Genomic DNA, 56,712 nt, shown 5'->3' on the forward strand with positions numbered 1-56,712 from the left:
CACACGCCTGGCTCGCCCAGACCCTCGAGCGCATTGCCCAGGGCTGGCCGATCTCCCGGATCGACGATCTCATGCCCTGGAACTTCAAAGCCTGAACGGCCGCGGCTACCCGCTTACGATGCGTCTGGACCATTCACAGCTGATGGCGCTTCTGGCCGGGTTGGACTGGAAGAAGATCCGCCTGGCCAAGGACGGCACCGATCGCCGCGCCGAACGATCGCACAGCGGACAACTCGAACTGCTGCGGGCTCTTGGCCCCGATAGCATCCTGGGCAAAATCGCCACCCTCGAGCGAGGGATGTGCGCGCCACCGGATCGGCCGTTGCTTTCTCATCTGGTGATGCCTGCGCCCGCGAAGTTCATGAGAGCGACGTTATCATGCCGGCTGCACGGGAACTTGGCGGCTGCTGCGGCCAAATGCAGCCCTCCAACTTCCCCCAGCTTCTGCTCACGCCCGGCGTCGGTCCCCGTTCGGGCACTCGCCCTCATCGCCGAGGTCGGTTATGGTGTGCCATGTAGTTTCGCAGATCCGGGGCGTTTTTCGCTGGCACATGGCGGCGAGGACAGACATCCGTTTCCAGTTCCCTTGAACGTCTATGACGAGACGACCCCAGCGGCAGCTTCCGATTCGCTGCCTGTGCTCTTACTGGCAAGATTGGTGCCCGTCTCACGTCGTTTGAGTTGAGAATGCGCCGGCAAACTGTCTTGATCCGGGGATATAACCCCGTTTTGGAACCGCCTTGCGCGTTGCGAGTTCATGGACCGTTGGGGGCACTATTTGACCTAGGCTGAAGCTAACGAGGGAAGGAGAACATGGGATGACAAAATTATTCTTAGCCGGTATCTTCGCCCTCTCCGTTTCAACTTCACTCGCACAGACACATACGGCGCCGACAGCTCCAGCAGCGCCAGCCAACGCTGGCGCCGGGTCGGCCACCGCCGGAGAGCCGGCAAATCTCTGCCAGGAACTTCTTGCTTTCATGAAGGCGCCACCGGAACCGGAAGCCCCTATCAGTCCGGCAAAACCCGCCGCCACCCAATCTGCACCGCAAACTTCTGCGCCTTCTGACCAGCAAGCCGGAACTGCAAAACAGGACTCGAAGGCGGCTTCAGGAGAAGCCGTACCGCCGAAAGCTGCCGGAGGGACACAATCGGCACAGCAGCAGTCCGGGCAAAGCGGTCCCGCCCACACATCACCGGAACCGAATCCCGCTACTGCCAAGCAAGGCACGGCGCAAGGCGCGCCACAGTCTTCCGGTCTGAGCGCCCCCGTTCCCACCGAGCCGACCCCGATCGCGAAGGAATCTCAATTGAGCATCGCCGAGGCCGAGAAACTAGCCGAAGCCAATGACATTGCTGCATGCCGGGACGCATCGCGCAAACTAAGGCTTGCCGGCGTTGCCGTGCCACCACCGCTGCTTGCACTGACGGCGCTGGATCTGCAATATCAACAGAATGCGAAGCCGCCAAGTCAGAAGCCTGAAACTGGGGCACCAACAACGGCTCAGTGAGACGGCGCAGACGACTTGTAGGCTTTACTGCGGCGGCAGTACATCAACGCGGTGACCGCATGGCCGCATTGCGTGATATCCGAAGAAGGGAGTAGCGGGATGGCTGTGATCATAATGAGTATTGTGGTTACCCTAATTATTGCATTTGGCGCAAGCTACTTCCTGAGCGCAGAGCACACGCCGGCATGGGAAGTGTATAGTACTTCCAGCACCCGTGTGGGCGATCCGGGAGAAAACTTGGTTGGCCCAGCCTGGACAGGAAGCTCCAGCGTCGCTTCTGCAACGGAACCCGAAGCACCGCCATCCTGAGGTCTGACTTCGCAGCCCGACGCTGGATGATTTCATTCGGCCACAGGGGTTCAGATTTCTTGCGAGGCTGGCAGACCAGACCAGTCTCTCTCGGTGGTGAGCGACGCTATTCGGCCGGCGTTGCCGCTGTCCTGGACGGTGTTGCCTTGGCTTCTTGCCTTTCCACCCAGACGCTGTGGTGCTGCTTGGCCCAATTGAGGTCGACGGTGCCCGAGCCCATCGCCTCATAGGCGCCTTCCATGCCAAGGGTGCCGATATAGATGTGCCCCAAGATCACGGCGATCATCAGCACGCCAACGACGGCATGGATGGTTTGGGCGAGCTGCATACCATTCACATCTGTGTAGGCGAAGGGGAACAGCATGAAGATACCGGATACGGAAAGGGTGGCCCCGCCCAGGATCACCGACCAGAAGATAAGCTTCTGCCCTGCATTGAATCGCGCCGCCGGCGGATGAGTCCGGTTTGACTTGTCGAACAGACCGCCGCCCACTTTCAGCCAGTGCGCGTCATAGCGATCGGGAAGGTTTCCCCACACCCACATGACCAGGATGGCGAGAACCCCGAGCATGAACGCCCAGGACAAGAAGTCATGTGCATATTTGGCCCATTGCGACCATGAGGAGAAGGCGTCGGCTCCTATCAGCGGCATGAGAATGCGTTTGCCGAACACGAAATTCAGCCCGGTGATTGCAAGTACGATGAAAGCCGTGGCCGTCGTCCAGTGGGCCAGACGCTCAATGACATTGAAGCGCAAAAGCTTGACGCCCGATTCCGGTATCAGCATGCGGACACGGCCCCGGATAAAATAAAACAGCGCAAGCACGACCAGCATGCCAAGGACAGCGATTGCGCCGATCCACGGCAGGACGCCTTCATGAAAGCCGCGGAAGTCCCTGCCCTGTGGCTGCTGCAGGGTTGCCGCCTTCTTGTCCGGTATGGTGATGCGGCCCTGGATCTTGCTGAGCTCGTCGAGAAGCTGCTGTTCGTTGACTGCCTGCGCAGTCGGGTTGATCCCTGACGGAGCCTGCGCACCGACTGGTGCGATGGCGAGCAGACCGACAATCAGAATGATCGCCGCAACAACCCGCGAGCCAGGACGGCTAAGCTTGAAGACCCGCATTCCACTGTCCTCCTGTTCGCTCCGCTCTGCGTGCGTTTGACTCCGCCTTCGTCAGACGGTGATCGTCTCCCGATAGGCCGTCTGCCAGCCCCAGGCGCCCGAGCCGTAGCCACGCTGGATCACGCGTTCCTTGTAGATTGCGGCGATGATTTCGCCATCGCCGGCAAGCAGCGACTTGGTCGAACACATCTCTGCGCAAAGCGGCAGTTTGCCTTCGGCCAGCCGATTGGCGCCGTATTTGGCATATTCCACCTCAGTGGAATCCTGCTCCGGGCCGCCAGCACAGAACGTGCACTTGTCCATCTTGCCGCGCGAGCCGAAATTACCGACGCGCGGATATTGCGGCGCGCCGAACGGACAGGCGTAAAAGCAATAGCCGCAGCCGATGCACAAATCCTTAGAATGGAGCACCACCGCATCGGCGGTCGTATAGAAGCAGTCGACCGGGCAGACCGCCGCACAAGGCGCGTCCGTGCAGTGCATACAGGCCATAGAGACGGAACGCTCGCCCGGCTTGCCATCGTTGATGGTGACGACACGGCGGCGGTTTATGCCCCACGGTACGTCGTGTTCGTTCTTGCAGGCGGTGACGCAAGCATTGCACTCGATGCAGCGGTCCGCATCGCAAAGAAACTTCATACGGGCCATTTCTTGCTCCTCCTGCTCACGCCGCCATCACCTGGCAGAGTGTGACCTTTGGTTCCTGCATGTTGGTGACGGGATCGTAGCCATAGGTGGTGATCGAATTGGCACTTTCGCCGAGGACGATGGGGTCGGTGCCCTGCGGATAATTTTGCCGCAGGTCCTCACCCTGGAACCAGCCGCCGAAGTGGAAGGGCATGAAGGTGACGCCCTTGCCTACACGCTGCGTGACCAGTGCCCTCACCTTCGCCTTGGAATTGCTTTCCGCGCCAGTCACCCACACCCAGGCGCCATCGCTGATGCCACGCTCGGCAGCATCAGCTGGATTGATCTCAACGAACATTTCCTGCTGCAGTTCTGCGAGCCACCTGTTCGAGCGGGTTTCCTCGCCGCCGCCTTCATATTCCACGAGCCGGCCAGATGTGAGAATCAACGGGAAGGCCTTTGCGACGCCCTTGTCCACCGCGGCCTTCTGTACGCTGAAGCCGATATTCGGCAGCCGGAACTGTATGGCATCGGGAAGGGTCGGATATTTCTCGACCAGATCCACCCTCGGCGTGTAGATCGGCTCGCGATGGACGGGGATGGGATCGGGCAGGTTCCATGCCACCGCACGCGCCTTGCCGTTGCCGTAGGGGTGGCAGCCATGGCTGAGCACGACGCGCTGAATGCCGCCTGACAGATCAGTCGACCATGAAACCTTGTCGATGTCACTGCCGATCTTCTGGATGACGCCGAGCTCCTCGGCGGTCAGATCCTTGTCCCAGCCGAGCTTCTTCAGCACGGCCATGGTGAACTCGGGATAGCCGTCGGTGAGTTCGGAGCCCTCGGTGTAGGACCCTTCCGCGAGAAGCGTCTGGCCGTTCCTCTCCACGCCGAAGCGCGCGCGGAAAGGACTGCCGCCGTCCATGACGTGGAGGCCGGTGTTGTAGAGGTTGGCTGTGCCCGGATGGCGAAGCTCCGGCTTGCCCCAGCACGGCCAGGGCAGGCCGTAATAGTCGCCTCCGACCTCCGGGTCGTCCTTCGGCGCACGCAAGGTGACCAGATCAAATTTACGCTGGTTCTTCATGTGCGCCTTCAGCCGTTCCGGCGATTGGCCGCAATAGCCGGTCGACCAGCTGCCGCGGTTCATTTCGCGCAGCACATCCTCCGGCACCGGCCGGTCGCCTTCGACAGCGATATTCTTGAACATGCGCTCGGCAAGTCCAAGCTTCTGCGCCAAACGGTAGATGACCTGATAGTCGTCCTTCTGCTCGAAGGACGGCTTCACGATCTGCTCGCCCCATTGGATCGAGCGGTTGGAAGCCACTCGCGAACCCGATGTCTCGAATTGGGTGCAGACGGGCAGAAGAAAGGTGTTGTCCTTGCGCCCGCCCTGCACCGCCAGCGACGCCCATGTAGTCGGATGCGGATCGGCAATGACTAGCAGGTCGAGCTTTGCCAGCCCTTTCACGGATTCAGGAATACGGGTGATGCTGTTGCTGGCGTGCCCCTGCACAAACATGGCGCGCAGATTGTCGCGTTGAGCAATCTGTTCCTTCGGCAGCGACACGGCATCGAACCACCGTGTCAGCGGAATTCCCGGCGCCTCCATGATCTCCTTGGAATCGAAGCGCGAAAGCAGATAGTCGTACTCGACCTCCCAAACGCGGGCCCAATGGTTCCAGGCCCCTTCCGTCAGACCGTAGTAGAACGGCAGTGTCGTGACATCGAGGCCGATGTCGGTCGCTCCCTGCACATTATCATGGCCGCGAAAGATGTTAGCTCCGGTACCTGGCTTGCCGACATTTCCGGTGGCAAGGCAAAGGATGCAGCTTGCGCGCACATTGGCAGTGCCGACCGTGTGCTGGGTCTGCCCCATGCACCAGATGAGCGTCGCCGGCTTCTGGGTGGCGAACATTTCGGCGACCCGCTTCAACTGCTCTCCTGGCACGCCGGAGATGCGCTCCACCTCCTCCGGAGGGTATTTCGCCATCTCCTTGCGGATCTCATCCATGCCGTAGACACGCTGCGCGATGAATTCCTTGTCTTCCCAGCCGTTCTCGAAGATGTGCCAAAGCATGCCCCAGAGCACGGCGATATCGGTCCCGGACCGGATGCGCACATAATCAGTCGCATGCGCGGCCGTGCGCGTGAAGCGTGGGTCGATTACGATGAAATTCGCGTGGTTGAGTTCTTTACCTTCCAACAGGTGCTGCAGCGAGATGGGGTGCGCCTCCGCAGGATTGCCACCCATGATGATCATGGTCTTGGCATTGCGGATGTCGTTGAAGGAGTTGGTCATTGCGCCGTAGCCCCAGGTATTGGCCACGCCCGACACCGTCGTCGAATGGCAAATGCGCGCCTGATGATCCTGGTTGTTGGTTCCCCAGAAAGCAGCCAACTTGCGGAACAGGTAAGTCCCTTCGTTGGAGAATTTCGCCGATCCCATCCAGTAGACAGAGTCCGGCCCGGACTTCTCGCGAATCTCCCGCAGCTTGTCGCCGATGCCGTTTATGGCGTCATCCCAGGAAATGCGTTCCCATTGACCAGAGACCAGCTTCATCGGGTATTTCAGCCGGCGGTCGCTATGCACCAGTTCACGTACGCTTGCTCCCTTGGCGCAATGGGAACCGCGGTTGATCGGGCTGTCCCATGAGGGCTCCTGGCCGGTCCAGACCCCGTTCTGAACTTCAGCAGTGACAGTGCAACCGACCGCGCAATGGGTGCAGATGCTTTTCCTGAGCTCAATTGGAACGCCAGGTTGCGGTGGGCTGATAGCCTCAGCCTTCTTGATGGTGCCGAGATGGAAAGCGCCAACCGCAGCCATTCCACCGACAGCGAGGCCGGAGCGACGCAGAAAGGTTCGCCGGTCAAGGGGAACCGATGAAACCGCTCCCATAAGGGTTTGCAATCTTGTGCGGCCCGCCTGGCCGGACTTGCGTTTCGTCAGCATGGCGCCCTCACTTCTTCAGCGTCTGGTAGCCGTTCACACGATAGAAGGCTTTGACGTGATCCGTTTCCCGATAACGGGCCTTCGTTTCATCCTTGCCGGGATCATAGGCTTGCGCCTCGCCGGGGCGAAGCGTCGCGGCAGCTGCGACGGCCGCGGTGGATGCGCCTCCCAGCGCGCGGAAGAAGTTGCGGCGGCTTATCGCCTTCTGCTGCCTGTCATGCATCGTCGATCCTCCCATACTACCGGGCAGCCGATGCTGCTGTGCCGGCGATCACCCGCTCGGGCGCGCCTCCATGGCAAAGCCTTCGGCTTCGATATCGATGAATATTCGCCCGACCGCACCGACCGCCCGGTAGAACCTCGCAGATTGCGCTTTTTCGAGATCGGCGAAGAAGCGCCCCGCCCAGGAGGCGATGTGCCGCGTAAAGAAGTCGTATTCGTCATCAGCGGCGATCTCGAAACGATTGCCGGCGAAGCCGCTCATGATTTCGCACAGGCTTCCGAGATGATCTTCCGGGTCCGTGTGTGCCTCCGCTCGTTCGAGGCCAAGGCGGCGCATGTCGCCGCGCAGCCGGGCAAGCGGCCGTTCATTGAGGAAGCCGGTCAGATAATAGGACGCATAGGGGATGAGTTCGCCGCGCCCTATTCCGATAAAGAGTTCGAAGTATTCGCGATCAACGGCCTCGGCGGACCTCGCGGCCTGTCCAAGCGCATCATGCGCGAGGCCGAGCGGCGTCGCCGCGCCTTGCAGGCCGCCGAGCCGCGCCAGGAACCCGGCATCCGGGGCACGCAGGAGAAGCGAGGCGATCAGCGCGTACTCATCCGCACGCGCGCTGTTGATGTCGTCGAATTCGGCCACACGTGCACCGGAGGGCGAAGCGCCTGCTCCGACCGATAGTCCGGTTGCCTCCTCCAAGCTCAAGTCTGGGTTCATCGCTGACCTCGACTGTGCCGCTCAATGAGTGGGTAAAGTAAATACTAGTCTCCCATCAGGGGATTGCAACAGTTACTGTACGCAAAGGTTTCGCCGTGATTTGCATCAGCGTGGCCTGGCACCGCCATGACGCCGCGGAGACTGGCGCGGTTGCTTGGCTTGCTCAGGCTTGGCTTGTTCAGGTTCGGCAGCGACCTTCGTGCGGACGGGCAGCGAGGGCTCGGAACTCTCCGGCTTCAATGCAGGCGCGGGCGGTTCAGCCGGAGAATCCGCATCGGTCGGGCTGTCCATCGCAGCGCCCGCGTCATGGCTTGGCCCAACTGCTATCGGCGGCGGCGGCCGATCTGCCGCAGGCCCGGCGGCTCCCGCCAAATCCGTCTGAACGCCGCCGTTGATTGTGGACAGGAATTCCACCACAGCCCTGCTCGCATCGAGCGGACCGAAACCTGCCATCGACCCAGGCCGATTGAAGTCCCAGGCGTATTCCGAGGGACCGACGTAATCACGGATCGCCGGGTCGAGTGACCATATCTTGCGCAGCGCCGCGTTTTTTAACGGATTGGGCACGCCCTTGCGCAGGAACGCCGAGATGTCGCTCTCAGCGGTGAGGTTTTCAAGATCAGGGAGCGGCTCTCCTGCGTCAGGCTCCTCTGCGGCAGGCTGCTGACCGACAGGCTCGGCCTCCATCTCCGCTGGCGCTTCGGCCGCAGCCTGCTCCTCGTTCGGGGCCGCAGTCTCCTGGTGTCGCACTGTCTGCTTGCGGCGCGACCAACGGGCGAAGATATTGTCGTCGCCGACACTCATTCCACGTCATCCTTCGAGTGAAGATGCCGGTCCCGTTTGGCCATGGCCTCGGGATTTGCGCGGTCGCGTGTGCGCTTGATGAATGGACGCTCGACGTGATGGAGCTCGACGAAGGCGGCGAGGCGGCGCTGAATCTCGATTGGCATGGGAACGGCCTCGATAATATCGGTGCCTGGTTCCGTCAGCGTCTCAGCTTCGGACGGGTCGGCTGTCACCAATTGCAGCGCTACGCCGGGGGGTGCTTCGGTCGGACGGAGCAACACCCACAGGCGCGGTTGCCCCGATCGGAGATTGTCGCGGTACATGCCGGTCTCGGAACCGAAAAACTCCAGTTCGAAGCTTCCGGCATAAAAGCGTGTCACCTCGGGTGTTTGGGTCAGCATTGTCCAGGGCGCGGCGGCCGGCGCGCCGGCGAGCACAGCGACAGGCATCCATGCATGATCGATCCAGGGATTCTTCAGGACTTGTCGTTCTGCGATCACGCCAACGTGTACTGTCTCGCGTATCATAACGCGCTCCTGCTAATTCCTCGGTGCCGTGACACGTAACGGCAGGCCCGCGATCAGGTTCTGTGGCTTCATGCGTACCATCAGGTCGGGGGTCATGGCCATGATCAGCCAGACAGGCCTAGCTCCGACATCAGGATGGACCTCGCCGGTGTCACAGAAAGTGAGGCGGAATAGTGCAAGGATGCGTTCGGCTGCATCGGGGTCGAGTTCGTTGCCGGCCCAGAGCGCATTGCCGATACGGGTCGCTTCGGCATCAAGGCCGACAAACCACGCCCAATCCTCGTCCTCGATCCGCTCCACCGGCTCAATCTCCACGTCAACCGCCAGAAGATGGTGAATCCAGATCGCCATTGCGTCTGCAAGGCCGCGTCGAGCCGGGCTGTCAGCGCCGCCAAGGCTGAGCACTAGGTCGAAAGCATCGCTGCGGGCGAAATAGCTCTCGGCGTTCGTCTCCTTCAAGATCTCCAGTTCTGTGACAGCGGGCCCACCAAGCATGTTGAATAGAGGCGAGGCGTGACGGTTCTGTTCGTGCAGTTCGATCGTTTCGGCATCCGCGAGAAGAACACTTCCCTCATGGAAGGTCACACGCTGTGGGCGATAGAACAATTCGGCGGCGCGCAGGAGCCATGGATCATTCGTACCATTCACAGCATTACGCAGAACCAACTGCGTCAGCTGGTTCATGAAAAGTGGCGGAATGCTGGTGACACCGCGCACAAGCGAGAGATAGGCGGCCTCGAGCGAAGGCGTTGCCAGCACGTGATCGCGAAAGGCGATCATGTACTCCCAATTCTCACGCGCATCCGGGTCCTCCAAAGCGGCAATCTCCTGCTGGGTGACGGGCCTGCGCGGCTGATGTATCAAAAGCTCGTGATGCAGCAGCAACTCAGCTTCACAAGCGGTTTCGGGCGGCAACAGTTCCGGCCGGGCGAGATATGCCTTCAAGAACGCGTCGGTCACGAGCAGGCGTCCCGCCTCGTCCCTGTCAAGGAGGTGATGACCTGACGAAACCCAAAAATCCTTCATTTCTGCCCTGCGGCTAGTGTAAAAATATCGACTTCTTCTTCCGGCGTATCTTCCTCCTGGACCTCGACCAGGTGGAAGGCTCCGGCCGGTTCCAGCCGGGTTACGCGCCGGTGCAAGGTGCGAAAGGTCTCTCGAATGCCGTCACCCTCCATGGTGCGGCGCAGACCGATCAGTGTATTGAGCGGGTGGTCGCAAAGCGACTGCGCAAACGCAATCTCCTCCTCGGCAGCAGCATGCGCGGTTTTCATGTCGGGCGCCCCGCAGCGCGCTACAAGCTGCTCGGCAAGCCGATCGACAGCGGCGGCGCGCTCCGCTGCGGTCGCCTGGGCGACGACAACGAGAGTGGACCACCCAAAGCTGTCGATGCCGAGAAATCCGGCGCGGAAAACCTGTTGTTCCTTATTCGAAAGGGTAGCGGCATCGGCACCGAAGAACAGGAAAGTGCCGGTCACCGCCCATTCGCCCAGTTCGGCCGCGGACGGAAAAACAAAAGTATCAGACGGGTCAAGGCGGATCGTTCGTGGCAGTTTCAAAGCCATGGCACTCCTGTCGCTGGATCGAGCCAGGACGGAAAGGTAAGAGTCGCCGACAGGTTTCGTCTTTCAGAGGGCTCACCTCCAACCGTCCTGGAGATCACCAGATCGCCGTTGTCAGCCAACTCAATCTCCCGTTCATCATATGCGTTCAGGCGGCTCAGCCAGGGTCTGGCAATTGACGCGAAGCCGGTTTGCGTCCAGTCGTGGAACCCGGCCATCAGATAGCGGGTGAAACTTGTGATGATCTCGCCTGGATCGATCGCTTCGAAGCCGAGTTCGTCGAGCGCGCCCAAAAGCGGCCGCAGACCCGGCTCACCGGCACGGACGACGCAAGTACGGATCATGCCGGAAAAGACCAGCCAAGGCGGGATCTCGTCTTCCCCCACCTCTTGCGGCCAGGCCAGACGGCCGCCGCCGACGAGCACCCGATCGATGCGAATTGTATCGGGCCAGTCGAATGAGATCGGCCGCTCCGGCGGGGCATGGACGGCGAGGGCGTCGGCGAGGGCATTCATACAGGCAAAGATGGCACGACGCGCCTGTGCCAAAGATTCATCGGGCTCGAGGACAACCGCGAATTCGGCCAGGTCGTAACGGCGAACCCAGACCAGTGTGCCAGCACCTTCCTCATCAGCGATAGCACAGGCATGCGCAAAGGCATCGCCAGCCTCTCGCAATGCGATGAGAGTATAAGGCGGCGGTAGATCAAGGGTTCGGTCGGTCACCGACTCTCGCAGGAACATGGCGCCAGTCCATATGTTGATGACGGCCACTTCAATCCAACTATAATACGTTCAAACAGGTGGGGCTACCGAGTAGGTGCGATTGTGTCGCGGGAGCCGAAATGACCTTGAGCAAGCGCCGGAAAGTTCTTGTCTGCTCCTGCGAGCGGAGCATGCCGGGCAGCTATGGCGAGGATGTCGCGCGCGGATGTCACAATGTGCAGGTCGAATCCGGGGATCAGTTCTGCGGCGTGGAACTCGACCGGGTGCGGACCATTCTAAACGGCGCTGATGCCGTGACGATCGGCTGTGTGCAACAGGCGCCGCTTTTCAGGGAGCTCGCTGAGGAACTCGCCTATGAAGGCGAGCTTTCTTTCGCGAATATTCGCGAGACTGCAGGCTGGGCGGAGCGCGCCTCTGCTGCCGGTCCGAAAGCGGCCGCACTGCTGGCCATGGCTGCGGAGCCCAGCGTTGCGCCCGCCCAGGTGACACTTTCCAGCAATGGCGTGATCTTGATCTATGGCCGCGACGAGACGGCGATCGAGGCGGGCAGGCAACTCGCCGATAAGCTCGATGTCACCGTCCTTCTCGCCCGGCGAAGCGAAATCACGCCTCCCCGGGTCTGGGATTTCCCTGTGATGCAGGGCACCGTCCGCAACGCACGCGGCCATCTCGGCGCCTTCGAGATGGTGATTGACGATTTCGCGGCACCAGTTCCCTCTTCACGCGATCGACTATGCTTCGGAACCCCGCGCGACGGTGCAATTTCGCAATCGGATATCGTGCTCGACCTTTCCGGTGAGACACCGCTTTTTCCTGCCCATGAATTGCGCGACGGCTATGTGAAGGCCGATCCGAGCGATCTGATATCTGTCGCCGGGGCAATCGGGAAGATGGCCGATTTCGTCGGCGAGTTCGATAAGCCGCGGTTTATCGATTTTTCCGAGGATTTGTGTGCCCATTCACGATCCCAAATCATCGGCTGCAGGCGATGCCTTGATCTGTGCCCAACAGGCGCAATAGCGCCTGCCGGCGACCACGTCGCGGTCGATGCAAATATCTGCGCCGGCTGTGGCAACTGCGCTGCGGTTTGTCCAACCGGCGCGGCCGCATACGCCTTGCCAGATTCGGCGACACTCCTACGACGATTGCGAACACTATTGCTCACTTATCGAGAAGCAGGAGGCAACGAGGCGATCGTGCTTTTTCACGATCTCGACCACGGCGTGCCATTGATCGATGCACTGGCGCGGTTCGGAACAGGTCTTCCTGCCAATGTCCTACCGGTCGCGGTGAATGCGGTTATGCAATTGGGCATAGAGGCGTGGGCTGCGCCGGTCGCCTGGGGTGCTATTGCCGTGAGAGCCTTGAGTTCGGCCAAGCCAAGGCATGATATCGCAGGAGTGGTCGCGAACATAAAGATCGCCAACCTCCTGACCGATTCCCTGGGTTATGGATCCGACGTCTGCGGCTTGGTCGAAACCGACGATCCGGACGTGCTCAAATCCAGACTGGATCTCATAAACCCAACCTTGACGTCACGGGAGCCGGCGACATTTCTGCCGGTCGGCAAGAAACGCAGCGTGCTGGATAGCACGATGATCGAGCTGCACCGCGTTGCACCCACCCCAGTCGATTTCGTCATGTTGCCCGCTGGGGCGCCGTTTGGGTCGCTGGAGGTCAATATCGACGGTTGTACGCTGTGCCTTTCATGCGTGGCAGCCTGTCCGACGGGTGCGCTTTCAGACAATGAACAGCGGCCGGCCCTTTATTTCGCCGAGAGCGCATGCGTGCAATGCGGGCTCTGCGCTGCGACCTGCCCAGAGCAGGTTGTCACACTGGTCCCTCAACTGGACTTCCGAGCCTGGAACACGCCACGCCGAGTCGTGAAGGAAGAGGAGCCGTACCTCTGCATCCACTGTGGCAAGCCATTCGGTACGAAGAGCACCATTGAGCGCATCGTCGCCAAACTCGAGGGCAAGCACTGGATGTTCGCCGGAGAGAACGCGCGTCGGCTCGATGTGGTGCGGATGTGCGAGAATTGTCGGATCGACGCGGTCATGAATCAAGGGTTCGACCCTTATGCCGGCCCGGCCCGTGCGGCGCCGCGCACGACCGAAGACTATCTTTGCAAACGCACCAAGCCAGGCAAGCCGGTCTAAGTCTATTCGGTCGCGGTCGCCCGCTTGAGAAAGCGGATCAGAGCGGCGCGTCTGTCGGCGCTTTTAATCGTTTGTTCCGGCATTTTGGTGCCGGGCGTGTAAGTATTCGGTCCCAGTTCGAACAGCTTGGAGACCGTTTCCTCGGTCCAAACGATATCCATATCGCGAAGCGACGGCGAATAGCGATAGCCCGGCACCGACGCAATCCTACGGCCAAAGAGACCGTGGAGAGTCGGGCCTGCACGTTGGCCGTCGTTCGGGTGGAGTGTGTGGCAGGCGACACAAGCGCGGAAAACTTCTGCGTCCGGAATTCCCGCAAATTCGGCCATGGGGTCGGATGAGCCAGTGACGGCCGCCCCAACATGATCACCTGTTTCGACGCTCCAATCGCGCACGACATAATCTGCGCCGGCGCTAAGAAGCGCTTTGCTATCGGGCGTGAATGCGAGGGACCAAACCGGGTCGCCAGACGCTTCCACGATGCGAACAGGCGCAAGATTTGCTGCATCGAGCAGATGTATTGCATCGCTCCCGCCGACAGCCAGGTATTTCCCGTCCGGCGAGGCGGCTAGGGTAAGCACGGGGCTTCCTACAGCCTGAGATTCGCCGCGAATTACCCTGCTGCGGTCGAGCAAGCGTACTTTGCCGTCCATTCCTCCCACGAACAGGCGATCGCCGGACGCTCTTGTCATTGTGCTCAGTGGACCAGGCAGGATGACACGCGCCGCTGCCACCTGGGCGGCGCGTGACCAGAAGATGATCCTGGCGTCGTAGCCTGCACTTACGAGTGTGCCATCAGCCAAGAAGGCAACCGCGTTGACATTGTCGCTATGGCCTTTGAATAGACGCGGCTCTCCATCCGACAACGGCCACAGCCGGACGCTTTTGTCCCAGGATGCGGAAGCCAGCATCAAACCATCGGGCGATATCGCAAGGGCAGCGACAGGTCCGGTGTGGCCTTCAAGAATGCGAATTGGCAGGCTTTGTCCGACTTGCCAAATGGCGATGCGGCCATCGGCGCCTGCGCTTGCAAAACGACCGTTCGGCAGCGCTACGAGCGCATTCACCTGGCTTTTGTGGAAGAGGCGCACGTCGCGTGCTTCTCCAGTCTTCAGCGACCAAATAATTATCCTGCTGTCAAAGCCTGCGGTAATCGCCCAGCCTCCACTCGCGACCAGGGCAATCGCTCGCACGACACCACCGTGACCGCGCAACTCCGTCCCGTGCGCCGTCGTGCCAAGGAGGAGGAATGTCGCTGCCAACAATTGGATAGGAAGTGTCATTGCATGAGCTCCAGCCATCAGTACGCCGTGAGCCGGTAGCGGTCGTAAACAGCATCATTTGAGCCGGGCTATACCCTCGGCAGGTTCACCAGTTTCCACGCTATTCGAGGCAATCGTATGATCCCACTCAGAGATAGGCGTTAATCTGTCACGCTTCGAAGACCAGGAACGCCTGCCATTGCCGTCATGTCTGATCGAATTGAATTCCAGAACTCGCTTTCCAATTCCTGATTGTCGATCATCACTCGCCTTCAATTCATCAGCAAACGTCGGGGGAAGCCTCCCCGCGCCGATCCAAAGACGACCGGTTGTCAGCGAAATGCTAAGGAACCAGTTTCTGTCGATCCGTCCGGAACTCCGGATACGAGCCGCGTAGACTGTCCCCAACAGAGGAGACTACCATGCGGCCTTGGAACATTGCGGGAAGATCAATGTTCTTTTCCACATGCGAAGGATCGAATTCGACCAGCCCGTGAAAATTGCTTTCGGGAAGCCGGGGTAATCTCGGATCGCGAGCACGGCGTTGGAAGCAGCCTCTGCTTGCAAAGCGAGAAGTGGCCGACAAGAAGCGGGCCATTTATGCAAATCGCAAAAGATGCATTGTATGGAGCAAAAAGCGGTCACGTCACACCTGCTGAGGCGCGACGGGCCTTTGCCGATGCCGCAATGGAAGCACGTACCTTGTCCCGGGTGATGGAGTCCGCTGACATCATGGCATTCCCGCGCCACTGCGAATAAATCAGCCCTATCTTCTCGATCAAGCATGAGCAGCGCGGTTTCACAGTGGTCCTTCTTGTCCTGGACAAACGGCCATTACCGTCCGAGAGACAACGAAGGTTGATCTAGGTTCGGGAAGTCTCAAGATAAATCGATTTGAGGCCAATCAAACCATGTTACACTCTGTGACAACCGTGACGTTGGGACGTGACGATGGTGATTCGGGTCCCCAGGCCTCGACTGCATCTGTCAGATGGATGGCTTCGCGATGCCAAGCCGCCGCCCCTTACGCCGGTTTCCTCGATGCGCCGCTTTTGGGGACTGATGCGAGCCTACTGGTTTTCAGACCGCTGGAAGGAAGCATGGGGACTGACGCTGGCAATCGGACTGCTCACCGCCATGTCCAGCAAGGCAAGCGTATGGATCGCCGAAGCCTCCGGTGAACTCGTCAACTCGATAGCGTTCTTTCATGATCCGGCCAATTTGACGCCCCTGGCGTCACTTCTCACCGGCGCTGGCACGCTTCTTCTTCTAGTGCTGCTCAAGGATGCGGGCTTCATCGGCATCCGGCATCTTTTTTCCACGACACTGCATCGCAAATGGCGAGGCTGGCTCAATGGCCGTTTCAACGAAGCGCTGCTTGACAACAATCATACGCATTTTCATCTCCAGCACGGCGCTCGGGCGGAGACAGATGCCTTCCCGACGCTCGACAATATTGACCAGCGCGTCCAGGAGTCGATCAAGGGACTGACTGGCGGCGCCATCGGCCTGGCCATGGGCATCCTGGGCGTCGTCATGTCGCTTTTCTTTGTCGGCCAAAAACTACTTGAAACATCCACGATGGTAAACGGGCTGGAATTTCTCGGCCACTATGGCAGCGCCGTGCTGGCATTTGCAGCTGTTACGGCCTATGTCCCAATCAATACCTATATTGCGATGAAGCTTGGTGGCCTCTTGGAGAGACTGACCGTCAAGATCCAGCAGGCGGAAGGCAGCTATCGCGGCGAATTGACGACCTTCTTGCGCCGCAGCTTCCATGTGGCAGCATCGCGTAGCGAAAGCGTTCACAAAGAAGTTCATAACCGGCTTTATCGCGATATCGACGAAACCTGGGCGCGCTTGAATAATATCCATGCGGGCTATTTGTCATTCGAACTGTTTTACAATTTTGTCGCGGCGCGGATTGTTGCCTACACGCCCGCGCTCATTCCCTACATACATGGCAAGATTGGGTTGAAAGGCTATGTAACCGGTGCCGAATTGGTCGGCTCGCTGATCACCCAGTGCTCCTGGTTCATCCACGTCATGCCCGAAATCTCAGCGCTGAAAGCCAATGCCAGGCGGGTCGCGGATCTCGCGGAAGCGATCGAAAACGTGCAGCGGCCGAAGGAATTCTATCGACTGTCTGGCCATTGCGAGTTCTGTTACCGTACTCAGCACTCCGTATTCGGGCTGACTGTTCAGAACCTCGAACTGATGCATCAAGGCAGCGACGTCATGCCATTCCTGGTTGCGTCAAATCTTCACTTTCGCCGCGGTGAATGGATTTTCGTGCGTGGCGAAGCGGGCTGCGGTAAAACCTGTCTGCTCAAGGCAATCAACGGGCTTTGGCCATATGGCCGCGGCAATATCGTTCTACCCGAAAGCGTCAAATCCTTTTATGCCACCCAAGATGTAAAGCTGCCGCAAGTTTCACTGAAGCAACTCGTGTGCCTGCCTTGCGGTCGGGATACTTACTCGGATGCGCATGTGGCGGCGGCGCTTCACAAAGCCGGGCTCGGCGAGTTGATCGAACATCTCAACCACGAGGCTCGCGAAGGTGGTATCTGGGATCGGATTCTATCGGGCGGACAGAAACAGAAGCTTGTCCTTGCTCGAATCCTGCTTCACCAGCCTGGATTGCTGTTCCTGGACGAGGCCACCGGCGCGCTCGACCCGGAGGCAAAGATCGCCTTTCACCAAGCAATCAAGGACAATTGTCCGAATGTCATCATGATTAGCGTCATGCACGAGATCAGCCCGCCAAAATCCGCAACGGGTGTCGAATTCTACGACAGTGTTCTGACCATCGCCAATGCAGTGGCGACAAAGAGACCTGTGGCTGCCTACCTTTCGGTTAAACCCGCGACCCTCATCGCGCAATCCGAGCCGGCGGGGCGAAAGCCGCGACAGCTCCCCAACATCAGTCTGAAACGGAGCTGGGGTGGAATGTGAGACGGACAAGCGCCTAGCCAAAAAACAAAGGCGACGATGGAACAGGCGTCGATAGGCGGAGTGGACGGATCGCCGCACGTATTGAGTTTAATTCCTGACTTGAGCTTTGTCTGATTCATGAAGTGCCTACTGATTTGGAGGTCGGTAACCGCATCTCAATGTTGGGCGTGTAGCGTCAATCAATGTTCTGGAATGATCTCCGAAAAGCGCTTGTGACGGCGGTGCTGAGCTTCGTAATGCTTGCATCACTGGATGCCGCCCCCCTGGGCGCGGCTGAATCTATGGACATTCGCAGTTCCTGCTGGGCGTCCGGCAGTTTGTCGGACGACTTGATCACTGTCGTCCACTTGCCCGGGCGCTGGACCTGCGGAGATCGGATCTATTCGCTCGAGGGCGAGCGGACGCTGCTGCGTTTTGAAATCGGTCCACACGATGTCCTTCCCCAATATCTCTTTTCAAGGCGAAGTGCGCTCGCGGCCGTACATCTGCTGACGATCGACCAAGACGGCGCAATGCGCCAGACCTCCTTATCGGCGGGTGAACTGCGCAGCGCTCTGCATGGCGGGTATTTCAAGGCCTCTCTGCCGGGTGTAACCCAAGACACGGTGCAGGTCGTTGTCGCGTTCGATTTGCCGAGCCACAAGATGACGCTGGAGAGAGCCTATCTGTCACCGTCTGACATCGCTCTGGGCCCGGACCTTCTGCGGTCCCTGCTTCTCCTGGCTGTCCTTGCCGGAATGCTTTCCATGCCGCTTATTTTCAATGCGGCCTTCTACCGGATCCTGCGCGAGCCATTCGTGCTTTGGCATTCCCTGCTCACGATCTCCTTGCTGTTGACCATCCTGGTCTCGTCGGGTCTTGCGGTCGTTCTCTTCGATCCGACAGCAATGACGTTGAGCTGGATGACGACAGTGATCTTCGGCCTTACGGTCGCTTCCGCGTCGATGTTCACGCACAGCTTCATCGAACCCGACCGCCTGCATCCGCTCCTGCGGCGGGCGCTGCTCTTTAGCGCCGCATGGGCGATGTTTCTGAGCACGTCTCACGCGGCATTTCCGTTCGTGGGGCGCTCGATCCAGTCGACCGTATACACGGCGGCTTTTGCCCCCGTGCTCGTCATTTTCATATTGTCAGTTGCCGACGCACTGCGGCGCAGAAGTCGGGCCGCCAAGTTCCAGGCGGTCGGCTATATCCCCATCATTTTGGTCGGATTGGTGCGCCTGGTCACGGGCTTGGTTCCCTGGTTGCAGAGCAATGACGCCATGCCCCTGTTCTATGTGGGCTGCGTATGCGAAGTCCTGTTCACCACACTCGGCGTGGCAGACCGCTTTATGACGATCAAGCGCCAGCGAGACCACGCGCGCTTCGAAGCTGACGTACTTGAGCGCCTGTCCGAACGCGACGCACTGACGGGATTGCTCAACCGGCGGGCGATCGAGCAGAATTTCAAGAAGTTCCGCGCCGAGGGCTACCGCACACTTGCCGTGCTCGACTTGGACCACTTCAAGGCAATCAATGATGTTCACGGCCACGTGGTCGGCGACGCCGTGCTGAAAGCCGTAGCCGAAGCGCTCCAGGCGGACCCGCAGGTTCATGCGTTCCGCCTCGGCGGAGAGGAATTCGTGCTGCTTGTGCGCGGAGAAGATGCCCAGGCTCAGGCGGAGCGTCGGCGCCAGGCGATCCCCACCATCGTCGCCAATGCCGTTCCAGCCCTCGGGCGACTCGTAACTGCCAGCATGGGCATAACGGATGCGTCGTCAAATGCCGATGCGGAGTTCGCAGAGCTCTACGAACAAGCCGACAGGCTACTTTACAACGCCAAACTTGCTGGCCGCAATCGAACCAAAATAGCCTCGGTGCAAGGATCGAAGAATGATGCAGATCCAGTCTATGATACTGTGACTAGCACCCTTCGCCGGCAATAGCCTCTATCGTATTTGTTGCAGCCAATCATGGAGATGCTAATCCATGAACGTCCGCACACATTCTACCGAACGGCGAGCGTCTGCTGCTCCGCATGTGAGCGCAGCGGAGTCTGCGCAGATGGCTCCCCTGGTGACTACCTGCAGCATTTGTGACTGAGCCGAAATCATTCTTTCACCGCGCCGGTCATCGACGACACGTAATAATCGACAAAGAACGAATAGAGGATCACGACCGGAAGCGAGCCGAACAGCGCGCCCGCCATTAGTGATCCCCATTCAAAGACGTCGCCGCGCACCAACTCCGTCAGGACGCCAACGGGGATGGTCTTGTTTTCCGACGATTGGATGAAGGTGAGCGCGTAGATGAATTCGTTCCACGAAAGTGTGAAAGCGAATATGCCGGCTGAGATAAGCCCCGGAACCGCCAGTGGCAGAATGATTTTCACCAGTATCTGCCAGCGTGAGGCGCCGTCCACCAGCGCGCTTTCTTCCAGTTCAAACGGAATTGAGCGGAAATATCCCATCAGCAGCCATGTGCAGAACGGAATCAGGAACGTGGGATAGGTGAAAATCAAGGCCAGCTTGGAGTCGTAGATGCCAAACTTGAAGACGATGAAGGCCAGTGGAATGAACAGGATCGAGGGCGGCACCAGATAGGCCAGGAAAATCAGTAGACCGACTTGACGGGACCCTGTGAAGCGGACGCGCTCGATGGCGTAGGCCGCAAATATCGATGCGGCGAGCGACAGCACTGTCGCACCGACTGCCACGACCATGGTGTTAACCAGCCACCCTGGGTAGGAGGTTTCGAAGAGAAGGTATTTGATATGGTCGAGAGTGGGGCCGACAACCCAGAACGGACTGTAGTTTTCATAGTCGGTCAGCTGCGAATTCGGCTTCACCGCGGTAATCGTCATCCAGTAGAATGGGAACAGCAGCACGAAGACGAAAATCGCCAGCGGCAGATAGATCGTCACAATCCGCCGCGGCAGGTTGCTGACATAGCCCATGCCCTCGACATTGTCAGTTACCGGCGCAACATTTGCGGGGCTCGAGACGTTCATCTTTTCACTCCTGAATCCGGATCCCCAAAGACATCCTATTCCGACCCGCCCTGCTGCCACTTCCGGCGCTGGAGGCCGAAGAAGCTGAACAGGATGGACGCGAGCAGGAAGGGGATCATCGCGACAGCTATCGCCGCCCCCTCGCCCAGTTGCCCGCCAGGAATGCCACGCTGAAAAGACAGCGTCGCCATTAGATGGGTTGCGTTCACCGGTCCGCCCTTGGTCAGGACGTAGATGAGCTGGAAATCGGTGAAGGTGAACAGCACGGAAAAGGTCATGACCACGGCTATGATTGGCGTGAGCATAGGCAAGGTGACATAGCGGAAGCGCTGCCAACTTGTGGCGCCGTCCAGCGACGCGGCTTCCTGGAGCGAGGGCGAGATGGTTTGCAGCCCCGCAAGGAGGGAAATCGCCACAAATGGAATGCCACGCCAGACATTGGCCGCAATCACCGAAGCACGGGCATTATTCGAATCCCCGAGGAAGTTGATCGGTTGATCGATCAGGCCGAGCTGTATCAGCGACCATGAGAGGATCGAGAACTGGGAATCGAAAATCCACCAGAAGGCCAGAGCCGACAGGACCGTCGGAACCACCCAAGGCAAAAGGACGATGGCCCTGAAGAACGATTTGAGCGGTAGCTTCTCGTTCAGGATAAGCGCAAGCCACAGCCCAAGGCCGAACTTCAGTACTGAGGCAACGGATGTGTACAGAATTGTATTGAATACAGACAACCAGAACACGGAATCATCGAACAATAGCCGGTAGTTTTCCAATCCGATAAAAACGCCATCGCGACCGATGCGTGTATCGGTAAATCCCAACCAGACACCAAGGCCGAGTGGATAAGTGAGGAAGCACAGAAGAAAGACACCTGCAGGCAGCATGAACATGACGCCGAGCGCGGTGTTGTTCTGTAGCAGCCCGGCAAAAGATCGGCGCTTCATTATCGATGTCGTGCTCATCGGAAATCTCCGGTCGAAACAGGCCCATGCGGACGATCGTCCGCATCCTCAGCTGCCATTCCCTCAAGGCCCCTGCCGCCGCCATATGGGCAGCGAGAGGGATGGGCTTGATGCATTTCGCGTTCGCGACAGGTTCGTCCGAACAAGCGAAATGCACCAACTCGATTTGCCCTCGCGTCCATTGCGCGACGGAAAGGACGCTCGGCGCGCTAGACGCTGTAATAGCGGTTGGCGCGCTTTTCGGCCTGTTCGGCAGCCTCTTCCGGCGTCATCTGCCCGGTGACGGCTGCAGCGAACATGTCAACAAGGACATAATCCGCCATCGTGCCAGCCGAAGCGTAGCCGAGCGGTCCGGCATAGCCATTCGGGCGCAAGGTTTCCGATGCGCGGGCATAAGGCGCGTGGAGGGGATCAGCTGTCCAGACCGGGTTGGACGCGAAAGCTTTCAGCGCCTGGCAGCAATAGGCGCTGGATCCTCCGATCCAGGCGTTCATCTGCTCGGCCTCATACATGAACTTCAAGTACGCTTTTGCCGCTTCGGGATATTTCGTGTGACTGAAGACAATTGCGGAGGTCGTCTGGCACAGCTCGACCGATTTGCCGACCGGTCCGACGGGGAAATTGGTCGTGCGCAGATCCGCCGTCAGTTCCGCCAGTGCGGGGTCTTTCTTCGCAGCATAGTAAAGGGATACGCCGTTTGCCGTCAGCGAGACCTGGCCGGCGAGAAAGGCGCGGTTGTTGTTGATGTCAAGCCAGCTCTCGGTTCCGGGAATGAACGTTTCGTAGAGGGCCTTGGCATAGTTGATGGCGGCGATTGTCTCGGGACTGTTGATGACCACCTTACTGCTCTCGTCGACCATCATGCCGCCATGGCTCCAGAGCAGCCAGTGGGCATAATTATTACCATCGCCGACAGCCTTGCCATGCGGGAAGCCGGCAGGCGTGCCCTTGGCCTTCAGCGCCTTGCAGAGTTCCAGGAACCCGGCCGTGTCCTTGGGGAATTCGCTGAAACCGGCAGCCTTCATGTGACTGTCGCGGTAGCAGATCGCGTTGCCGATAGCCGCGAGCGGCATCGCAATGAACTTGTCGTCGCGCGTCGCATATCCCTTAAGGCCATCATACCAGCCGCCATACTTGCCACCGAGATAGTTGCCGAGCTCGGTCAAATCGACCAGCTTGTCGGGGTATTGGTGGGCGTCATCGAACCAGCACAGCACCATGTCTGGACCCGAACCGACATTGGCAGCAACGGCGGCTTTTGGCCTTATGTCTTCCCAGCTTTCCTTGTCGACGCGGACCTCGACGCCCGTTGCCTCGGTGAATTTCTTGGTATTGGCGAGCCAGGCATCCTCGTCGCCCTGAACGAACGGCGCCCAGCGCAATAGCCTGAGGCTCGCGCCTGCCTCGGGTGTGTAGGTCGGCTCAGCCTGGGCAAAAGCTGGTCTGGTACCGAGTGCGCTCAGCCCGGTAGCTGCCACAAGGCCTGCGGAAGCGGCAAGAAGGTCACGTCTGTTGATCGTCACTGTATTCCTCCATTGGCATTGCCGGGCTCCTCCTGGTTGCGGACATGCACCACCCGGCGCAATGCATGCCGTGTTCGGTCAGAGGCGGACACCGCTTTCGGCATCAAACAGATGCGTGGCCTGGGCGTTGATGGAAACATTGACGATCTCCCCCGGCCGGACGCTTACCCGCTCGTGAAAAACGCAGACCAGATCCGAGCCCCCCAGCTTCGCGATCATTTGAGTTTCCGCACCGGTGGGCTCAACGACGCCGACCTTGACAGGAAGCCCCGCGCCGTCGAGGCGCATGCTTTCGGGTCGAAGGCCATAGATAAGGTCGCGGCCCTGGGCTGCTTCGACGGCGGCGACGACCGGTAGCACGGTTCCGCCCTCGGTTATGAAACGATGCGGATCGGCGGCATCGAGCCGGCCCTTGATCATGTTCATGGCCGGCGAGCCGATGAAGCCAGCCACGAACAGATTGGCCGGGCGATCATATAGATCAAGCGGCGAGCCTATCTGTTCGACCCTGCCATCATTCATGACGACAATCTTGTCGGCCATGGTCATCGCCTCGATCTGGTCGTGGGTGACGTAGACTGTCGTGGTGTTCAGCCTCTGGTGCAGTTCCTTGATTTCAGCGCGCATGGCGACGCGAAGTTTGGCATCAAGGTTCGACAACGGCTCGTCGAACAGAAACACCTGCGGATTGCGGACGATGGCGCGCCCCATGGCGACGCGCTGCCGCTGCCCCCCGGACAGTTGGCGTGGATAGCGCTCAAGCAGGTGGCTCAGCCCCAGAATTTCGGCGGCCGGTTTCACCAGGGTTTCGATGGCGGTCTTGTTGGCCCCTTTCAACTTCAGTGAAAAGGCCATGTTGTCAGCGACGGTCATATGCGGATACAGCGCATAATTTTGGAACACCATGGCAATGTCCCGTTCCTTCGGCGCCAGCCCGTTGACAATCTTGTCCCCGATGCGGATTTCCCCGGCCGAGATGTTTTCCAGGCCGGCGAGCATGCGTAGCAGCGTAGATTTTCCGCAGCCCGAAGGCCCGACCAGGATGACAAATTCGCCATCGGTGATTTCGACGTTCACCCCCTTGATAACAGCGTGCGTGCCGAACGACTTCCTGACATTTATGAAGTCTACTGACGCCATCCTTCTTCCTCCCCGTCCATGGTGGTGGAGCATTCGCTCTTGTCTGTCTGTAAGCCCCTCCCGCAGGCCACTTTGTCAGATGCCACTCCCGAGTTCGGCATCGACATGTGCCTTGATGATCTCGTCGAAGGTGGTTTCCGCAACAAAGCCGAGGCCCACCGCCCGCCGCGGGTTGAAGTTGGTCGGCCAACCGGCGACGATCCGCGCGATCGCGGCGTCCGGCTGCCGGCGAATGAGGCGCACGGCCTTTTCGCCTGCCACACGCGCCAGCGCCGCGATTTCTTCTCCTACCGTCGCTGAAAGCCCTGGCATTGTCAGATTGCGCCGCGGACCGAGCGAGGCCAGATCAAGCCGTGCAGCGTGGACGAAAAAGCCAACGGCTGACCGTGGACTTGCAAACCAGTGTCGCACGCTCTCATCGACCGGAAGCACCGCCTCCTGGCCGGCCAGCGGCTCGCGCAGGATGTTGGAAAAGAACCCGGAGGCAGCCTTGTTTGGCTTACCCGGGCGAATGCAGATCGTCGGCAGGCGCAGGCCAATTCCATCAAAGAAGCCGCGGCGGCTGTAGTCAGCTAGCAACAGCTCACTGATCGCTTTCTGCGTGCCATAGCTGGTCAATGGTGTGGTGAAGAAGTCGTCACCGATCCGCTCGGGAAAAGGTGCACCAAAGACGGCAATGGACGAGGCAAAAACTAGCCGCGGACAGTAAGACGCTGTGTGGCTCTCCCGGCGTATCGCCTCGAAGACTGCACGCGTTCCGTCCAGATTGACCCGGTAGCCCCTGTCGAAATCGGTTTCGGCTTCACCTGACACGATCGCAGCGAGATGGAAAATAAGATCCGGCCGCTCGGCGATCAGACGGGCGGCCGTGTCATCATCGGCGAAATCGATGGCATGCGCCTGCGTGATTCCGGCAAGCGCGGCAGGTGTGACCGGCTTCACGATGTCGACAAGGGTGAGCCGTTCTATCTCACAACCGAGCGCATCGACCTTTGCCGCTATCCGGTCTACCAACTTGCGGCCGATCATCCCCGCGGCGCCGATAATTAGCACATGCATGAAGCGACTATCCCCATGGCGGCGCACGACCCGAAGCCGATGGCGCATCCTGATTGATCAGTCCTCTAGTCGAACCGCGGATCCTTAGGCTCGATCATTTCCTTTGTGGTGACGTAAATACGTTCCAGATGTTCCCTGAACGCAGCGACGACCGCCTGGCGATCATGAGCCTTCAAGGCCTTCACGATTTCCTCGTGATCGGCGTAGCTTGCGGCGATCGCCCCCGGCCGGGCCATGGAATATCGGCGATGCTCCATCATGTAGGTGTAGAGATCAGTGACGAAGTCGGCCAGGAGCGGATTCCCGCACGCGCGGTAGATCGTCACGTGGAATTCACGGTCGCAGATCAGAAACCGCACGGGATCCGCGTTTGCGATCTGCTGGGCGGCAAGGGAATTGTCGAGTCTTGCCAACGCATCCTCGTCAATGCGCTCGGCCGCCTCGCCGACGACCTTTAATTCGATAAGGAGGCGGGCAGCATGGACCGAGTCCAAATCGTATCGGTCGATCGCGCTGGGGGCCGCAATGGTGACCGGCACCTGGGTAAGGTCGATGGAATGGACGCGGGTGCGGCTGCCTTGCGACACCTCCACAATCCCGCGTGCGGCAAGAACTTGTATCGCGCCGCGAACCGTTTCCCGGCTCACGTCGAGCGCACTCGCCAGTTCTCGTTCGCTGGGCAGTTCGTCACCCGGAGCAAGCACGTTCGTCGCGATCAGTGACATCAGCTTGTCGGCGATAACGTCGCGCGCTGTCCGCCGCGTCAGGCTTTGCCTGACTTGGGCTAATATTGCGTTACCGACCATCGGAAAGCTCACTGATATGCTGGTTGGTCCAGTAGACAAGCTATGATAATTCACATTCCGACCCAATGGTCAACAGAGGTCCTACAAGGCGATGGGTTTACGCTCAACGTCTGCCGCCTTGGGCTTTGAGGGAGGGCCGTCCGGATACTGACAGGTTAGCGCTGGGTGAGGATTGGTATCGGCGCCTGTGAGCCTGTTTGTTACAAACGCCGCGCCTGCCATTCCGCTACCGGGCGAAAGTATGGTCCGACAGAGAGGGATTTTTGGGTGTCGGGATCTGCCTGAACTCTCGCCGGGATGACCTCGCGCTCAATGTCTTGGTTTCCCGAAAGCAGCAGGCGATCCGCCTACCGAAAACATTCGACGGACTTGACGTGGTCGTCGATGTTGTTGGCGCTATCCGCGCCTACTGCCCCCACAGCAGGCGGCCGGCACCCGTGACTTCGTTGGACCGGAAGTAAAGACCGCTCGGCCCGCGCCACCCAAGGGACCATGCCGAGCGACCGGGGACACACCAACAAGGTTGTGATACCATTGGGAAAGTTCGCCGGAGTAGCGCGGGCTGCAGATTCCGCGTGGCCTGATAGTCGCCTGGCACTTTGGCCGAAGCCGGGGTTCGACTGCGTCGCCCTTGAATGCGTGGCTGCCGATCATGGAACTCGTCGTCGCCCTTGGTCTGATCGTCTTCAAAGTCGCGCTGCTGATTGCGATCCTGCTACTCTTGCCCTTGCCGCTGACTTGGCTGGAACGCAAGATTGGGGGGCACATCCAGCAGCGGATGGGGCCGATGCGCGTGGGGTGGCATGGGCTGCTGCAGCCGGTGGCCGACGGGATCAAGCTCTTGACCAAGGAAGACCATATCCCGGCCGAAGCCGATCGGTTCCTGTTCAAACTGGCGCCAATCCTCGCACTCGCCCCGCCATTCGTGGTGTTTGTCGCAATTCCTTTCGGGGAGAGCGTTTCGGTCCTAGGCACGGAGATCACGCTCTATGCCTCCAACATGAACGTAGCGCTCCTTTTCGTTTTTGCCGTGATCGGAATAGAGGTCTATGGCGTCATCTTTGGCGGCTGGGCCGCCAACAGCAAATACGCGGTCCTCGGTAGTCTCAGGACCTGCGCCCAGATGATCAGCTACGAAATTCCGATGGGCTTTGCTGTCATCGGCGTCGTCATGCTGGCGCAATCCATGAGCCTGCTCGACATCGTGCGGGCGCAGGCCGATGTCTGGAACATTGTCTACCAGCCGATCGGGTTCTTCGTGTTCTTCGTGGCCGGACTGGCTAAGGCCCAGCGCATTCCCTTTGACCTGGCGGAAGCGGAAGGCGACCTGGGAGCGGGCTTCCATACCGAATACAGCGGCATCCGTTTTGCGTTCTTCATGGTCAGCGAATATGCCATCATGCTGCTGGTCTCGGTCCTTTCGGTGGTCCTGTTCTTCGGCGGCTGGAACGGCATCCTGATCCCACTGCCGCCATTCCTTTGGTTCCTGCTCAAGGTTGCGTTCTTCGTCTATCTGTTTATGTGGTTCCGCTTCACTTTCCCGCGCTACCGCTACGACCAACTGATGACGATCGGTTGGAAAGTCTTGCTTCCATTGTCGCTCGCGAACATAATTGTGACGGGTGTTGCCCTTCTTTAGAGGCCATGGCCACTCCCATGGCGAGACGGCGATGTCACGCGTAACAGACAGTAGCGGAAAATGGATCGGCTGGGCATTCTTCGCGGATCTCGGCAACGCCTTGGCGTTAACCTTCAGTTACATGTTCTCCAAATCCGTGACCATGCAGTACCCGGACAAGGAAAAATGGTTGCCCTATTCACGCTACCGTGGACACCACTTCCTGAAACGCGACGAAGAAGGCGAAATCAAGTGTGTGGCCTGCGAGCTCTGTGCCCGGATTTGCCCCTGCTACTGCATCGAAGTCGTGCCCTACGAGGATGAGAAGGGCAATCGGCGCCCGGCAAAATTCGAGATCGACATGGCCCGATGCCTCTTTTGCGGCTTATGCGAGGATGCTTGCCCGGCGGACGCGATTGCGCTTGGCCAGCAATATGAATTCTCGAGTTTTTCCTCGCATGACCTGGTCGTTGGGCGTGATGACCTGCTTGCCAAACCGGGCAAGGCAAATGCCGGCGGCGCCGTGGTCAGCGCCTGCTTGAACACCCAGGAAAATGTGCTCGTCAAGACCAGCAAACAGCAGGGATACAACTGGTGGCGCAATATTCGACGGACGTGAAGCCGCCTGGAGCCGGAGGGCACAAACGGGAGCGAGACTCAGATGCTTATCGGCGAAATTTTGAACACAAAAGCTGCTGGGGTTATCTCGGTTACCCCAGACAAGATGATCGTGGAGGTCCTGCGGCTTTTTCGGGACAGGAACATCGGCTTCGTAGCCGTTAGCCGATCGCCTGGAGAGTATCTGGGTACACTGTCGGAACGGGATTGCTGCAATGCGGTGGCTGAATTTGGGGCTACCGCTCCTTCGATGCTGGTTGCCGACGTCATGAACCGCCGTGTTGCGACCTGCTCGGCACTGGACGGGCTGCCCGTGGTGATGGCAATCATGACCAAGCGCCGCACGCGCCATGTGGTGGTCATGAATGGCAAGGCAGTAGTCGGCGTGGTGAGCATCGGCGACGTAGTCAAGCACCGGCTCGATGAATTGCTGCGCAACGAGCAGGCCTTGTGCGACTATATTGACGGGATCGGCTATCACTGAGGGGCATCCGCACCCTACCTAGAAGTGTTCCGCAAATTCCCGTCTGAGCTCAGCCTCTCGGCCTAGATATCGCGAGGAAAAATGCATCGGCACGGCGCGGGCCACGCCTGCAGCGCGGGCGATATCGCCTGCCTGTGCGGCGGTCAAATGGCGCTTCGATGCAGCCAAGGCTTGATCCTCATCCAGGTAGCCGGCCTCGATGAAGAGCTGCTTGGCACCCCGCGCCAGACGGGCGACGTTTGCCACATTTTGTGGGCTGTATATCAGATCGGTTGCGTAGGCGATCCGCTGGCCAGGCCCCGTCGTCAATGCGTGCGAAACCAACAGCTCAGCCAGCAAAACCTGTCGGCTGCCGACAGCAATTTTCGTGTCGAGCGCATCGCCACTCCGCACCAGCCGCTTGGCCTCAGTCAGCCAGGCTCCAACCGGCAGGCCAAGCCGGTCCAGGCACGATTTGCGCACGTCGACCCTAACTTTTTCCTGCAACGCAAAAGCAAGGCTCGGGATTCCGTGATCCAGCATCGCAGCTTCGACGCGGAACTCGGCGTCCTCCAGAAGCACACCGGATGGCACCTGCGGCGGCTCGGCTTCCTCGCGCGCGAAGGCTGCCCGAGCCCTGAACTGGCTGCATCGAACGAACCCGGACGGCCCCCAATCGGCGACGGCGAGCACCAGATCGGCCGAATTCACGCCGAGGAGGTTCCAGCTATATGCCCTGAGCTTGGCTTCAACCGCGTCGCCGAGCCCCGGTGGGCCCATCAGATGCAGCTTGGTGGCTTGGTAGAGCTGCGACCGAAGCAGTCGATCAAATCCCACGAAATGATCCATATGCATGTGGGACACGAACACATGGCTCACGCGCACGATTTCGCGTGCAGAAAGCGGCGTAAGATACCCAAGGTCGAACAGAAGCGCACGACGCCGGAAACGGAAATCGAGAAACAGAACAGGATCGGAGAACGGCTCGTTTATGAGTTTCGGCTGAACGAGGTCGGCCATGCGACGGATCCGGCTTGACGATGTACCCGGCAGTAATGTCGACCTTACAGCGCGGCACGTCCATCTGGACGCGCAAGGACGGTATTGCTGGTTAGAGGCCAGCCAACCGGCTGACCTTGTCTGCCATGATGAAATCGTTCTCATGCAGTCCCCTGATCTTGTGGGTCTGCAGCGAGATAGTGGCGTAACCCCACCCGAAACAAATATCGGGATGATGGCCCTGTTCCTCGGCCAGGTGGCCGACGTTGTCGATAAAGGCTTGCGCTTCCCGAAAATCGATGAACTTGAAATTGCGGCGCAGCCAGTGCCCTTCATCATCAAGCTCCCAGCCCGGTGTCTGGGAAAGATAGGTTTCCGCTGCCTCCTTCGTCAGCGGTAGGACGCCGCCCAGGCAGGGTGTGCAGACCTTTTGAGCCAAGCTTTCAACCATCACGTCCTCCCTTTCGCTTCCCGGCGTCGAGGTCGCAACGCATTTCACCGCCGCCGGAACCTATTCATATAGTGCGTGCGAAGGAGCTTGCGTAGCTGCGCGGCAAGGGTCCTGTTGCCGGTAGGCGCTGCCAAATTGGCGACGCGCGGCGATGCTTGCCTCTCCGGCACCAGTCTCTGCTTCACGTGCTTTCCCATGCTACCATATACAATCTGTGGCGGCGCTGCTTGCGTTCAAGAGACGATATCAACCGGGCTGCCGATTGCGAGGCCGAGTTCGCGATCCGCTCGCCCTTGATTTACGGCGATTTCGACAAGGCCATTCGAGTTTTCGTACCAGAAGGCAGCCCCTGGTGGGCGGTCGCTGAAGGTCATCGCGCTGCCTAACACCCGGCCGCCCGCCGCCAGCCTTGCCCTGGGTGGCAGCAAGGCGGCCCTCAGCCCAGTCATGGCATTACCGAAATGGTCAATATAGACAATTTCAAGGAGGTCGTCCGGCCAATCTGGACGGCGGTCCTCCATGTCCTGACGCATCACGCCGGGCGGCGGCTCACCGCGTGCAATGAAGGCGGCAACAGGCGCGAAGAGGTCGCGACCGTGGAAGCTGGCCGACAGGTATTCGGGTCTCCAGTCGATGTCCCAGCAACGTGTCTTGATTGCCCGCCTCCGGACCTGTTCGAACAGGCCATTGCCTGGGCCGACATACCAGCGGCCATCGCCCTCGACCACGAGGGGCGGCCGGGTCCCGCCGACGCCTGGATCGACGACGCAGAGCAGGACGGTGCCAGCCGGAAACCATGCCGCATAGGCAGCCAGCAAATATGCCGATGCTCTCGGGTTGCCCACGGGCGCATCCGCGAAGAGATCGACGACAGCAATGTCCGGAGCCTCCCGATGAAGGACAGCCTTTACCTGGCCGACATAGGGACCGTGCAGCCCGAAATCGGTAAACAACACGATCATGGCATCAGCTCGCATTGAGATAAGCCGCACCTGGAGTCATTTCGGCGCCGGCAGCGTCAACCTCCCAGTTCCAGAGGTCGTGCCCCGGATTCGGTCGTGGTGGCCATGGCGATGATCTCATGCGCCGGCTGCACCTCGACCGGGCACGGATATTCGCCCCGTTGCATCAGGCTGTTGAGGCGCAAGGCCCTGTAGTTCTCCGGCACGAAAACCAGACCCTCTGGAAAGCGCCTGTTGATCCTCAGCTTGGCCGTCAGCTCGCCTTGGGTCGACCGCACCGCCACAGGCTTGCCATCGGTCAAGCCGAGCCGCGCGGCATCGCTCGAACTCATCTCGACATACGGGTCGTCGGCCACCGTGTTCAGTATCTCCGAGCGCTCGGAAAGATATCCGTTGTGGAATAGGCAGTTGCCAGTGATCAACATGAGCTGATCGCCGATGCTGGAGGCAGGCATCGGAACGAAGCTACTCATTTCCAGCGACGCCGGGGTTGCCTTGGTGAACGCGCCATCCGCTCCGATGTCCTCCTGCGTGATCCCTTGATAGGCTGGAACCAGCCGGGTGATCTCGTCAAGGATTTCGCCCGACATCGATGGTCGCAGAACCTTGCCGCGGAGTGCCGCGACGAAATCGAAAATCGCCAGATTGCCACGCGCCTCGAAGGGCGGCTCGCGGAATCTGGAGACCTTCTGGACCCTGCCCTCGTTGTTGGTAAATGTTCCGGATTCCTCGCCAAAACCTGCCGCAGGCAGGACGACATCGGCCAGTCCGGCCGTGTCAGTGAGGTAGGCGTCCTGCACGATCAGAAGATTGGCAGAGCCGAGCGCCCTTTGCACAAATCGGCGGTCGGGATAGGTTGTCAGCGGATCGCTCCCTACTATGTAGAGCGCCCCCATCCGACGCTGCTCGCAGAGATCCAGCATGGTGTCGAAATCCGCCCCCGGTTCTGCCGGGACTTCTGCACTCCATCCTTGTTCGAAGAGGGCGCGGGCCGCATCGTCGCCAACCGCGCGCCACCCAGGCAGGGCTGCCGGCAGAACCCCCATGTCCCAGGCGCCAAGCTGGTTGGCGCGGTCGAAGAGAAACTGCACCGCCGGATCCTTGCCGAGTGCTCGAAGCAGTTGCAGGAGGCTGTTGAGTTGTTGCAGCGTCGCGCGCGCTTCCGGCGATCTCAGTATGTCGGCACTGACAAGCAACGTAGCATTGCGGCCCTCCACAAGTGCTGCGGCCAGATGCTGCGGGCCGTCACCACTGATGGTAGCGACCGGCCCTCCATCCGAAACGATGTGCGCGGGCGTCTCGCCCGGCGCGGCTTGACCAGCGATGGCTACCAGTTCGGCCACCACTGCGGCCAGGGCTGCCGCTTCGGCGCCTGGCCGGATCCGGACGACCACCCGGGCATCGGCGTCCAGACGTGACGGCCGCGCCGAAAGCATGAGCAATCCAGCCTGCCGCTGCCGCACGCTATCCCGCAGCAGATATTCGGTCACCGGATTTTCCTCCGTGACGTTGCCACCGATGACCAGCACCCGATCGTTGCCGACCACCTGCTCCAGCGGCGCGCGCGTGTAGAAGTGAGCCACCTGCGGCCCCATCGTGTCGAAAGGCGTGGACCAGCGCGACGAACAATCGATGCTGTTGGTGCGCAATACAGTCCGCATCAGCTTCTGGAATTGATAAAGGACCTCGTTGGGCAGACGCGGCGAAGCAAGCCCGCCTGCAAGCTTGTTCTCGACCGCCGACAGGCGCCGGCGCAGGTAGTCGCCGGCTTCATCCCAAGAGACCGGAACCAGCGTGCTGTCGCGACGGATCATTGGCCGCCTGATCCGGTCTCGGCTCTCTACGAAGTCGAGGCCGAAGCGGCCGCGCACGCAGAGCGTTTCGCGATTGACCCCATGTTCCCCCTTGGAGCGGACCCGCATGAACTCGCCTTTGCGCGCGCCGACGGTGAGTTGGCAACCGGTCCCGCAATGCGGGCAGATCGTGTCCGTCTCGGCCAGGTCCCAGGGCCGTGCCTTGTAGCGATAGGGGAAGCTCATCAGCGCGCCGACCGGGCAGACCTCGACGCAATTGCCGCACTGGTCGCAAGTGGCGAGACTACCTTCGAAGCCAGTGACGGCGGTATCCATACCCTTCTCGACCGTTCCCAGGGCAACCGCACCGACCACCTCCTCGCACATGCGCACGCAACGCTGGCATTGGATGCAGCGGTTGACATTCATGATGATGACAGGGCTGAGGCGGATGTCCCTGGAATGGAACACGCGCTTGACGTCATGGAACCCGCTTTTTCGCGGCCCATAGGCCATCACCATGTCCTGAAGCTCGCATTCGCCGCCCTTATCGCAGATCGGGCAATCGAGGGGATGATTGGCGAGCAGCATGTCGAGCATCGAAGAGCGCGTTTCCTCGATCAGCGGCGTGTTCGTATGCACCACCATGCCGTCGGTCACCACTGTGGCGCAGGAGGGCTGCAACCGCCTCTGCCCTGCTATCTCCACCAGGCACATGCGGCAGGAAGCCAGCGCTGGTAGCCGCTTCAGATAGCAGAAGGTCGGAATCTCGATGCCTAGCGTCTGTGCCGCTTGCAGCACTGTAGAGCCGGCCTCCACTTCAAGCTCGTGCTCATCTATCGTGATGCGAACCATGGCGTCCTCGCGGCCATTCCCTTCTTCCTAGTGGAAGGAACACCTCTGCTCCTCGATATGGGCGGCGAACTCATGTTCGAAATGTTCCAGGGCCGCCCGCAGGCCCATCGCAGCACCGTCACCCAAAGCGCAGAACGTGTTGCCGAAAATACCCTTGCAGAGAGCTTGAAGCTGGGCCACGTCGCCCGGCTCACCTTGCCCTGCCTCGACCCGGCGCAGCACCTTCACGACCCAATTCAACCCCTCACGACACGGCGTGCACTTGCCGCAGGATTCATGATGGAAGAACTCGACGATGCGGGTAGCGACCTTGACCATGCAGGTCGTGTCATCGATCACGATCACCCCGGCCGAGCCGAGCATCGAGCCGGCTGCCGCGAGGGAATCGAAGTCCATTCCAACGTCAAACCCGCTCTCCGGTATGACCGGCGCCGACACGCCGCCTGGGATGATCGCCTTGATCTTGCGGCCCGGCAACGGCCCGCCGGCGTGGCCATCCACCAGTTCGCGCAACGGTATGCCCATCGGAAGCTCATAAAGGCCTGGCTTGCGCACCTGCCCGCTGAGGCAATAGAGCTTCGGGCCCGGGCTCTTTTCCGGGCCGATGCCGCGGAACCAATCAGCCCCGCGTATCACGATGTGCGGCACGCAAATCAGGGTTTCGACGTTGTTGATCACCGTAGGGCTGGCGTAGAGCCCCTCGACCGCGGGAAATGGCGGCTTGAGACGCGGCTGGGCGCGCTTGCCTTCCAGCGAGTCAAGCATGGCGGTCTCCTCGCCGCAGATATACGCGCCGGCGCCGCAATGGATGTGGACGATGAAATTGAAATCCGACCCCAGGATGTGCGTTCCCAGATAGCCCTTGGCATGGGCTTCCGCGATCGCCTGCTCCAGCCGCCGGATTGCCAGCACGTACTCTCCACGAATGTAAACATAGGCGGTTTGCGCGCCGATCGCGTAACCGCTGATCGCCATTCCCTCGATCAACTGGTGCGGGTCACGCTCCATGATGATGCGGTCCTTGAATGTGCCCGGCTCGCCCTCGTCGGCGTTGCAGCACAAATATTTCGGTTTGCCGGCCTGCTTCGGCACGAAGCTCCATTTCATCCCCGTCGGGAAACCGGCCCCACCGCGACCACGCAGGTTGGATTTCTTGACAAGCTCGATGATCTCGTCGGGTGTGTGCTTGCGCAGTGTGTGCGCCAACGCCCGGTAGCCACCTCCCGCCTCATACGCTGACAGCATATGACTGTCGGGCACATCCACGTTCCTGAGAAGCACCGGCTCGAACACGGCACTACACTCCCGACAATCCTGCGGAGGCAACATGGACGTCAGCCCCCTGCCCTGCGGCGGCGCGCAACCTGTCCAAGAGCGCGTCGATCCGCGCGATGTCCAGGTTGCCATGATAGTCGTCGCCGACCTGCATCACCGGCGCCATCTCGCAGGCACCAAGGCATTCGACGGTCGACAAGGTGAACAGCCTATCCGACGTCGTGTCGCCGTTCCTGATGCCCAGCACCGCCTCCATGTGGCTCAGCAAGACTTCCGATCCGCACAGTATGCAGGAGACGTTGTCGCACAGTTGCAGGTGGAACATGCCCACCGGCTCGGTGTGGAAGAGAGTGTAGAAGGTTGCCAGTTCGTATACCCAGATTCGCTCGACGCCGAGGACCTCGGCTACCTCTTCCAGCACCGGGCGAGGCAAATGACCATACTCCCTCTGCGCGATCAGGAGAGCGGGCATAATGGCGGACCGCCGGTCTGGATACCGTTCTGCCGCTGTCTCGATCTCTTCGCGCATGCCCATGGCCGCGCTCCCTTGCTACTTGTCCACCTCGGCCATCACCGGGTCGAGGCTACCGAGAACAGCGATCATATCCGCCAGGTAGCGCGCATTGCTGACCCCGAAGAGCGCCTGGAGGTTGACGAAGGACGGTGCCCTGACCTTCATCCGGAACGGTTTTTCCGATCCGTCGCTGATGATATAGAATCCGAGCTCGCCCTTTGGTGCCTCGATTGCCGAATAGACCTCGCCCTTCGGCACCTGGAAGCCATAGGCCGCGAGATCGAAATGCTGGATCAGTGCCTCCATTGAACAGTGCACCCTGTCCTTGTCGACCGGAAAGGCGATGGTCGGCATGTCGATCTGGAACGGCCCGTTGGGCATCTGGTCGAGGCATTGTTCGATGATTCGGATGCTCTCGCGCATTTCCTCGACCCGGCACTGCCAGCGCGCATAGCAGTCGCCTTCATCGCGCGTGATAACGTTGAACTCGAGCCGATCGTAGATTTCATAGGGCTCGTCGCGCCGGATGTCCCAATCGACACCCGAGGCGCGCAGGTTGGGCCCGCTCAGCCCGAGATCGATACCGTCCTGCGCCGAGATCATGCCGATCCCCTGCGTGCGCTTCAGGAACACACGATTGTTCTCGACCAGCCGCTCATAGTCGCGGATGCGGTTCGGAAAGATCTCGCAGAACTCCCTGATCTTGGGGAAGAAGCCGTCGGGGAGGTCTTCGCGCACGCCGCCGACACGACAGAAGGAGGTGTGCATGCGCGCCCCACTGATCATCTCCAGGAGGTCCATAATCATTTCGCGCTCACGCATGGCGTAAAGCAGCGCGGTCATGGCGCCCAGGTCCATGGGCAACGCACCTGTGATCAGGAGATGGCCGGAGATTCGAGCCAGTTCGGCCATCAGCACGCGTATATATTGCGCGCGGATCGGCGCTTCGATGCCCAGGAGCTTCTCCACGGCAAGCGCGAAAGCCAGATTGTTGGAAGGCGGGCACAGATAGTCGAGGCGGTCGGTCAGCGGAAAGATCTGGGTATAGGTGAAGCTCTCCGCCAGCTTTTCGGTGCCTCGGTGAAGATAGCCGATATGCGGATCGACACGCGCGACATACTCGCCCTCCAGCTCAAGCACGAGCCGCAACACTCCATGCGTGCTGGGATGCTGCGGACCGAGGTTCAGCAGCACCTCCTTGATGGCGGTGGTCTCACCTTCCGGCCTGCTGAGTTCCGTGACTTCGGTCATGTCGTGTCACCGCCGTGTAATGGTCTCCCTACGGAATGTCCCTGGTGGCGAGGTCCGGCTGCGTCGGCGGCTGGCCTTCGGCGCCAAAGGGATTAAGCTTGTCCCGGTAGCCCCGCAGCGGGAAATCCTTGCGCTGCGGGAAGCCCTCGAACCCTTCCCACATGTAGATCCGGCGAAGATCAGGGTGGCCCGTAAACCTGATCCCGTACATGTCCCAGGCCTCGCGCTCATGCCAGTTGGCGGTGCGCCACACGCTAGTCACGGAAGCGATGCGGGGCGGGTCGCCCAGGCGGCTTTTGATCCGAACACGCCATTTGTTCGGTAGTGAATAGAGATGGTACACCGCCTCATAGCGCGGTTTTTCGGGGTGATGGTCCACCCCGCAAATGTCGGACAGGAAATCAAAGCGCAGGGCCGGGTGCTCCTTCAGGAAGCGGCAAAGCTCGACGATTGCTTCCGGTGGCGCAGAGAAGGCATGGATGCCATGCGCGAAGCCGAGATTCTCCACTGCCCCGCCGAAGCGCTCGGCGATCAGGGAGGTGACAAGGGGCGTCTGGGAGCTCATGGCGCTGCGACCCGCTCCAGCGGCGTCCCGGCCAGCGCCCGGGAATTCTTGATCTTCTCCTGCAGGATGAGGAAGCCGTGCATCAGCGCCTCGGGCCGTGGCGGGCAGCCGGGCACATGCACGTCCACCGGTACGAATGTCTCCGCCCCTTGCACGACGGCATAGGTGTTGTAGACCCCGCCCGAGATCGCGCAGGTGCCCATGGCGATGACCCAACGCGGCTCCGGCATCTGATCATAAAGCCGGCGCACGACCGGCGCGAACTTGCGTGTCACCGTGCCGGCAATGATCATAACGTCGGACTGGCGCGGCGAAGGCCGGAACACGACGCCGAACCGATCGAGATCGTAGCGCGCACAGCCGGCCGCGATCATCTCGATGGCGCAGCAGGCGATGCCGAAGGTTTCGGGCCACAGCGCTGACCTTCGGCTCCAGTTGATCACACTGTCTGCCGTGGTGAACAGCACGCTGTCGCGGAGGGTGTTGCCTACTTCTCCCATTCCAGCGCTCCCTTCAGCCAGGCGTAGGCGAAGCCCACGAGAAGCAGCAGCATGAAGACGAACATCTCGATATAGCCGACCAACCCAATCTCTTTCAGCACAACCGCCCACGGAAACAGGAACATCGTCTCCACGTCGAAGACCACGAGCAGAATTGCGAGGATGAAGAACTGCACCCTGAAGCGGCCTCCGGCGGCTTCGCCTGCCGGGTCCATGCCGCATTCATAGGGCATGTTCTTTGCCGGATAGGGATTTGCAGGACGCAACAGGGACGAAACAAACAGCGTCGCCACCGCCACCAGGACAATTCCGGCGGTCATAAAAAGAACCGGCAGGAACTCCATTCCAGCCATAGCGAGTTGCCCAAGTCAGTGCCGAGGCTTCTTGCATGGACCGACTGCCCCCTTAGGGGCCGATTATGCGGGCATCGAGGAAGCGACTTGGGCGTTCCTTTCATCCATCTTCCAGAATATTCGGTTGGTATTGGCATTGCAAACTCAATCGGTCAGCCGCCGAACACGGAATTTTGCGCAAGCTTCAGAAACCACGCCGGAAACAGCCCTATGCCGATGGTCCCGGCAGCAGTGACGGCGAGCGTGGCGCGGACCGATGGCGTCAGCGCCGGATGGAACGGGCCTTCCGGCTCACGCATGTAGATCAACATGACGATGCGGATGTAGAAATAGGCGGCAACCGCACTCAGCAGCACCGCAATCACCGCCAATGTGACAAAACCGCGCTCGACGAGCGCGACCAGAATGTAGAACTTGGCGAAGAAACCGGCCGTCGGGGGTATGCCGGCCAGCGAGAACAGATAGATCAGCATCAGAAGCGCCAGCCCCGGATGCAATTTGGCGAATCCTTTGTAGTCTTCGATGATCTCGCCTGAGAAAGTGCCGTTCCGCATCATGATGATGGTGCTGAAGATGCCCAGGTTCATGAACGTGTAGATCAGCAAATAGAGCATGACGCTGGCGATGCCATCGGCCCCGCCGGCCACGACGCCGAGCATGGCGAAGCCGGCATGGGCAATGCTGGAATATGCCAGGAGGCGCTTGAAGTTGTCCTGCACCAGCGCCACGAAGCTGCCGAGCGCCATCGTCACAATCGCGACAACGCCGATGATGATCCATGCATCCGAGGCAACGACCAGTGGATTGAGGAACACCCGCAGGATCACCGCGAACCCCGCCGCCTTCGGGCCTACCGACATGAAGGCCGTGATCGTTGTCGGCGCGCCTTCATAGACGTCCGGCAGCCACATGTGGAATGGCACAGCGCCGACTTTGAAAGCCAATCCCGCAACGATGAAGACCACAGCCAGAAGCAAGCCGGGATCGCCCGGATTGCCGGCTGCGGCAGCCGCTATCTGATCCAGTCGCGTTGTTCCGGTGAGCCCATAGACCAGCGAGACGCCGTAAAGGAAAATCGCCGTCGCGGCCCCACCGAGGATCACATATTTCAGCGCCGCTTCATTGGATCGCCGCTGCCATCGCAGGAAGCCGGTCAGCACATAGGTACAAAGAGCCATCAACTCGAGGCCTACGTAAATCGACAGCAGGTCTGTCGCAGAGGCCATGATCATCATTCCTGAAAGCGCGAAGAGCAGCAGCACATAGTATTCGCTGCTCTCGATCTCTTCGATTTCGGCATATTTTCGCGACAGCAGGAACGTCAGGATGGTCGCAAGGTAGAACAAGGCCTTGAAGAAGGCCGCGAAACGGTCGCCGATGAACATGCCCGCATAGGCCGGCCGCACTTCATTGGCGAGCATAAAAGTCGCTAAAGCGGCGGCCAGCACGATCGCGACCGAACCCCAGACCAGGAGGTGTCCTCGGCCCTGCGGCACAATTTGTCCCAGGATCAGCAGAGCGCAGGCCCCGATGACCACGACGATCTCGGGCAGGCTCGCAAGCGCCGATTGGAGAAGGGCGACGGCGCTCATTGGCTGCCTCCGTGCACCTGCTCAAGGAGATAATTCACCGATGCGTCGATGATGCCGAGAAAGGGCTTCGGATAAAGTCCGACCCAAAGCACCAGGACGGCCAATGGCAGGATCGCCGTCAATTCGCGGAGGTTCACATCATAAACTTTGGACCGCGCGCCTAGCCGGAGCGGGCCAAGCGCGACTTTCCTGTACATGCCAAGCAGATATGCTGCGCCCAGCAAGGCTCCCAGAACAGCAACCGCGCCGACGGCGACATTGGCCGCAAACCCACCCGACAGCACCAACAATTCGCCGATGAACGAATTCGTCCCTGGCAGCGCCATCGAAGACAGTGTGAAAAGCGCAAGAAAGGAGGTGTAGACCGGCGCCGCCTTCATCAGCCCGCCATACTCGGCGATGCTGCGGGTATGGGTCCGCTCGTAGATCAGGCCCACGAACAGGAACAACGCGCCCGTCGTGACGCCATGATTGAACATTTGCAGGATGCCACCTTCGAGCCCGCGCAGGTTCAGCGCGAAGATCCCAAGCGTGACGAAACCCATGTGGCTGATGCTGGAATAGGCCACTAGCTTCTTCAAGTCGTCCTGGGCGAGAGCAAGCAATCCTCCATAAACGATGGCAAGCGCGGAAAGGACAAGCATCAACGGCGAATAATGCACCGACGCCTCCGGGAGCATCGGCAACGAAAACCTCAAGAATCCGTATGCGCCCATCTTCAGGAGCACGGCGGCAAGGATGATGCTGCCGGCCGTTGGCGCCTGTACATGGGCGTCCGGTAGCCAGGTATGAACCGGAACCATCGGCACCTTGACGGCAAACGCGATCAGGAACGCGAAAAACAACCAGGACTGGACCCGGAACGGCAGATCCTGCGCCGTCAGGGCAAGGATGTCGAAGGTGCCGCCGCCTTCGATATACAGAACAATGACGCCGATCAAAAACAGGAGGCTGCCCGCTAGCGTATAGAGGAAGAACTTGAACGCCGCATAGACCCGGCCGTCGCCGCCCCAGACACCAATGATGACATACATGGGGATCAGCATCGCCTCCCAGAAAACGTAGAACAGGAACAGGTCGAGCGCGCAAAACACCCCCAGCATCAGCGCCTGCATGGCAAGCAGGCTGATCATGAACTCCTTCATTTTGCGGTCGATCGCCACCCATGAGGCGAGCACGCAAATCCAGCCAAACAACGCCGTGAGGAATACGAAGAGAACGCTGATCCCGTCGACGCCAAGCGCGTAGGTAATCCCGAGTGCGGGCACCCACGGATGCATCTCGGTGAACTGCATCTCGTGGGTGGTGGTGTCAAAGCCGGCCAGCACCGCGATGGCGAGAAGGAAGTCGAGAACGGTGACACCCAGTGCCGTCCACCGCACCGCACCGTCGTTGCGCAGAAACATCAGAACCACCGCTCCAGCGGCAGGTATGAACACGATGAGGCTGAGCAGCGGAAACGCCATCGCGCCCCCTACTGCCACGCTACGGCGAATATGGCGGCGCCCGCGATCAGTCCGGCGATCATCGCCAAGGCGTAGTGGGTCACGACGCCAGTCTGGAGCCGCCGCAACGCCCCGCCGCCGCGCAGGATCGCCCCAGCGATGCCATTCACGATGGCGTCGATGCGGTTGAGATCGATCCACAGGCCGACCCGCGCCGTCCCATGCAGGAAGGGCAGCGCCACCGTCTCGGACAGGTTGCTTACCGCCTTCTCGTAGCGCGCCAGCGGATTTTCGGCGAGCCACATGAAGCGTCGCGCGGCCTTGCGGTAGAACCAGTCGGTGTCAAGGCTGATCGTGTTTTCAGGGTCGAGCGCCCGCAGGAACAGCACAAACCCCAGTGCGGTGAACATCAGCACGCCAAGGCTTTCGGTGATATGGACACCCGTATAGGGTTCGAAGTCGACCGGATATGGCAGGAGCGCATAAAGCGGCTGGGGAAACACGCCGATCGCAATGCAAAGTGCTGCAGCCATTCCCATCGCAATCAGCATGTTGCGAGGCGGCTCCCGCGCCTCAAGCCCCCGGTCCGTACCGAAGAACATGTAGTAGGGAAGTTTGAGCCCGGTGTGCAGGAACGTCCCCGACGAAGCCATCGTCAGCGCCAGCACGACCATGGCGCGGTGATCCTGTCCGGCGGCGGCCACCACCATCGACTTGGTGACGAAGCCGGAAAAGAACGGAAACGCCGAGATCGCGAAGGCGCCGACCATGTAGAGAGCCACAGTCAGCGGCATGGTCTTGTAGAGCCCGCCGAGCTCAGTGAGCTTGCGGCGCCCGGTGACATAAATTACCGCTCCCGCGCCCATGAACAGCAGGGCCTTGTAGAGGATATGCGCGAAGGCATGGCTGGTGGCTCCGTTCACCGCCATCTCGGTCCCAATGCCGACACCAGCCACCATGTAGCCCACCTGGCTCACGATGTGATAGGCGAGCAGCCGCCGGCAATCGTTTTCCAGCACCGCGTAGATGACGCCGTAGAGCGCCATTGCCGTCCCAAACCAGACCAGAAGCTCGGTCCCCGGAAACGCCCGCGCCAGCACATAGACGGCAGTCTTGGTGGTGAAGGCGCTCATGAACACGGCGCCGGTGACGGTCGCCTCCGGATAGGCGTCGGTCAGCCAGGCGTTGAGCGGCGGCACTGCGGCGTTGAGCATGAAGCCGGCAAGGATCAGGTAGGCGCCAATGCCCATCTCTGTCTCGATCGGACCAAAGAGCATCGAGCCCGAGGCGAGTCCGTGAATAATGATGCCGCCGAGCAGCACGACGCCACCCGTGATATGGACCATAAGATAGCGGAACCCGGCCCGGATCGCCTGCTCGCCGCGCTGGGCGAAGACCAGATAGGCAGAGGCGAACGCCATGCCCTCCCAAAACAGGAACAGCGTAAGGTAGTCTCCGGCGAACACCACGCCGAGGGCGCTGCCGACATAGACGAATGCCGCCACATGCTGGCCGGCGCGGGTCAGGTGCAGCGCATAGACCATGCCGATCAGCGCCATGATCGTGAAAACGGTGGCGAAGACGATGCTTAGCCTGTCAACTTTCGCAAACAGGATTTCCTGGCCGATGAACGGCGCCGCGCCATAGCTGCCCGGTTGCATCGTGAATACGGCGAGGAGCGCCAGCGCCGGGATCAGCAGCAGATAGGCTTTACGGATCGGCCCGTTCAGCAAGGGGATCGGCAGGGCGCCGAGAATGAACAGCAGGGCAGGATGGATAAACTCAGTCATAATAGTCCTCGCGCCGCATCAGCCCGCCCTGATGGCCGAGGAACTTGGAAACGAAGATCAGCAGCACGCACGAGCCAAAGCCGTAGATAGCCGACCAGCCCGGCAGACGGTCCCACAAATATTCGGTGTGCTCGCGTAGAACCAATATGTCGGCGATCACGATCAGGGCAAGCGCCAGATAGAACAGCCGGCGGCGCCGGCTCTCATATTTCGCGTCACCAAAGAAATCGACGACGCGCTTGATCATCTGACCACTCCTTCCGCCAGGGCAAGGAAGTAGCCGGGGAAGATGCCCATTGCCACCGACAGGGCGGCGGTCGCGACCAGCGGGATCGTGACCAGCGGAATTTCGTGAACAGTCGCCGGGCTCTCCAACGCCTCCGTCCTGAAAAAGGCGACATAGCTGACCGGCAGGAAATAGGCGGCATTCAGGACCGAACTCACCAATATGACGATCAGGAATGCGATTTCGCCCGCCTCCACCGAGCCCAGCGCCAGATACCACTTGCTGACGAAGCCCGCAGTCGGAGGTGTCCCTATCATGCTGAGTGAGGCGACAAAGAAGGCCCCCATCGTCCAGGGCAGCCTGCGGCCGATGCCGGCCATTTCGCTGATGTTGCGCTTGCCAGACGCGCAATAGATCGACCCGGCGCAGAAAAAGAGTGTGATCTTGGAAAATGCATGCGCCGCAATGTGGATGATCCCCCCTACCATCGCGACTGGCGACAAAAGAACCGCGCCCAGCACGATGTAGGACAACTGGCTGACCGTCGAATAGGCGAGCCGTGCCTTAAGGTCGTCGCGCGTCAGCGCATAGATGGACGCCATCAGGATGGTGAACGAAACCAGATAGGCCGTTGCGATACCGAGCCCCAGCCCGTTCATCAGGCCCGCACCGAAGATATGGAACACCACGCGTAGCACGCAAAATACGCCCATCTTGACCACGGCCACTGCATGCAAGAGTGCGCTGACCGGTGTTGGTGCCACCATCGCCGCAGGCAGCCAGGCATGCATCGGCATGATCGCTGCCTTGGCAAAGCCGAAGAGATAGCAAAAATAGATAACGGTCAGCAGCGGGGCCGAGGCATCAACGGTCGCCAGCAGTCCCCCCTTCACAAAGTCGAGCGACCCGGCAAGCTGGTAAGTCAGCGCCAGCGCGGCAAGAAGCACGCTTTTCGACGCGCCCATCAAATAGACGAGGTACTTGCGGCTACCCGTCCACCCCTCTTCGTCCTCGTGGTGGTAGACGAGCGGATAGGTAACCAGGCTGAGCACCTCGTAGAAGATCACCAGCGTGAACAAATTGGCCGCGAAGGCGCCCCCAACCGCCGCTGCCAAGCTGGTGGCGAAGCAGGCGAAGAAGCGGGTCTGCGCGTGCTCGTTCAAGTGCCGCATGTAGCCGATCGAATAGATCGCCGCCACGACCCACAGCAGCGACGAGACCGTGGCAAACACCATGCCGAGCGCATCGGCCCGCAAAGCGAACTCAACCCCCGGCAGGATCTCGAACAGGCGCAACTCAACCGTCCCGCCCGCCAGCACCGTGGGCGCCATCGAGGCGACAATTGCGAGCATGGCCATCGCCGCCAATGGCGAGACGGCATCGCGGAGCTTGTGGCGGTTGTTCAGCAGGAGAACGGCAAGGGCCGCCAGGGCTGCGACCGCGACGGCAAGCAGTGGCCGGATCGATGTCACAGGCTCCAAGCCGCTATCCTTTCATCATGGTGACGTCGTCGACCTTGAGGGTGGACTTGTTCCTCACGAGGGCGACCAGTATGCCGAGCGCGATGGCCACCTCCGCCGCAGTGATTGCAATGACGAAGATCGCGAATATCTGCCCGCGGAAGTCGCCGTAGTGGCGGCCGAAAGCGATGAAATTGATGTTGACCGAGTTGAGAAGCAACTCCAGCGACATCAGCACGACGAGGATGTTGCGCCTGAGCAGCACGCCCGCCGCCCCGATGACGAACAGGACCACTGCGAGAACGATGCTCCACCAGAGCGGCACCATCAGCCCCGCTCCTTTCGCGCCAGCATTATGGCACCGACCAAGGCGGCCAGCAGGATAATGGAGGCGACTTCAAACGGCAGCAGATAGTCGGCGAAAAGCGTCGTGCCGAGTTGTCTGATCTCGCTGCCGTCGCTCTCGGCGAGGGAGCCCGTAGCTGAAAATTCGCTGCTCCAGTTGACCAGCACCAGCATCTCGACGCCGAGTAGGACGAGCAGCACCAGCGCCGGGAGATTGCTGCCCGGCAAGAACCGCTGCAGCACCGCTTCGCGCACATCAACCATCATGATCACGAAAAGAAACAGGACCATGATCGCGCCGACATAGACGAAGATCTGGATGACGGCGAGCAGTGGCGCCTCGAGCAGGACGAAGATTGCCGAGATTTGCAGGAAACACGCCATTAGCGCCAATGCGCTGTGAACGGGATTGCGCGCCAAGACCAAGGTCACGGCCGTGATCACGGACGCCATAGCGAACAGAAGAAACAGCCCCTGAACCATTGACGCCCCCTCCGACGCGAACTGTCACTCGCTGTGAACCAGCCGAATTCGAGACAGTTGCGCACTTCAGATGCGTCTTTCGATTGTGCCCTAGTCTTGGGTTTTTCTCAAGATTGCCCAGTATAAGCGCAGCCTTTGAGCCGTTGGCAGTTTGACCTATGTCCGGTGTTCTCGCGGCGTAGACGGCTTCGCCCGCGCAGTATGCCGCCATGACCTTGTGCCGCATGATCGGTGTGGGTACGGCACCCGTCCTGTTTCGACGCGCAGTGGACGACATTCCGGCCGCTTTCCAGAAGGACAGGCCACCGGCGCTGGTTGTCGACCGCTTCGATCGGCCGGCCCCGGCAGGGGCGGCCTCCCATCTCACACGCAGAAAGAACCTGTATTCCATATTGACTGTTGTTTGGAACTGAGAGTTCATAGTGATGGATGAGCCGCCATAGTCACCCACAACAATGAGGTTGCGGGGAGTTCCCGTGAGCGAAGCCGTGGAAACGAAAGCTGCGCCGCTCGACGTCATCACGATCGGTCGTGCTTCGGTCGATCTCTACGGGCAGCAGATCGGCTCTCGCCTCGAGGACATAATCTCCTTCGCCAAGTCGGTCGGCGGCTGTCCCGCCAACATCGCCATCGGCGCTGCGCGGCTCGGGCTGCGATCGGCGCTGCTCACCCGCGTGGGCGACGAGCAGATGGGCAACTTCATCCGCGAGCAATTGACGCGGGAGAATGTGTGCGTCGATGGCGTTAAAACCGATCCGGATCGTCTCACCGCGCTGGTGCTGCTGTCAGTCGAGGATGAGGGCGTATCGCCGATGATCTTCTACCGCGGCGATTGCGCCGATATGGCGCTGTCAGTTGAAGACATCGACGAGACCTTCATTCAATCGGCACGCGCCATCGTCGTAACCGGCACCCATTTTTCCCGTGAGAACAGTGACGCCGCCCAGCGCAAGGCGATGCGGGCCATCAAGGTTAAGGGCGGCAAGGTCGTGTTCGACATCGACTACCGGCCGAACCTGTGGGGACTTGCCGGGCACGCGGAAGGATTTGGACGCTACATCAAATCCGATCGTGTCTCGGCGCGGCTGAAGACCGTCCTGCCCAATTGCGACCTTATCGTCGGCACCGAGGAAGAGGTGCTAATCGCTTCGGGTGAAAGCGACCTCCTGGAGGCGCTGAAGACAATCCGCTCATTGTCGGCAGCGACATTGGTGCTGAAACGGGGCGCGATGGGGTGCATCGTCTATGATGGCGCAATCAGCAACGATCTCGAAGACGGCATCGTCGGTGACGGCTTTCCCATAGAAATCTACAACGTGCTCGGTGCGGGCGACGCCTTCATGTCTGGCTTTCTGCGTGGATGGCTCAAAGGTGAAAGCCTCACGGTGGCGGCGACATGGGCCAACGCCTGCGGCGCATTCGCGGTGTCGCGCCTGCTTTGCTCTCCGGAGTATCCTACGTTCGAAGAGTTGGAGTTCTTTCTGAAGAACGGCAGCCGGTATCATGCGCTGCGTAAGGACGAGGCGATCAGCCACATCCACTGGGCAACGACCCGGCGGCATGAGATACCCTCGCTGATGGCATTCGCTTGCGACGATAGCGTCCAGCTTGAGGACGCCGCCAGGAAAGCGGGAGTTGACCTCTCCCGGATCGAGGCGTTCAAGGTTCTGGCAGTGAAGGCGGCTGGTGAGGTTGCCAAGGGTCGACCCGGCTACGGCATGTTGATCGATGAAAAATACGGCCGCGAGGCGATGTTCGAGTTCGCCCGCCATAGCTTCGCATGGCTCGGGCGGCCGGTCGAGCAGCCAAGTTCACGTCCGCTGCGCTTTGAATTCTCGCAGGATATCGGCTCGCAATTGATCGATTGGCCGGTCGAGCATTGCATCAAATGCCAGTGCTTCTACCATCCGGACGATCCGGAGGCACTCAAGACCGAACAACAGCAGAAACTGCGCAGCCTGTTCGAGGCGGCCCGCAAGGTTGGCCGGGAATTGTTGATCGAGATCATTGCCGGCAAGCATGGCGCTCTCGACGAGACGACGATTTCGCGCGCACTTGAAGAACTTTATGCACTGGGCATCAGGCCGGACTGGTGGAAGCTCGAGCCACAGGCTTCAGTAGCAGCATGGGCGAAGATCGAGGCCACGATCGTGAAGAACGACCCCTGGTGCCGCGGCGTCGTCCTGCTTGTGGCGGAAGGGCGGCGGGACGAACAGGAGGCTGCGTTTGCGGCAGCAGCGGATACATCAACCGTGAAGGGGTTCGCGGTGGGCCGCCCTATCTTCATCGATGCCGCCGAGCAATGGCTCGCAAGGCGCATGACGGATGACGAAGCCATCGCCGTCATGGCCGCTCGTTTCGATCAACTTAGCGAAGCGTGGCTTGCAGCGCGCAGTCGCAAGGGAGCACGAGACAGCGGGAGGAAATGAACATGGCAAGCAAAATCCGCCTGACGATGGCGCAGGCACTGACCCGCTTCCTATCCGTTCAGACGACCGAGGCCGAGGGTGCGAAGGTGCCGATTTTTGGGGGCGTGTGGGCGATCTTCGGCCATGGCAACGTCGCCGGTCTAGGCGAAGCGCTTTATTCTGTTAGGGACCAACTGCCGACCTTCCGTGGCCAAAACGAACAGTCGATGGCACATGCGGCAATCGGCTTTGCCAAGGCGAATTTCCGTCGCCGCTTCATGGCAGCGACCAGTTCGATCGGACCTGGCGCGGTCAATATGGTGACGGCCGCCGCCCTCGCCCATGTCAATCGCTTGCCAGTCCTGCTTTTGCCGGGCGACGTGTTCGCCAACCGCATTCCCGATCCTGTCCTGCAACAGGTCGAGGATTTCGGCGACGCCACTGTATCGGTCAACGATTGCTTCCGCCCGGTCTCCCGCTATTTCGACCGGATCACGCGCCCAGAGCAGATCATTCCCGCGCTCAACCGCGCCATGCAGGTGTTGACCGATCCGGCCGAATGCGGGCCGGTCACCTTGGCGCTCTGCCAGGACGTCCAGACCGAAGCCTATGACTATCCGCAGAGTTTCTTTGCGGAACGGACCTGGGTTCCACGTAGGCCTCGCCCCGACCGCCTGGAACTGGCCAGGACAGCAGATGCGCTGAAGAAGGCGAAGAAGCCCCTGATCGTCGCCGGGGGCGGTGTGCTCTATTCGCAGGCATCGGATGAACTCGCAAAATTTGTCGAGGCAACCGGCATTCCGATCTGCGAGACGCAAGGCGGCAAGTCCTCGCTTCCCGACGACCACTCTCTCAACATGGCGGCCGTCGGCGTGACCGGCACCGAGGCGGCCAACCGGCTGGCGAAGGAAGCGGATGCGGTGCTGGCGATCGGCACGCGGCTCCAGGACTTCACCACAGGTTCCTGGGCGCTGTTCCAGAATGCGGCCAAGACGATCATCGGCCTCAACGTGCAGCCGTTCGATGCGGGCAAGCACCGTGCCCTGCCGCTGGTCGCAGACGCCGCCGAGGGATTGGCCGAGCTTGGCACAGCGCTCAAAGGCTGGAAGGCGCCAGCCAGTTGGACCCTGAACGCGCGCGAAGGCAAGGCAGCGTGGCAGGCGGAGGCCGCCAAGATGACCGCGACCACCAACGCCGCCTACCCTTCTGAGGCTCAAGTGATCGGCGCAGTGCAACGCATCATGGGCGCCGGCTCTACGGTTCTCCATGCCGCCGGCGGATTGCCGGGTGAGTTGCACAAGCTTTGGCAAGCCGGCAAACCCGGATCGTTCCACGCCGAGTACGGCTTTTCGACGATGGGCTACGAGATCGCCGGTGGCCTCGGCGCCAAGATGGCGAAACCCGATAAGGAAATCGTCGTCATGATCGGCGACGGCTCCTACCTCATGCTCAACTCTGAAATCGCCACGTCGGTGATGCTTGGACTGAAGCTCACCATTGTGCTTCTCGACAATCGCGGCTTCGGTTGCATCAACCGGTTGCAAATGGCGACGGGCGGCGCAAACTTCAACAATCTCTTGAAGGATGCGCGGCACGAGTCGCTGCCCCATATCGACTTCGCCGCGCATGCCGCCAGCATGGGCGCGATCTCCCAGAAGGTATCGTCCATCGCCGAACTGGAAACGGCTCTTGCCGCCGCGAAGATGAACACGCGCACGACGGTGATCGTCATCGAAACCGACCCGTTGGTTTCCACTCAGGCCGGTGGTTTCTGGTGGGATGTCGCCATACCCGAAGTGAGTTCGCGCGAGCAAGTCAAGGCAGCACGCAAGACCTATGAACAAAACCGGCGCCGGCAAAATGTCGGCGACTAGCTTCTATCCCTCTCCTTTGTGGGGAGGGTCGGCGCCATCTTCAATTACGGCGAGGTAGAACCTGGAGACGAAGCAATGATCCGTATCGGGGCGAATCCCATCGGCTGGTCCAATGACGACATGCCGGAAATCGGCGGCGATATCGCGTTCGAAACCTGTCTCAGCGAGGCACAGGAAGCCGGCTTCGTCGGCATGGAACTTGGCAATAAGTTCCCGAGACAATCGGACAAACTCAGGCCAATTCTCGAAAAATTCGGCCATGTCTTGGTGGGCGGCTGGTATTCAACCGAGCTATTGGTGCGCAGCGCCAAGGATGAGCTCAAGGCAGCGCAAGGGCATGCCACTCTGCTGAAGGAAATGGGATCGACCGTTTTCATAGCGGCGGAAACATCGAATGCCATCCATGGCGCCAGGAAGGTGCCGCTATCGGCACGGCCGGTGCTGAAAAAGTCGGAGTGGAAGCGCTTTGGCGAACGCTACACGGCGCTTGCCCAAGCGGTGCGCGACGAATACGGCCTGCAACTCGTTTACCATCACCACATGGGAACCTGTGTCCAGTCCGAGGCAGATATTGATCGCTTCATGGAGGCGACGGGCGAGGCTGTGCACCTGCTTCTCGACACCGGCCATGCCACCTGGGGCGGTGCCGATCCGGTCCGGCTGGCGCGGCATTACAAGCCTCGTATCAGCCATTTCCATGCCAAGGATGTGCGCGAAGATGTGATGTGGCAATCGAACCGTGAGGACTGGCCTTTTCTCGATTCGGTACTGGAGGGCATCTATACTGTACCTGGCGACGGCCTGATCGACTATGTTCGTATCCTCAAGGAATTGTCGGACTATTCTGGCTGGGTGGTCGTCGAGGCTGAACAGGACCCCAAGAAGGCCGAACCTTTGAAATATGCCAGACTCGGCTACAACAACATCAAGTGGTTTCTTGGCGAGGCAAGCCTGATCTGAGCCGAGATTGGACAGATGAAGGACTACGTGCTCGCGCTTGGTTTTGCCGCCTATGGCATCTGGCAGTTCTTCCACCTGAACAAGCCGGCGGATGCCCAGCCGAAGGGATAGGCCCGAAATGTCAAAGCTTCTCATCCGACCGGAAAAAGGCAAGCAAGGCCGCGTCATACAGGTGACGCCGCAAAGCGCAGGCTGGACCTATGTCGGGTTCGATCTCTATCGCCTGCAGCCCGGTGACACCGTATCGGCCGAGACAGGCGAGCGCGAAGTCTGCCTTGTCTTCGTCACCGGAAGAGGCACGATACATGCGGCCGGCACGGACCTTGGCTCGCTCGGCGAGCGCATGTCGCCATTCGAGGGCAAGCCGTGGGCGGTCTATGCGCCTCAAAGCTTGGATTGGTCGGTGACAGCAGAAACCGATCTCGAACTTGCCGTCTGCTCGGCTCCCGGCCTTGGCAGTGGGTTGGCTGCACGTGTTATCAACCCTGGTGATATTGGGCAGGAAACGCGCGGCAAGGGCACCAACATGCGCCACGTGACAAACATACTGCCCGAGGGGCAGCCTGCCGACTCACTCCTGGTGGTCGAGGTCATCACACCGGGCGGGCATACATCGAGCTATCCCCCGCACAAGCACGACCAGGACAATCTGCCGGCCGAATCCTATCTCGAGGAAATCTATTATCACCGGCTCAACCCCCCGCAGGGGTTTGCCTTCCAGCGGGTCTACACTGACGATCGCTCACTGGACGAGGCCATGGCCGTTGAAGATGGCGACGTGGTCCTGGTGCCGAAGGGCTACCATCCCTGCGCAGCCTGCCACGGTTACGACCTCTATTATCTCAACGTCATGGCAGGGCCGAAGCGGACATGGAAATTCCACAACGCAGCCGAGCACGAATGGCTAATGAAAGCCTGAAAGGCGCTGAACTCTCAAGGCCTATTCGATACGCAGCATGTACGACCGACTGCCTAAGCCGCGGATTGAGGCCACGTCGCCTCATCGCGAAAGCAGGCCTTCTCACACAGCCTTTAAATCTAGACCACGATGCCGAAAAGTGTGAAGCGGTTTTCGGACGACATCATGGTCTAACCAATTGATTTTGCCGCATGTGTGCGACGCCAAGTGATTCCACTTGGCTGCAACATGCTCTATGGGCGCGGTTTGACTGCATGTCTAAGAAAAATCAACACGCCGTCGAGCTGCGACACGACGATTTCGGCGTCATTGCAGGCGAGGACAGCAACCGGGCGGGTCAACCCGCCTAGAAGTGTCTGTCTTTTACCGGTCGCAGGGTTCAACGAGATGAGCTTTCCGGTCCCGGAAGTCCATGAGCCAGCCTGATCGAAAGTGCCATGCTCAAGGACCAGCATCTCGCCCTTCTGATCGAACGTGATGTCGACTGGAGCATTCAGATCGACCGCCTCGATACGGACGGTGTTCACTTTGCCCGCATCGAGAAGGGAGACGATACGGCCGCTACCCGCGACAAAAGGAAATCCGCCGAACAGGGAAACGTAAAGGCGGCCGTCATGGGCGGCAATGCCGGTCGGGACGGCATCGGTCTCGTAGTGCCGCTTGTCGCCGAACTCGGTCGGAGACAAGGCCGTCAGTTCCTGGCCGCTGACTGTCAACCGGGCGAAGGTAAAAAGCGATACCTTGGCGCCGTCGCCAGAAAGACGTTCGATCGAATTCCGCGCAGCATCGACGACATAGATCATCTCGCCAAATAGGGCAAAATCGTAGGGGTTCCAGAAATCGTTGCTGACGGCCCTGACCACTGCACTTTCGTCGACTTCGAGAACCGCGTGGTCGTTCGGACCATCTTTTTGGTCGGCCGGTGTCCAGCCCTGGGCAACAAGGTAGTTGTCGCCGCGGCGTGCCACTCGGTAGGGACCGGTCGGGTCGCCGATCACATCCTTGCCATGAGGCAGGATTGGGCCGAAGGCGATAAAACGGCCATCCGGCGTGCGCCGATACAGCCGGCCGTCGGCAAGATCCGTAACAAGAAGCGCGCCGCCGTCATGCGCGAGCCCAGCGAAGATTGCCCCTGGCTTTCGAATGATTTCGACATCGTATCCGGGCGCCGCCCTTGGCTCGGCAAATCCGGGCGTTGCCATCGCCATGAATGCGAGGGCCATCAGTCCTGAGAGCGCACGCATCGAAAGCCTCCGGTGGCGGCAAAGCGGAAGTCGGGATCGTAGGCGAGCCGGTAGGTGGTGCTGAGGCGACTGGGATCGCTGTTCCAGGCGCCGCCGCGAAGCACGCGGTACTTGCCAGCAATATCGGGCGATGTCCCGCCGCTGTAGGGTGCATAAAAATCGCGGGTCCACTCCCACACATTGCCGACAAGGTTGAGCAGGTGTTCCTTGCTTGCACCTTTTGGAAACGAGCGGGCGGGCGCGGTCATGTCATAGCCGTCGCTGTTATCGGCGCGGCAACAGGGACTACCTCCGCCGTTGGCACGCATGGCATCAACCGGCAGATTGCCCCAGGGAAAGAGAGCACCGCCCATGCCGCGCGCCGCGCGCTCATACTCCTGCTCGGATGGGAGCCGCAGGCCGTGATAGGCGCAAAATGCCTCGGCGTCCGAAAAGCTGACGCCGACGACAGGGCGGTCGGGCAGGCCGAGACTGGGATGCCCGCTGTAAAAGGGCGCACGATGCCCGGTTGCATCCACGAAGCGCTGATATTGCGCATTGGTGATCTCTATTTCGTTCATAGCGAAGGCCTTGCCTTCGACGATGCGTTGGGGCCTCTCGTTCTCCTTGCCTGCGTCGCTACCGAAGACGAATGGACCTGCCGTTATATCTATAAGCGGATTGCCAGGAATCGTCTCCCCGCCGGCTGTCGCGCTGGCGACCCATATGAGCGCTGCCACGGCGGAGAACATCTTAGAAATCGACGCGATTTTGACTCTTGCGATCAAAGAGAAACACCCGTTCCGGTGCGAAGCTGACATTCACCATTTGGTCGAAATCTCCAACGAAGCTCTTGTCGGCGCGAAGCGTGAAAAGCGAGTCTCCTGCACGCACCGTGACGAGCGTGCTTTCGCCGGTCAGTTCGACCGAATAGATCGGGGCGGTGACATTGGCCTTCCCACTTCCGCCAGGAAGCAAGTGGGCGTCCTCCGGGCGAACGCCGAGCACCGCATCCGCGACGTTCGAATGCCCAAGGCCACCGATCTTGATACCGCCAGCGCTTGTGAAGGCGCCGTCGCTGACTTCCCCGTCGATCAGATTCATCGGTGGTGAGCCGATGAACCCGGCCACGAAAAGGGTGCGTGGGTTATTATAGATCTCTTTCGGTGTACCAAGCTGCTCAATCACCCCCCTACTCATTACCGCCACCCGGTGGGCAAGCGTCATCGCCTCGATCTGGTCGTGGGTGACGTAGATCGTCGTCACCTGCAACTCGTGCTGAAGGTGCTTGAGTTCAGCCCGCATCTGCACGCGCAGCTTGGCATCCAGATTGGAGAGCGGTTCGTCCATGAGGAAGACCTTGGGGGTGCGGATAATGGCACGGGCGAGTGCGACGCGCTGGCGCTGTCCGCCGGAGAGTTCCTTCGGCAGCCTGTCAAGCAGGCGATCGAGCTCGACCCGCCGTGCGACCTCCATGACCATCTGCCGCCGCTTCTCCTCTGGCACCTTACGGATCTTCAATGGGTATCCGATGTTGTCCGCGACGCTGAAATGCGGGTAAAGCGCATAGGACTGGAACACCATCGCGACGTCTCGATATTTCGGCAGCACGTCGTTGACCCGGTCACCGCCAATGAAGATGTCGCCAGCGCTGACCTCTTCCAGGCCGGCGACCATGCGCATCGTCGTGGTCTTGCCGCAGCCCGAAGGTCCGAGCAAAACAAGGAACTCCTTGTCGCGCACCTCGAGATTCAGGTCGTTTACGGCGATGAATTCGCCGAATTTCTTGACCACGCCCTGGAAAGTGACCGAGGTCATCGCTCAACCCTTGACCGCGCCGAAGGAGATACCGCGCACGAGGTGCTTTTGGACGATAAAGGCGAAGATCATGATCGGGATGCAGGCGGTAAAACCAGCCGCACTGATCTCGCCCCAATAGGTACTGTACTGCGTCACGCGCCCGGCGATGCCGATAGGCAGGGTTTGCGACCTTTCGGTCAGGGTCAGCACCAGGGCAAGCAGGAATTCGTTCCACGAAATGATCAGGCAGAAAATGGCGGTGGCTGCGAGACCGGGCCGAGCGAGCGGCAAGGCGACGTGCAGAAAGGCGCCCCACCGCGTGTCGCCGTCAACCATCGCCGCTTCCTCAAGTTCGACGGGCAGATCCTGGAAATAGCTTTTCATCATCCATGTGGCGAAAGGCAGGTTGAACGCCGTGTAGGCGATGATCACAGCCGGCTTGGTGTTCAGCATGCCGAGGTAATTGAACGCGATATAGAGCGGGATGATTGTGACGATGGGCGGCATCATGCGCGTCGAGAGAATCCAGAAGGAGATCTGGTAACGCCATCTGCCCGGATATTGGAACCGGGCGAGCGCATAGCCGGCCATGGAGCCGAAGACGACCGAGACGAGCGTGGTCGATGCAGCGATGATCAGGCTGTTCAGCGCATAGATGAGGAAAGGCCGCTCGATGAATGCGGCATGATAGTGCTTCAGGGTCGGGTTGGAAGGCAACCACTGCGGCGGAATCGAGAAGATGTCGATGTCGTATTTGAACGAATTGGCCGCGATCCAATAGACCGGGAACAGGGTGATCACAAGCGCCACCGCGATCGTCACATAGGCGCCGATGCGTTGGATATCGATGCTCGTTCTGCCGCGCGGCATATCCGGACTCCTAGTCAGCCAGCCGCATGCGCTTGATAAACCATGTGCTGAATGCGACCGTCGCGAACAGCACGAAAAGGGAAATGGCAGCCGCATAGCTTGGATCGGCAAAGCGGTAGGCCACCTGGTAGATGTAGAGGCTGAGTGTCTTGGTTCGGTCGGCAGGTCCGCCACCGGTCAGGATGAAGACAAGGTCGAAAAGCCTCAGCGCATCCATGATCCGCAACAACAGGGCGATAGCGATCACCGGCTTCAGAAACGGAAGTGTCAGGTCCCAGAACTGACGCCAGGCCGAGGCTCCGTCGATCGCCGCGGCCTCGTAAGGCTCGTTCGGCAGGCTGGCCAATCCGGCAAGCATCAGCAGGAAGACAAAGGGCGTCCACTGCCAGACGTCGGCGACGACAACCGAAAACATCGCGAGATTGACGTCACCCGCCCAGGCTTGGAGCGGCAGGCCGAGCTGGAACATGATCTCGTTGAGGACGCCGAACTGCGGTTCGTAGATGAGTTTCCAAGTGATCGCCACCGCGACCGGCGGCAGCATCATCGGTAGCATCAGGACCGTCTTCAGGAAGTTCATCCGGCGGATGTAGCGGTCGAGCAGCAGGGCAAGACCGAGGCCCAGGAGGAACTCGGTGCCCACCGCAAAGACAGTGAATATCAGCGTGTTCCACAGGCCGACATGGAATTGCTCGTCGGTCAACAACCTGAGAAAATTGTCGACCCCCGCAAATTGCCACGGCAAATTTGGATTGGGGCTGATCCGCGTCGTTGCGGCAAAGATCATGTAGATCGACGGGAAGATGGTAAGCGTTAGAAGCACGAGCATGGCTGGCGCAAGCATCAGCACGCGCAGATGGCGTTCACGCCACCGCTCGAACGAATTTCCGAACTTCACACCGACGGAGACGGTCATGGGAAGTTCTGTCGCCAAATCGAGCCTATCATAACACGGTAGCCCCCTACCCACACCAGCCCATGCCTGTTGCCAAGGAACCCCAGCTGGATGGAGCGGGATCCTTGATCCCGCTCCACACTAGAGCGGTTCAGCGTTTATCGGAATCGAATAGGATTGAACGAAGCCGCTGACGCGGCATTTGGCAGGTCGGTTTGCGGTTGAGGCTTCTGTTTTGAAGGATTGCGGCTGTTGAAGCGCAATCTTGAGGACAGGAGTAATGAGATGGCCGA

General features: G+C 60.1%; 53 protein-coding genes. 14 read left to right on the forward strand and 39 right to left on the reverse strand.

Features of this window, described 5'->3' with window-relative positions; genetic code table 11:
- From EET67_RS25720 to EET67_RS21695, 3 genes are all read left to right on the forward strand, one after another.
- Nucleotides 1-95, forward strand: a 95-nt coding sequence (locus EET67_RS25720; RefSeq protein ID WP_133308878.1) for a transposase domain-containing protein, incomplete at its 5' end; no start/stop codon positions are given.
- Nucleotides 96-142: 47 nt separating this feature from the next.
- Nucleotides 143-685, forward strand: coding sequence for a DUF763 domain-containing protein (locus EET67_RS21690; RefSeq protein ID WP_165899995.1), 543 nt, complete (start codon nt 143-145; stop codon nt 683-685).
- Nucleotides 686-818: 133 nt separating this feature from the next.
- A complete protein-coding gene (locus EET67_RS21695; protein ID WP_128628313.1) occupies nt 819-1,511 on the forward strand; it encodes a hypothetical protein in 693 nt (230 codons plus the stop codon).
- Nucleotides 1,512-1,926: 415 nt separating this feature from the next.
- On the opposite strand, the gene EET67_RS21705 is transcribed toward EET67_RS21695, so the two are convergent.
- The 10 genes from EET67_RS21705 to EET67_RS21750 form a co-directional block, all read right to left on the reverse strand.
- On the reverse strand, nt 1,927-2,943 hold the full coding sequence (locus EET67_RS21705; RefSeq protein WP_128628315.1) for a formate dehydrogenase subunit gamma: 1,017 nt from the start codon (nt 2,941-2,943) through the stop codon (nt 1,927-1,929).
- Between the two features lie 51 nt (nt 2,944-2,994).
- On the reverse strand, nt 2,995-3,591 hold the full coding sequence (gene fdh3B / locus EET67_RS21710; RefSeq protein ID WP_128628316.1) for a formate dehydrogenase FDH3 subunit beta: 597 nt from the start codon (nt 3,589-3,591) through the stop codon (nt 2,995-2,997).
- Between the two features lie 16 nt (nt 3,592-3,607).
- Nucleotides 3,608-6,520: a molybdopterin-dependent oxidoreductase gene (locus EET67_RS21715; RefSeq protein WP_128628317.1), complete on the reverse strand. Its 2,913-nt coding sequence runs from the start codon at nt 6,518-6,520 to the stop codon at nt 3,608-3,610.
- A 7-nt stretch (nt 6,521-6,527) separates the two neighbouring features.
- Nucleotides 6,528-6,743: a formate dehydrogenase gene (locus EET67_RS21720; protein ID WP_128628318.1), complete on the reverse strand. Its 216-nt coding sequence runs from the start codon at nt 6,741-6,743 to the stop codon at nt 6,528-6,530.
- Nucleotides 6,744-6,791: 48 nt separating this feature from the next.
- On the reverse strand, nt 6,792-7,454 hold the full coding sequence (locus tag EET67_RS21725) for a TorD/DmsD family molecular chaperone (protein WP_128628319.1): 663 nt from the start codon (nt 7,452-7,454) through the stop codon (nt 6,792-6,794).
- Between the two features lie 105 nt (nt 7,455-7,559).
- Nucleotides 7,560-8,258, reverse strand: coding sequence for a DUF3306 domain-containing protein (locus EET67_RS21730; RefSeq protein WP_128628320.1), 699 nt, complete (start codon nt 8,256-8,258; stop codon nt 7,560-7,562).
- Nucleotides 8,255-8,767 (reverse strand): DUF3305 domain-containing protein, encoded by a 513-nt coding sequence (locus EET67_RS21735; RefSeq protein ID WP_128628321.1) that lies wholly within the window; start codon nt 8,765-8,767, stop codon nt 8,255-8,257. Before EET67_RS21735 ends, EET67_RS21730 begins: the two co-directional genes overlap by 4 nt.
- 12 nt (nt 8,768-8,779) lie before the next feature.
- Complete coding sequence (locus tag EET67_RS21740) at nt 8,780-9,793, reverse strand: DUF6352 family protein (protein ID WP_128628322.1); 1,014 nt, start codon at nt 9,791-9,793, stop codon at nt 8,780-8,782.
- A complete protein-coding gene (locus tag EET67_RS21745) occupies nt 9,790-10,332 on the reverse strand; it encodes a DUF6505 family protein (protein ID WP_128628323.1) in 543 nt (180 codons plus the stop codon). Before EET67_RS21745 ends, EET67_RS21740 begins: the two co-directional genes overlap by 4 nt.
- A complete protein-coding gene (locus EET67_RS21750; RefSeq protein WP_128628324.1) occupies nt 10,323-11,072 on the reverse strand; it encodes a biotin/lipoate--protein ligase family protein in 750 nt (249 codons plus the stop codon). The genes EET67_RS21745 and EET67_RS21750 overlap by 10 nt, the downstream gene beginning before the upstream one ends.
- Before the next feature lie 101 nt (nt 11,073-11,173).
- Here EET67_RS21750 and EET67_RS21755 point away from each other — a divergent pair, with 101 nt between their 5' ends.
- Nucleotides 11,174-13,213, forward strand: a complete 2,040-nt coding sequence (locus EET67_RS21755; protein ID WP_128628325.1) for a 4Fe-4S dicluster domain-containing protein — start codon at nt 11,174-11,176, stop codon at nt 13,211-13,213.
- 2 nt (nt 13,214-13,215) lie between these two features.
- Here EET67_RS21755 and EET67_RS21760 read toward each other — a convergent pair whose 3' ends face one another.
- Entirely contained in the window at nt 13,216-14,496 is a 1,281-nt protein-coding gene (locus EET67_RS21760) for a hypothetical protein (RefSeq protein WP_128628326.1), read from the reverse strand.
- Nucleotides 14,497-15,036: 540 nt separating this feature from the next.
- Here EET67_RS21760 and EET67_RS26660 point away from each other — a divergent pair.
- The 3 genes from EET67_RS26660 to EET67_RS21780 all read left to right on the forward strand — a co-directional run bounded on the left by EET67_RS26660 (nt 15,037) and on the right by EET67_RS21780 (nt 19,355).
- Nucleotides 15,037-15,234 carry a DUF982 domain-containing protein gene (locus EET67_RS26660; protein WP_425359540.1) on the forward strand — a complete coding sequence of 66 codons (198 nt, stop codon included), beginning with the start codon at nt 15,037-15,039 and terminating at the stop codon, nt 15,232-15,234.
- A 282-nt stretch (nt 15,235-15,516) separates the two neighbouring features.
- On the forward strand, nt 15,517-17,430 hold the full coding sequence (locus tag EET67_RS21775) for an ABC transporter ATP-binding protein/permease (protein WP_128628362.1): 1,914 nt from the start codon (nt 15,517-15,519) through the stop codon (nt 17,428-17,430).
- A 182-nt stretch (nt 17,431-17,612) separates the two neighbouring features.
- Complete coding sequence (locus tag EET67_RS21780) at nt 17,613-19,355, forward strand: sensor domain-containing diguanylate cyclase (protein WP_128628328.1); 1,743 nt, start codon at nt 17,613-17,615, stop codon at nt 19,353-19,355.
- Nucleotides 19,356-19,519: 164 nt separating this feature from the next.
- Here EET67_RS21780 and EET67_RS21785 read toward each other — a convergent pair whose 3' ends face one another.
- The 6 genes from EET67_RS21785 to EET67_RS21810 all read right to left on the reverse strand — a co-directional run bounded on the left by EET67_RS21785 (nt 19,520) and on the right by EET67_RS21810 (nt 25,912).
- Nucleotides 19,520-20,419 (reverse strand): carbohydrate ABC transporter permease, encoded by a 900-nt coding sequence (locus tag EET67_RS21785; RefSeq protein ID WP_128628329.1) that lies wholly within the window; start codon nt 20,417-20,419, stop codon nt 19,520-19,522.
- A 35-nt stretch (nt 20,420-20,454) separates the two neighbouring features.
- Nucleotides 20,455-21,384, reverse strand: a complete 930-nt coding sequence (locus tag EET67_RS21790) for a carbohydrate ABC transporter permease (protein ID WP_128628330.1) — start codon at nt 21,382-21,384, stop codon at nt 20,455-20,457.
- Nucleotides 21,385-21,593: 209 nt separating this feature from the next.
- Nucleotides 21,594-22,907: an ABC transporter substrate-binding protein gene (locus EET67_RS21795; RefSeq protein WP_128628331.1), complete on the reverse strand. Its 1,314-nt coding sequence runs from the start codon at nt 22,905-22,907 to the stop codon at nt 21,594-21,596.
- A gap of 78 nt (nt 22,908-22,985) precedes the next feature.
- Complete coding sequence (locus EET67_RS21800) at nt 22,986-24,047, reverse strand: ABC transporter ATP-binding protein (RefSeq protein WP_128628332.1); 1,062 nt, start codon at nt 24,045-24,047, stop codon at nt 22,986-22,988.
- Nucleotides 24,048-24,122: 75 nt separating this feature from the next.
- Nucleotides 24,123-25,106 (reverse strand): D-erythronate dehydrogenase, encoded by a 984-nt coding sequence (denD, locus tag EET67_RS21805; protein ID WP_128628333.1) that lies wholly within the window; start codon nt 25,104-25,106, stop codon nt 24,123-24,125.
- Between the two features lie 65 nt (nt 25,107-25,171).
- Nucleotides 25,172-25,912: a FadR/GntR family transcriptional regulator gene (locus tag EET67_RS21810; protein WP_128628334.1), complete on the reverse strand. Its 741-nt coding sequence runs from the start codon at nt 25,910-25,912 to the stop codon at nt 25,172-25,174.
- A 652-nt stretch (nt 25,913-26,564) separates the two neighbouring features.
- Between EET67_RS21810 and nuoH the strand changes: the two genes are divergently transcribed.
- From nuoH to EET67_RS21825, 3 genes are read left to right on the forward strand one after another with little or no spacing between them, the layout of a single operon-like run.
- Nucleotides 26,565-27,551, forward strand: a complete 987-nt coding sequence (gene nuoH, locus EET67_RS21815; RefSeq protein ID WP_128628335.1) for an NADH-quinone oxidoreductase subunit NuoH — start codon at nt 26,565-26,567, stop codon at nt 27,549-27,551.
- A 31-nt stretch (nt 27,552-27,582) separates the two neighbouring features.
- Nucleotides 27,583-28,149, forward strand: a complete 567-nt coding sequence (locus EET67_RS21820; RefSeq protein WP_128628336.1) for an NADH-quinone oxidoreductase subunit I — start codon at nt 27,583-27,585, stop codon at nt 28,147-28,149.
- A gap of 42 nt (nt 28,150-28,191) precedes the next feature.
- A complete protein-coding gene (locus tag EET67_RS21825; protein WP_128628337.1) occupies nt 28,192-28,632 on the forward strand; it encodes a CBS domain-containing protein in 441 nt (146 codons plus the stop codon).
- An 18-nt stretch (nt 28,633-28,650) separates the two neighbouring features.
- Here the strand turns inward: EET67_RS21825 and EET67_RS21830 are convergent, their stop codons facing one another.
- From EET67_RS21830 to EET67_RS21910, 17 genes are all read right to left on the reverse strand, one after another.
- Nucleotides 28,651-29,631, reverse strand: coding sequence for an MBL fold metallo-hydrolase (locus EET67_RS21830; protein WP_165899996.1), 981 nt, complete (start codon nt 29,629-29,631; stop codon nt 28,651-28,653).
- Nucleotides 29,632-29,722: 91 nt separating this feature from the next.
- Complete coding sequence (locus EET67_RS21835) at nt 29,723-30,061, reverse strand: 4a-hydroxytetrahydrobiopterin dehydratase (RefSeq protein ID WP_128628339.1); 339 nt, start codon at nt 30,059-30,061, stop codon at nt 29,723-29,725.
- Nucleotides 30,062-30,294: 233 nt separating this feature from the next.
- Nucleotides 30,295-31,038, reverse strand: a complete 744-nt coding sequence (locus EET67_RS21840) for an SAM hydrolase/SAM-dependent halogenase family protein (RefSeq protein ID WP_210211150.1) — start codon at nt 31,036-31,038, stop codon at nt 30,295-30,297.
- Nucleotides 31,039-31,079: 41 nt separating this feature from the next.
- Nucleotides 31,080-33,671, reverse strand: coding sequence for an NADH-quinone oxidoreductase subunit NuoG (nuoG, locus tag EET67_RS21845; RefSeq protein ID WP_128628340.1), 2,592 nt, complete (start codon nt 33,669-33,671; stop codon nt 31,080-31,082).
- 27 nt (nt 33,672-33,698) lie between these two features.
- Nucleotides 33,699-34,964, reverse strand: coding sequence for an NADH-quinone oxidoreductase subunit NuoF (gene nuoF, locus EET67_RS21850; RefSeq protein WP_128628341.1), 1,266 nt, complete (start codon nt 34,962-34,964; stop codon nt 33,699-33,701).
- Between the two features lie 4 nt (nt 34,965-34,968).
- The gene (gene nuoE, locus EET67_RS21855) at nt 34,969-35,481 is read right to left on the reverse strand and encodes an NADH-quinone oxidoreductase subunit NuoE (RefSeq protein ID WP_128628342.1); all 513 of its coding nucleotides are present in this window, start codon (nt 35,479-35,481) and stop codon (nt 34,969-34,971) included.
- A 15-nt stretch (nt 35,482-35,496) separates the two neighbouring features.
- Nucleotides 35,497-36,711, reverse strand: a complete 1,215-nt coding sequence (gene nuoD / locus EET67_RS21860; RefSeq protein ID WP_128628343.1) for an NADH dehydrogenase (quinone) subunit D — start codon at nt 36,709-36,711, stop codon at nt 35,497-35,499.
- Between the two features lie 28 nt (nt 36,712-36,739).
- On the reverse strand, nt 36,740-37,276 hold the full coding sequence (locus EET67_RS21865; RefSeq protein WP_128628344.1) for an NADH-quinone oxidoreductase subunit C: 537 nt from the start codon (nt 37,274-37,276) through the stop codon (nt 36,740-36,742).
- Nucleotides 37,273-37,776 carry a NuoB/complex I 20 kDa subunit family protein gene (locus EET67_RS21870; RefSeq protein WP_128628345.1) on the reverse strand — a complete coding sequence of 168 codons (504 nt, stop codon included), beginning with the start codon at nt 37,774-37,776 and terminating at the stop codon, nt 37,273-37,275. The genes EET67_RS21865 and EET67_RS21870 overlap by 4 nt, the downstream gene beginning before the upstream one ends.
- Nucleotides 37,764-38,129: an NADH-quinone oxidoreductase subunit A gene (locus EET67_RS21875; RefSeq protein WP_128628346.1), complete on the reverse strand. Its 366-nt coding sequence runs from the start codon at nt 38,127-38,129 to the stop codon at nt 37,764-37,766. The genes EET67_RS21870 and EET67_RS21875 overlap by 13 nt, the downstream gene beginning before the upstream one ends.
- A 152-nt stretch (nt 38,130-38,281) precedes the next feature.
- The gene (locus EET67_RS21880) at nt 38,282-39,721 is read right to left on the reverse strand and encodes an NADH-quinone oxidoreductase subunit N (protein ID WP_128628347.1); all 1,440 of its coding nucleotides are present in this window, start codon (nt 39,719-39,721) and stop codon (nt 38,282-38,284) included.
- Nucleotides 39,718-41,187: an NADH-quinone oxidoreductase subunit M gene (locus EET67_RS21885; protein ID WP_128628348.1), complete on the reverse strand. Its 1,470-nt coding sequence runs from the start codon at nt 41,185-41,187 to the stop codon at nt 39,718-39,720. Before EET67_RS21885 ends, EET67_RS21880 begins: the two co-directional genes overlap by 4 nt.
- Nucleotides 41,188-41,195: 8 nt before the next feature.
- Complete coding sequence (locus EET67_RS21890; protein ID WP_128628349.1) at nt 41,196-42,956, reverse strand: Na(+)/H(+) antiporter subunit D; 1,761 nt, start codon at nt 42,954-42,956, stop codon at nt 41,196-41,198.
- Nucleotides 42,949-43,203, reverse strand: coding sequence for a hypothetical protein (locus tag EET67_RS21895; RefSeq protein WP_128628350.1), 255 nt, complete (start codon nt 43,201-43,203; stop codon nt 42,949-42,951). Before EET67_RS21895 ends, EET67_RS21890 begins: the two co-directional genes overlap by 8 nt.
- Nucleotides 43,200-44,663 (reverse strand): monovalent cation/H+ antiporter subunit D family protein, encoded by a 1,464-nt coding sequence (locus tag EET67_RS21900; RefSeq protein WP_128628351.1) that lies wholly within the window; start codon nt 44,661-44,663, stop codon nt 43,200-43,202. Before EET67_RS21900 ends, EET67_RS21895 begins: the two co-directional genes overlap by 4 nt.
- A gap of 4 nt (nt 44,664-44,667) precedes the next feature.
- On the reverse strand, nt 44,668-44,970 hold the full coding sequence (nuoK, locus tag EET67_RS21905; protein ID WP_128628352.1) for an NADH-quinone oxidoreductase subunit NuoK: 303 nt from the start codon (nt 44,968-44,970) through the stop codon (nt 44,668-44,670).
- A complete protein-coding gene (locus tag EET67_RS21910; RefSeq protein WP_128628353.1) occupies nt 44,970-45,470 on the reverse strand; it encodes an NADH-quinone oxidoreductase subunit J in 501 nt (166 codons plus the stop codon). Before EET67_RS21910 ends, nuoK begins: the two co-directional genes overlap by 1 nt.
- Nucleotides 45,471-45,946: 476 nt before the next feature.
- Here EET67_RS21910 and EET67_RS21915 point away from each other — a divergent pair, with 476 nt between their 5' ends.
- The 4 genes from EET67_RS21915 (at nt 45,947) to iolB (ending at nt 51,631) form a co-directional block, all read left to right on the forward strand.
- Nucleotides 45,947-47,899, forward strand: a complete 1,953-nt coding sequence (locus EET67_RS21915) for a bifunctional 5-dehydro-2-deoxygluconokinase/5-dehydro-2-deoxyphosphogluconate aldolase (RefSeq protein ID WP_128628354.1) — start codon at nt 45,947-45,949, stop codon at nt 47,897-47,899.
- 2 nt (nt 47,900-47,901) lie between these two features.
- Nucleotides 47,902-49,752 (forward strand): 3D-(3,5/4)-trihydroxycyclohexane-1,2-dione acylhydrolase (decyclizing), encoded by a 1,851-nt coding sequence (gene iolD, locus EET67_RS21920; protein WP_128628355.1) that lies wholly within the window; start codon nt 47,902-47,904, stop codon nt 49,750-49,752.
- Between the two features lie 75 nt (nt 49,753-49,827).
- Nucleotides 49,828-50,712: a myo-inosose-2 dehydratase gene (gene iolE, locus EET67_RS21925; RefSeq protein ID WP_128628356.1), complete on the forward strand. Its 885-nt coding sequence runs from the start codon at nt 49,828-49,830 to the stop codon at nt 50,710-50,712.
- 118 nt (nt 50,713-50,830) lie between these two features.
- Nucleotides 50,831-51,631, forward strand: a complete 801-nt coding sequence (gene iolB, locus EET67_RS21930) for a 5-deoxy-glucuronate isomerase (protein ID WP_128628357.1) — start codon at nt 50,831-50,833, stop codon at nt 51,629-51,631.
- A 233-nt stretch (nt 51,632-51,864) separates the two neighbouring features.
- Here the strand turns inward: iolB and EET67_RS21935 are convergent, their stop codons facing one another.
- The 5 genes from EET67_RS21935 to EET67_RS21955 are packed head-to-tail and all read right to left on the reverse strand — an operon-like array spanning nt 51,865 to nt 56,440.
- Nucleotides 51,865-52,839, reverse strand: a complete 975-nt coding sequence (locus EET67_RS21935) for a ScyD/ScyE family protein (RefSeq protein WP_245451122.1) — start codon at nt 52,837-52,839, stop codon at nt 51,865-51,867.
- 14 nt (nt 52,840-52,853) lie between these two features.
- Nucleotides 52,854-53,675 carry a formylglycine-generating enzyme family protein gene (locus tag EET67_RS21940; RefSeq protein ID WP_342634680.1) on the reverse strand — a complete coding sequence of 274 codons (822 nt, stop codon included), beginning with the start codon at nt 53,673-53,675 and terminating at the stop codon, nt 52,854-52,856.
- Entirely contained in the window at nt 53,608-54,672 is a 1,065-nt protein-coding gene (locus tag EET67_RS21945; RefSeq protein ID WP_128628359.1) for an ABC transporter ATP-binding protein, read from the reverse strand. Before EET67_RS21945 ends, EET67_RS21940 begins: the two co-directional genes overlap by 68 nt.
- Before the next feature lie 3 nt (nt 54,673-54,675).
- The gene (locus EET67_RS21950; protein WP_128628360.1) at nt 54,676-55,524 is read right to left on the reverse strand and encodes a carbohydrate ABC transporter permease; all 849 of its coding nucleotides are present in this window, start codon (nt 55,522-55,524) and stop codon (nt 54,676-54,678) included.
- 10 nt (nt 55,525-55,534) lie between these two features.
- Complete coding sequence (locus EET67_RS21955; protein ID WP_128628361.1) at nt 55,535-56,440, reverse strand: carbohydrate ABC transporter permease; 906 nt, start codon at nt 56,438-56,440, stop codon at nt 55,535-55,537.
- Nucleotides 56,441-56,712: the final 272 nt, after the last annotated feature.

The organism is Borborobacter arsenicus, assembly GCF_003934165.1.
Classification (GTDB): domain Bacteria; phylum Pseudomonadota; class Alphaproteobacteria; order Rhizobiales; family Rhizobiaceae; genus Pseudaminobacter; species Pseudaminobacter arsenicus.

What these genes read in the sequence shown, in the direction of transcription:
- EET67_RS21690 (WP_165899995.1), top strand. Translation starts at nt 143, where the DNA reads ATGGCGCTTCTGGCCGGGTTGGACTGGAAGAAGATCCGCCTGGCCAAG.
- EET67_RS21695 (WP_128628313.1), top strand. Translation starts at nt 819, where the DNA reads ATGACAAAATTATTCTTAGCCGGTATCTTCGCCCTCTCCGTTTCAACT.
- EET67_RS21705 (WP_128628315.1), bottom strand. Translation starts at nt 2,943, where the DNA reads ATGCGGGTCTTCAAGCTTAGCCGTCCTGGCTCGCGGGTTGTTGCGGCG.
- fdh3B (WP_128628316.1), bottom strand. Translation starts at nt 3,591, where the DNA reads ATGGCCCGTATGAAGTTTCTTTGCGATGCGGACCGCTGCATCGAGTGC.
- EET67_RS21715 (WP_128628317.1), bottom strand. Translation starts at nt 6,520, where the DNA reads ATGCTGACGAAACGCAAGTCCGGCCAGGCGGGCCGCACAAGATTGCAA.
- EET67_RS21720 (WP_128628318.1), bottom strand. Translation starts at nt 6,743, where the DNA reads ATGCATGACAGGCAGCAGAAGGCGATAAGCCGCCGCAACTTCTTCCGC.
- EET67_RS21725 (WP_128628319.1), bottom strand. Translation starts at nt 7,454, where the DNA reads ATGAACCCAGACTTGAGCTTGGAGGAGGCAACCGGACTATCGGTCGGA.
- EET67_RS21730 (WP_128628320.1), bottom strand. Translation starts at nt 8,258, where the DNA reads ATGAGTGTCGGCGACGACAATATCTTCGCCCGTTGGTCGCGCCGCAAG.
- EET67_RS21735 (WP_128628321.1), bottom strand. Translation starts at nt 8,767, where the DNA reads ATGATACGCGAGACAGTACACGTTGGCGTGATCGCAGAACGACAAGTC.
- EET67_RS21740 (WP_128628322.1), bottom strand. Translation starts at nt 9,793, where the DNA reads ATGAAGGATTTTTGGGTTTCGTCAGGTCATCACCTCCTTGACAGGGAC.
- EET67_RS21745 (WP_128628323.1), bottom strand. Translation starts at nt 10,332, where the DNA reads ATGGCTTTGAAACTGCCACGAACGATCCGCCTTGACCCGTCTGATACT.
- EET67_RS21750 (WP_128628324.1), bottom strand. Translation starts at nt 11,072, where the DNA reads ATGTTCCTGCGAGAGTCGGTGACCGACCGAACCCTTGATCTACCGCCG.
- EET67_RS21755 (WP_128628325.1), top strand. Translation starts at nt 11,174, where the DNA reads ATGACCTTGAGCAAGCGCCGGAAAGTTCTTGTCTGCTCCTGCGAGCGG.
- EET67_RS21760 (WP_128628326.1), bottom strand. Translation starts at nt 14,496, where the DNA reads ATGACACTTCCTATCCAATTGTTGGCAGCGACATTCCTCCTCCTTGGC.
- EET67_RS21775 (WP_128628362.1), top strand. Translation starts at nt 15,517, where the DNA reads ATGCGCCGCTTTTGGGGACTGATGCGAGCCTACTGGTTTTCAGACCGC.
- EET67_RS21780 (WP_128628328.1), top strand. Translation starts at nt 17,613, where the DNA reads ATGTTCTGGAATGATCTCCGAAAAGCGCTTGTGACGGCGGTGCTGAGC.
- EET67_RS21785 (WP_128628329.1), bottom strand. Translation starts at nt 20,419, where the DNA reads ATGAACGTCTCGAGCCCCGCAAATGTTGCGCCGGTAACTGACAATGTC.
- EET67_RS21790 (WP_128628330.1), bottom strand. Translation starts at nt 21,384, where the DNA reads ATGAGCACGACATCGATAATGAAGCGCCGATCTTTTGCCGGGCTGCTA.
- EET67_RS21800 (WP_128628332.1), bottom strand. Translation starts at nt 24,047, where the DNA reads ATGGCGTCAGTAGACTTCATAAATGTCAGGAAGTCGTTCGGCACGCAC.
- denD (WP_128628333.1), bottom strand. Translation starts at nt 25,106, where the DNA reads ATGCATGTGCTAATTATCGGCGCCGCGGGGATGATCGGCCGCAAGTTG.
- EET67_RS21810 (WP_128628334.1), bottom strand. Translation starts at nt 25,912, where the DNA reads ATGGTCGGTAACGCAATATTAGCCCAAGTCAGGCAAAGCCTGACGCGG.
- nuoH (WP_128628335.1), top strand. Translation starts at nt 26,565, where the DNA reads ATGGAACTCGTCGTCGCCCTTGGTCTGATCGTCTTCAAAGTCGCGCTG.
- EET67_RS21820 (WP_128628336.1), top strand. Translation starts at nt 27,583, where the DNA reads ATGTCACGCGTAACAGACAGTAGCGGAAAATGGATCGGCTGGGCATTC.
- EET67_RS21825 (WP_128628337.1), top strand. Translation starts at nt 28,192, where the DNA reads ATGCTTATCGGCGAAATTTTGAACACAAAAGCTGCTGGGGTTATCTCG.
- EET67_RS21830 (WP_165899996.1), bottom strand. Translation starts at nt 29,631, where the DNA reads ATGGCCGACCTCGTTCAGCCGAAACTCATAAACGAGCCGTTCTCCGAT.
- EET67_RS21835 (WP_128628339.1), bottom strand. Translation starts at nt 30,061, where the DNA reads ATGGTTGAAAGCTTGGCTCAAAAGGTCTGCACACCCTGCCTGGGCGGC.
- EET67_RS21840 (WP_210211150.1), bottom strand. Translation starts at nt 31,038, where the DNA reads ATGCGAGCTGATGCCATGATCGTGTTGTTTACCGATTTCGGGCTGCAC.
- nuoG (WP_128628340.1), bottom strand. Translation starts at nt 33,671, where the DNA reads ATGGTTCGCATCACGATAGATGAGCACGAGCTTGAAGTGGAGGCCGGC.
- nuoE (WP_128628342.1), bottom strand. Translation starts at nt 35,481, where the DNA reads ATGGGCATGCGCGAAGAGATCGAGACAGCGGCAGAACGGTATCCAGAC.
- nuoD (WP_128628343.1), bottom strand. Translation starts at nt 36,711, where the DNA reads ATGACCGAAGTCACGGAACTCAGCAGGCCGGAAGGTGAGACCACCGCC.
- EET67_RS21865 (WP_128628344.1), bottom strand. Translation starts at nt 37,276, where the DNA reads ATGAGCTCCCAGACGCCCCTTGTCACCTCCCTGATCGCCGAGCGCTTC.
- EET67_RS21870 (WP_128628345.1), bottom strand. Translation starts at nt 37,776, where the DNA reads ATGGGAGAAGTAGGCAACACCCTCCGCGACAGCGTGCTGTTCACCACG.
- EET67_RS21875 (WP_128628346.1), bottom strand. Translation starts at nt 38,129, where the DNA reads ATGGCTGGAATGGAGTTCCTGCCGGTTCTTTTTATGACCGCCGGAATT.
- EET67_RS21880 (WP_128628347.1), bottom strand. Translation starts at nt 39,721, where the DNA reads ATGAGCGCCGTCGCCCTTCTCCAATCGGCGCTTGCGAGCCTGCCCGAG.
- EET67_RS21885 (WP_128628348.1), bottom strand. Translation starts at nt 41,187, where the DNA reads ATGGCGTTTCCGCTGCTCAGCCTCATCGTGTTCATACCTGCCGCTGGA.
- EET67_RS21890 (WP_128628349.1), bottom strand. Translation starts at nt 42,956, where the DNA reads ATGACTGAGTTTATCCATCCTGCCCTGCTGTTCATTCTCGGCGCCCTG.
- EET67_RS21895 (WP_128628350.1), bottom strand. Translation starts at nt 43,203, where the DNA reads ATGATCAAGCGCGTCGTCGATTTCTTTGGTGACGCGAAATATGAGAGC.
- nuoK (WP_128628352.1), bottom strand. Translation starts at nt 44,970, where the DNA reads ATGGTGCCGCTCTGGTGGAGCATCGTTCTCGCAGTGGTCCTGTTCGTC.
- EET67_RS21910 (WP_128628353.1), bottom strand. Translation starts at nt 45,470, where the DNA reads ATGGTTCAGGGGCTGTTTCTTCTGTTCGCTATGGCGTCCGTGATCACG.
- iolD (WP_128628355.1), top strand. Translation starts at nt 47,902, where the DNA reads ATGGCAAGCAAAATCCGCCTGACGATGGCGCAGGCACTGACCCGCTTC.
- iolE (WP_128628356.1), top strand. Translation starts at nt 49,828, where the DNA reads ATGATCCGTATCGGGGCGAATCCCATCGGCTGGTCCAATGACGACATG.
- iolB (WP_128628357.1), top strand. Translation starts at nt 50,831, where the DNA reads ATGTCAAAGCTTCTCATCCGACCGGAAAAAGGCAAGCAAGGCCGCGTC.
- EET67_RS21935 (WP_245451122.1), bottom strand. Translation starts at nt 52,839, where the DNA reads ATGGCGATGGCAACGCCCGGATTTGCCGAGCCAAGGGCGGCGCCCGGA.
- EET67_RS21940 (WP_342634680.1), bottom strand. Translation starts at nt 53,675, where the DNA reads ATGTCAGCTTCGCACCGGAACGGGTGTTTCTCTTTGATCGCAAGAGTC.
- EET67_RS21945 (WP_128628359.1), bottom strand. Translation starts at nt 54,672, where the DNA reads ATGACCTCGGTCACTTTCCAGGGCGTGGTCAAGAAATTCGGCGAATTC.
- EET67_RS21950 (WP_128628360.1), bottom strand. Translation starts at nt 55,524, where the DNA reads ATGCCGCGCGGCAGAACGAGCATCGATATCCAACGCATCGGCGCCTAT.
- EET67_RS21955 (WP_128628361.1), bottom strand. Translation starts at nt 56,440, where the DNA reads ATGACCGTCTCCGTCGGTGTGAAGTTCGGAAATTCGTTCGAGCGGTGG.